Annotated in this window: 65 protein-coding genes and 4 tRNA genes (1 of these 69 cut by a window edge); 11 read left to right on the top strand and 58 right to left on the bottom strand. The window is 59.0% G+C overall.

Annotated features, from left to right (window positions below; all coding sequences use genetic code 11):
- Window positions 1-491: the 3' portion of a thioredoxin gene (gene trxA, locus ACKLLE_RS13515; protein ID WP_009397448.1), read on the top strand. 382 nt of this gene lie to the left of the window's left edge; only the last 491 of its 873 coding nucleotides appear in the window; its start codon lies beyond the left edge, outside the window; its stop codon occupies window positions 489-491.
- Window positions 492-577: 86 nt separating this feature from the next.
- Here trxA and ACKLLE_RS13510 read toward each other — a convergent pair whose 3' ends face one another.
- Complete coding sequence (locus ACKLLE_RS13510; RefSeq protein ID WP_420058249.1) at window positions 578-919, bottom strand: hypothetical protein; 342 nt, start codon at window positions 917-919, stop codon at window positions 578-580.
- Between the two features lie 129 nt (window positions 920-1,048).
- Between ACKLLE_RS13510 and ACKLLE_RS13505 the strand changes: the two genes are divergently transcribed.
- From ACKLLE_RS13505 to ACKLLE_RS13485, 5 genes are all read left to right on the top strand, one after another.
- Entirely contained in the window at window positions 1,049-1,639 is a 591-nt protein-coding gene (locus ACKLLE_RS13505) for a DUF2796 domain-containing protein (protein ID WP_420058248.1), read from the top strand.
- Between the two features lie 45 nt (window positions 1,640-1,684).
- Window positions 1,685-2,404: an ABC transporter ATP-binding protein gene (locus ACKLLE_RS13500; RefSeq protein WP_064302094.1), complete on the top strand. Its 720-nt coding sequence runs from the start codon at window positions 1,685-1,687 to the stop codon at window positions 2,402-2,404.
- Complete coding sequence (locus tag ACKLLE_RS13495; protein WP_420058247.1) at window positions 2,404-3,669, top strand: ABC transporter permease; 1,266 nt, start codon at window positions 2,404-2,406, stop codon at window positions 3,667-3,669. The genes ACKLLE_RS13500 and ACKLLE_RS13495 overlap by 1 nt, the downstream gene beginning before the upstream one ends.
- Before the next feature lie 11 nt (window positions 3,670-3,680).
- Window positions 3,681-4,202, top strand: coding sequence for a DUF3299 domain-containing protein (locus ACKLLE_RS13490; protein ID WP_009397453.1), 522 nt, complete (start codon window positions 3,681-3,683; stop codon window positions 4,200-4,202).
- A gap of 108 nt (window positions 4,203-4,310) precedes the next feature.
- Window positions 4,311-4,994 (top strand): OmpW/AlkL family protein, encoded by a 684-nt coding sequence (locus ACKLLE_RS13485; protein WP_009397454.1) that lies wholly within the window; start codon window positions 4,311-4,313, stop codon window positions 4,992-4,994.
- Between the two features lie 105 nt (window positions 4,995-5,099).
- Here ACKLLE_RS13485 and ACKLLE_RS13480 read toward each other — a convergent pair whose 3' ends face one another.
- Together ACKLLE_RS13480 and ACKLLE_RS13475 are read right to left on the bottom strand one after the other, a co-directional pair.
- Complete coding sequence (locus ACKLLE_RS13480; RefSeq protein ID WP_420058246.1) at window positions 5,100-6,029, bottom strand: NAD-dependent epimerase/dehydratase family protein; 930 nt, start codon at window positions 6,027-6,029, stop codon at window positions 5,100-5,102.
- Window positions 6,022-6,906 carry a sugar nucleotide-binding protein gene (locus ACKLLE_RS13475; protein WP_037059704.1) on the bottom strand — a complete coding sequence of 295 codons (885 nt, stop codon included), beginning with the start codon at window positions 6,904-6,906 and terminating at the stop codon, window positions 6,022-6,024. The genes ACKLLE_RS13480 and ACKLLE_RS13475 overlap by 8 nt, the downstream gene beginning before the upstream one ends.
- Window positions 6,907-7,196: 290 nt before the next feature.
- On the opposite strand from ACKLLE_RS13475, the gene ACKLLE_RS13470 reads away from it, so the two are divergent.
- Window positions 7,197-8,240 (top strand): TauD/TfdA family dioxygenase, encoded by a 1,044-nt coding sequence (locus ACKLLE_RS13470; protein WP_420058245.1) that lies wholly within the window; start codon window positions 7,197-7,199, stop codon window positions 8,238-8,240.
- A gap of 21 nt (window positions 8,241-8,261) precedes the next feature.
- Entirely contained in the window at window positions 8,262-9,059 is a 798-nt protein-coding gene (locus tag ACKLLE_RS13465; RefSeq protein ID WP_420058244.1) for a TSUP family transporter, read from the top strand.
- A gap of 8 nt (window positions 9,060-9,067) precedes the next feature.
- Here the strand turns inward: ACKLLE_RS13465 and ACKLLE_RS13460 are convergent, their stop codons facing one another.
- Window positions 9,068-9,487, bottom strand: a complete 420-nt coding sequence (locus ACKLLE_RS13460; protein WP_081263111.1) for a hypothetical protein — start codon at window positions 9,485-9,487, stop codon at window positions 9,068-9,070.
- 252 nt (window positions 9,488-9,739) lie between these two features.
- A complete protein-coding gene (locus ACKLLE_RS13455) occupies window positions 9,740-10,558 on the bottom strand; it encodes a helix-turn-helix domain-containing protein (RefSeq protein ID WP_420058243.1) in 819 nt (272 codons plus the stop codon).
- Between the two features lie 178 nt (window positions 10,559-10,736).
- Between ACKLLE_RS13455 and ACKLLE_RS13450 the strand changes: the two genes are divergently transcribed.
- Window positions 10,737-12,179 (top strand): alanine/glycine:cation symporter family protein, encoded by a 1,443-nt coding sequence (locus tag ACKLLE_RS13450; RefSeq protein ID WP_064302101.1) that lies wholly within the window; start codon window positions 10,737-10,739, stop codon window positions 12,177-12,179.
- Between the two features lie 94 nt (window positions 12,180-12,273).
- Window positions 12,274-13,263, top strand: a complete 990-nt coding sequence (locus tag ACKLLE_RS13445) for an asparaginase (RefSeq protein WP_420058242.1) — start codon at window positions 12,274-12,276, stop codon at window positions 13,261-13,263.
- Between the two features lie 200 nt (window positions 13,264-13,463).
- On the opposite strand, the gene ACKLLE_RS13440 is transcribed toward ACKLLE_RS13445, so the two are convergent.
- The 4 genes from ACKLLE_RS13440 to ACKLLE_RS13425 all read right to left on the bottom strand — a co-directional run bounded on the left by ACKLLE_RS13440 (window position 13,464) and on the right by ACKLLE_RS13425 (window position 16,504).
- Window positions 13,464-13,907, bottom strand: coding sequence for a hypothetical protein (locus ACKLLE_RS13440; RefSeq protein WP_158467725.1), 444 nt, complete (start codon window positions 13,905-13,907; stop codon window positions 13,464-13,466).
- A 33-nt stretch (window positions 13,908-13,940) separates the two neighbouring features.
- Window positions 13,941-14,357 (bottom strand): hypothetical protein, encoded by a 417-nt coding sequence (locus ACKLLE_RS13435; RefSeq protein WP_064302104.1) that lies wholly within the window; start codon window positions 14,355-14,357, stop codon window positions 13,941-13,943.
- Between the two features lie 227 nt (window positions 14,358-14,584).
- On the bottom strand, window positions 14,585-15,100 hold the full coding sequence (locus ACKLLE_RS13430) for a single-stranded DNA-binding protein (protein ID WP_009397464.1): 516 nt from the start codon (window positions 15,098-15,100) through the stop codon (window positions 14,585-14,587).
- A gap of 9 nt (window positions 15,101-15,109) precedes the next feature.
- Window positions 15,110-16,504, bottom strand: coding sequence for an MFS transporter (locus tag ACKLLE_RS13425; RefSeq protein ID WP_064302105.1), 1,395 nt, complete (start codon window positions 16,502-16,504; stop codon window positions 15,110-15,112).
- A gap of 129 nt (window positions 16,505-16,633) precedes the next feature.
- On the opposite strand from ACKLLE_RS13425, the gene uvrA reads away from it, so the two are divergent.
- On the top strand, window positions 16,634-19,468 hold the full coding sequence (gene uvrA, locus ACKLLE_RS13420) for an excinuclease ABC subunit UvrA (RefSeq protein ID WP_420058241.1): 2,835 nt from the start codon (window positions 16,634-16,636) through the stop codon (window positions 19,466-19,468).
- 65 nt (window positions 19,469-19,533) lie between these two features.
- Here uvrA and bfr read toward each other — a convergent pair whose 3' ends face one another.
- The 49 genes from bfr to birA all read right to left on the bottom strand — a co-directional run bounded on the left by bfr (window position 19,534) and on the right by birA (window position 54,497).
- On the bottom strand, window positions 19,534-19,998 hold the full coding sequence (gene bfr / locus ACKLLE_RS13415) for a bacterioferritin (protein ID WP_064302107.1): 465 nt from the start codon (window positions 19,996-19,998) through the stop codon (window positions 19,534-19,536).
- Window positions 19,999-20,241: 243 nt separating this feature from the next.
- On the bottom strand, window positions 20,242-20,628 hold the full coding sequence (rplQ, locus tag ACKLLE_RS13410; protein ID WP_009397469.1) for a 50S ribosomal protein L17: 387 nt from the start codon (window positions 20,626-20,628) through the stop codon (window positions 20,242-20,244).
- 42 nt (window positions 20,629-20,670) lie between these two features.
- Window positions 20,671-21,672, bottom strand: a complete 1,002-nt coding sequence (locus tag ACKLLE_RS13405) for a DNA-directed RNA polymerase subunit alpha (protein WP_003186012.1) — start codon at window positions 21,670-21,672, stop codon at window positions 20,671-20,673.
- Window positions 21,673-21,694: 22 nt separating this feature from the next.
- Window positions 21,695-22,315, bottom strand: a complete 621-nt coding sequence (rpsD, locus tag ACKLLE_RS13400) for a 30S ribosomal protein S4 (protein WP_009397470.1) — start codon at window positions 22,313-22,315, stop codon at window positions 21,695-21,697.
- 15 nt (window positions 22,316-22,330) lie between these two features.
- Window positions 22,331-22,720, bottom strand: coding sequence for a 30S ribosomal protein S11 (rpsK, locus tag ACKLLE_RS13395; protein ID WP_002555466.1), 390 nt, complete (start codon window positions 22,718-22,720; stop codon window positions 22,331-22,333).
- 30 nt (window positions 22,721-22,750) lie between these two features.
- A complete protein-coding gene (rpsM, locus tag ACKLLE_RS13390) occupies window positions 22,751-23,107 on the bottom strand; it encodes a 30S ribosomal protein S13 (RefSeq protein WP_009397487.1) in 357 nt (118 codons plus the stop codon).
- Window positions 23,108-23,238: 131 nt separating this feature from the next.
- On the bottom strand, window positions 23,239-23,355 hold the full coding sequence (gene rpmJ / locus ACKLLE_RS13385) for a 50S ribosomal protein L36 (protein WP_002555468.1): 117 nt from the start codon (window positions 23,353-23,355) through the stop codon (window positions 23,239-23,241).
- 26 nt (window positions 23,356-23,381) lie between these two features.
- Entirely contained in the window at window positions 23,382-24,713 is a 1,332-nt protein-coding gene (gene secY, locus ACKLLE_RS13380) for a preprotein translocase subunit SecY (RefSeq protein ID WP_009397489.1), read from the bottom strand.
- Window positions 24,714-25,148, bottom strand: coding sequence for a 50S ribosomal protein L15 (gene rplO, locus ACKLLE_RS13375; RefSeq protein ID WP_009397491.1), 435 nt, complete (start codon window positions 25,146-25,148; stop codon window positions 24,714-24,716). It lies immediately after the preceding gene.
- A gap of 3 nt (window positions 25,149-25,151) precedes the next feature.
- Entirely contained in the window at window positions 25,152-25,328 is a 177-nt protein-coding gene (gene rpmD, locus ACKLLE_RS13370; protein ID WP_009397493.1) for a 50S ribosomal protein L30, read from the bottom strand.
- Window positions 25,329-25,330: 2 nt separating this feature from the next.
- Window positions 25,331-25,831: a 30S ribosomal protein S5 gene (gene rpsE / locus ACKLLE_RS13365; RefSeq protein WP_009397494.1), complete on the bottom strand. Its 501-nt coding sequence runs from the start codon at window positions 25,829-25,831 to the stop codon at window positions 25,331-25,333.
- Window positions 25,832-25,834: 3 nt separating this feature from the next.
- Window positions 25,835-26,185: a 50S ribosomal protein L18 gene (rplR, locus tag ACKLLE_RS13360; RefSeq protein WP_009397496.1), complete on the bottom strand. Its 351-nt coding sequence runs from the start codon at window positions 26,183-26,185 to the stop codon at window positions 25,835-25,837.
- A 10-nt stretch (window positions 26,186-26,195) separates the two neighbouring features.
- Entirely contained in the window at window positions 26,196-26,729 is a 534-nt protein-coding gene (gene rplF, locus ACKLLE_RS13355; RefSeq protein ID WP_009397497.1) for a 50S ribosomal protein L6, read from the bottom strand.
- A gap of 12 nt (window positions 26,730-26,741) precedes the next feature.
- Window positions 26,742-27,134, bottom strand: a complete 393-nt coding sequence (gene rpsH / locus ACKLLE_RS13350) for a 30S ribosomal protein S8 (RefSeq protein ID WP_009397498.1) — start codon at window positions 27,132-27,134, stop codon at window positions 26,742-26,744.
- A 207-nt stretch (window positions 27,135-27,341) separates the two neighbouring features.
- Window positions 27,342-27,647, bottom strand: coding sequence for a 30S ribosomal protein S14 (rpsN, locus tag ACKLLE_RS13345; RefSeq protein WP_009397499.1), 306 nt, complete (start codon window positions 27,645-27,647; stop codon window positions 27,342-27,344).
- A 13-nt stretch (window positions 27,648-27,660) separates the two neighbouring features.
- On the bottom strand, window positions 27,661-28,200 hold the full coding sequence (rplE, locus tag ACKLLE_RS13340) for a 50S ribosomal protein L5 (protein WP_009397500.1): 540 nt from the start codon (window positions 28,198-28,200) through the stop codon (window positions 27,661-27,663).
- A 20-nt stretch (window positions 28,201-28,220) separates the two neighbouring features.
- Entirely contained in the window at window positions 28,221-28,535 is a 315-nt protein-coding gene (rplX, locus tag ACKLLE_RS13335) for a 50S ribosomal protein L24 (protein WP_009397501.1), read from the bottom strand.
- 11 nt (window positions 28,536-28,546) lie between these two features.
- Window positions 28,547-28,915: a 50S ribosomal protein L14 gene (gene rplN / locus ACKLLE_RS13330; protein ID WP_009397502.1), complete on the bottom strand. Its 369-nt coding sequence runs from the start codon at window positions 28,913-28,915 to the stop codon at window positions 28,547-28,549.
- A gap of 23 nt (window positions 28,916-28,938) precedes the next feature.
- A complete protein-coding gene (rpsQ, locus tag ACKLLE_RS13325) occupies window positions 28,939-29,205 on the bottom strand; it encodes a 30S ribosomal protein S17 (RefSeq protein ID WP_064302108.1) in 267 nt (88 codons plus the stop codon).
- 2 nt (window positions 29,206-29,207) lie between these two features.
- Entirely contained in the window at window positions 29,208-29,399 is a 192-nt protein-coding gene (gene rpmC, locus ACKLLE_RS13320) for a 50S ribosomal protein L29 (protein ID WP_002555481.1), read from the bottom strand.
- A complete protein-coding gene (gene rplP, locus ACKLLE_RS13315) occupies window positions 29,399-29,812 on the bottom strand; it encodes a 50S ribosomal protein L16 (RefSeq protein ID WP_009397508.1) in 414 nt (137 codons plus the stop codon). The genes rpmC and rplP overlap by 1 nt, the downstream gene beginning before the upstream one ends.
- A 12-nt stretch (window positions 29,813-29,824) precedes the next feature.
- A complete protein-coding gene (rpsC, locus tag ACKLLE_RS13310) occupies window positions 29,825-30,511 on the bottom strand; it encodes a 30S ribosomal protein S3 (protein ID WP_009397510.1) in 687 nt (228 codons plus the stop codon).
- A gap of 13 nt (window positions 30,512-30,524) precedes the next feature.
- Window positions 30,525-30,857: a 50S ribosomal protein L22 gene (gene rplV, locus ACKLLE_RS13305; protein ID WP_003103908.1), complete on the bottom strand. Its 333-nt coding sequence runs from the start codon at window positions 30,855-30,857 to the stop codon at window positions 30,525-30,527.
- Window positions 30,858-30,868: 11 nt separating this feature from the next.
- A complete protein-coding gene (gene rpsS / locus ACKLLE_RS13300; RefSeq protein WP_002555486.1) occupies window positions 30,869-31,144 on the bottom strand; it encodes a 30S ribosomal protein S19 in 276 nt (91 codons plus the stop codon).
- 16 nt (window positions 31,145-31,160) lie between these two features.
- Window positions 31,161-31,985 (bottom strand): 50S ribosomal protein L2, encoded by an 825-nt coding sequence (gene rplB, locus ACKLLE_RS13295; RefSeq protein WP_009397513.1) that lies wholly within the window; start codon window positions 31,983-31,985, stop codon window positions 31,161-31,163.
- Window positions 31,986-31,999: 14 nt separating this feature from the next.
- Complete coding sequence (gene rplW / locus ACKLLE_RS13290) at window positions 32,000-32,299, bottom strand: 50S ribosomal protein L23 (RefSeq protein WP_009397515.1); 300 nt, start codon at window positions 32,297-32,299, stop codon at window positions 32,000-32,002.
- The gene (gene rplD / locus ACKLLE_RS13285) at window positions 32,296-32,898 is read right to left on the bottom strand and encodes a 50S ribosomal protein L4 (protein ID WP_009397517.1); all 603 of its coding nucleotides are present in this window, start codon (window positions 32,896-32,898) and stop codon (window positions 32,296-32,298) included. Before rplD ends, rplW begins: the two co-directional genes overlap by 4 nt.
- A 12-nt stretch (window positions 32,899-32,910) precedes the next feature.
- Window positions 32,911-33,546 carry a 50S ribosomal protein L3 gene (gene rplC / locus ACKLLE_RS13280; RefSeq protein WP_009397519.1) on the bottom strand — a complete coding sequence of 212 codons (636 nt, stop codon included), beginning with the start codon at window positions 33,544-33,546 and terminating at the stop codon, window positions 32,911-32,913.
- A gap of 81 nt (window positions 33,547-33,627) precedes the next feature.
- On the bottom strand, window positions 33,628-33,939 hold the full coding sequence (rpsJ, locus tag ACKLLE_RS13275) for a 30S ribosomal protein S10 (RefSeq protein ID WP_003186070.1): 312 nt from the start codon (window positions 33,937-33,939) through the stop codon (window positions 33,628-33,630).
- A gap of 141 nt (window positions 33,940-34,080) precedes the next feature.
- Window positions 34,081-35,274 carry an elongation factor Tu gene (gene tuf, locus ACKLLE_RS13270; protein ID WP_064302109.1) on the bottom strand — a complete coding sequence of 398 codons (1,194 nt, stop codon included), beginning with the start codon at window positions 35,272-35,274 and terminating at the stop codon, window positions 34,081-34,083.
- A 30-nt stretch (window positions 35,275-35,304) separates the two neighbouring features.
- Window positions 35,305-37,437 (bottom strand): elongation factor G, encoded by a 2,133-nt coding sequence (gene fusA, locus ACKLLE_RS13265; RefSeq protein ID WP_009397349.1) that lies wholly within the window; start codon window positions 37,435-37,437, stop codon window positions 35,305-35,307.
- A gap of 30 nt (window positions 37,438-37,467) precedes the next feature.
- Entirely contained in the window at window positions 37,468-37,938 is a 471-nt protein-coding gene (gene rpsG, locus ACKLLE_RS13260; protein ID WP_009397350.1) for a 30S ribosomal protein S7, read from the bottom strand.
- A 114-nt stretch (window positions 37,939-38,052) separates the two neighbouring features.
- Complete coding sequence (gene rpsL, locus ACKLLE_RS13255) at window positions 38,053-38,424, bottom strand: 30S ribosomal protein S12 (RefSeq protein WP_003186084.1); 372 nt, start codon at window positions 38,422-38,424, stop codon at window positions 38,053-38,055.
- A gap of 210 nt (window positions 38,425-38,634) precedes the next feature.
- Complete coding sequence (rpoC, locus tag ACKLLE_RS13250; protein ID WP_009397357.1) at window positions 38,635-42,834, bottom strand: DNA-directed RNA polymerase subunit beta'; 4,200 nt, start codon at window positions 42,832-42,834, stop codon at window positions 38,635-38,637.
- A 64-nt stretch (window positions 42,835-42,898) separates the two neighbouring features.
- Complete coding sequence (rpoB, locus tag ACKLLE_RS13245; RefSeq protein ID WP_064302110.1) at window positions 42,899-46,972, bottom strand: DNA-directed RNA polymerase subunit beta; 4,074 nt, start codon at window positions 46,970-46,972, stop codon at window positions 42,899-42,901.
- A gap of 218 nt (window positions 46,973-47,190) precedes the next feature.
- Entirely contained in the window at window positions 47,191-47,562 is a 372-nt protein-coding gene (rplL, locus tag ACKLLE_RS13240; RefSeq protein ID WP_009397366.1) for a 50S ribosomal protein L7/L12, read from the bottom strand.
- 79 nt (window positions 47,563-47,641) lie between these two features.
- On the bottom strand, window positions 47,642-48,142 hold the full coding sequence (gene rplJ / locus ACKLLE_RS13235; RefSeq protein WP_009397369.1) for a 50S ribosomal protein L10: 501 nt from the start codon (window positions 48,140-48,142) through the stop codon (window positions 47,642-47,644).
- Between the two features lie 198 nt (window positions 48,143-48,340).
- Window positions 48,341-49,036 (bottom strand): 50S ribosomal protein L1, encoded by a 696-nt coding sequence (gene rplA, locus ACKLLE_RS13230; protein ID WP_009397371.1) that lies wholly within the window; start codon window positions 49,034-49,036, stop codon window positions 48,341-48,343.
- Window positions 49,036-49,467 (bottom strand): 50S ribosomal protein L11, encoded by a 432-nt coding sequence (gene rplK, locus ACKLLE_RS13225; RefSeq protein ID WP_009397375.1) that lies wholly within the window; start codon window positions 49,465-49,467, stop codon window positions 49,036-49,038. The genes rplA and rplK overlap by 1 nt, the downstream gene beginning before the upstream one ends.
- A gap of 117 nt (window positions 49,468-49,584) precedes the next feature.
- Window positions 49,585-50,118: a transcription termination/antitermination protein NusG gene (nusG, locus tag ACKLLE_RS13220; protein ID WP_003255501.1), complete on the bottom strand. Its 534-nt coding sequence runs from the start codon at window positions 50,116-50,118 to the stop codon at window positions 49,585-49,587.
- A gap of 9 nt (window positions 50,119-50,127) precedes the next feature.
- Window positions 50,128-50,496, bottom strand: coding sequence for a preprotein translocase subunit SecE (gene secE, locus ACKLLE_RS13215; RefSeq protein ID WP_009397378.1), 369 nt, complete (start codon window positions 50,494-50,496; stop codon window positions 50,128-50,130).
- 44 nt (window positions 50,497-50,540) lie between these two features.
- Window positions 50,541-50,616, bottom strand: a tRNA-Trp gene (locus ACKLLE_RS13210).
- A 54-nt stretch (window positions 50,617-50,670) separates the two neighbouring features.
- Window positions 50,671-51,864 carry an elongation factor Tu gene (gene tuf, locus ACKLLE_RS13205; RefSeq protein ID WP_064302111.1) on the bottom strand — a complete coding sequence of 398 codons (1,194 nt, stop codon included), beginning with the start codon at window positions 51,862-51,864 and terminating at the stop codon, window positions 50,671-50,673.
- Between the two features lie 84 nt (window positions 51,865-51,948).
- Window positions 51,949-52,024: transfer RNA gene (locus ACKLLE_RS13200), tRNA-Thr, on the bottom strand.
- 28 nt (window positions 52,025-52,052) lie between these two features.
- Window positions 52,053-52,126 (bottom strand) — tRNA-Gly (locus ACKLLE_RS13195).
- Between the two features lie 23 nt (window positions 52,127-52,149).
- A tRNA-Tyr gene (locus tag ACKLLE_RS13190) sits at window positions 52,150-52,234 on the bottom strand.
- Between the two features lie 146 nt (window positions 52,235-52,380).
- Window positions 52,381-52,797: a hypothetical protein gene (locus ACKLLE_RS13185; RefSeq protein ID WP_420058237.1), complete on the bottom strand. Its 417-nt coding sequence runs from the start codon at window positions 52,795-52,797 to the stop codon at window positions 52,381-52,383.
- Window positions 52,798-52,804: 7 nt separating this feature from the next.
- Complete coding sequence (locus tag ACKLLE_RS13180) at window positions 52,805-53,551, bottom strand: pantothenate kinase (protein ID WP_064302112.1); 747 nt, start codon at window positions 53,549-53,551, stop codon at window positions 52,805-52,807.
- Window positions 53,541-54,497, bottom strand: a complete 957-nt coding sequence (gene birA / locus ACKLLE_RS13175) for a bifunctional biotin--[acetyl-CoA-carboxylase] ligase/biotin operon repressor BirA (protein ID WP_420058320.1) — start codon at window positions 54,495-54,497, stop codon at window positions 53,541-53,543. Before birA ends, ACKLLE_RS13180 begins: the two co-directional genes overlap by 11 nt.
- Window positions 54,498-54,619 lie beyond the last annotated feature (122 nt).

Below are 54,619 nucleotides of genomic sequence, written 5' to 3'. Positions count from 1 at the left end.
AGGCGCTGTTCAACGACGGGCGCTACAGCGAGGCCGAAGCCGCGCTCAAGGCACTGCTGGCCGAGGACAACAGCAACGCCGCAGCGCTGATCCTCTATGCCCGCTGCCTGGCCGAACGTGGCGAGCTGGTGGAAGCGCAGACCGTGCTGGACGCCGTGAAGAGCGACGAGCACAAGGCAGCGTTGGCCGGCGCCAAGGCCCAGTTGACCTTCCTGCGCCAGGCCAGGGACCTGCCGGAAGTGGCCGAACTGAAATCGCGCCTGGCGCAGAATGCCGAGGATGACGAGGCGGCTTACCAGTTGAGCATCCAGCAACTGTCGCGCCAGCAGTACGAGGCGGCGCTGGAAGGCCTGCTGAAGCTGTTCAAGCGCAACCGCGGGTACGAAGGCGGATTGCCGCACAAGACCTTGCTGCAGGTCTTCGAGCTGCTGGGCAATGACCACCCGCTGGTGGGGACCTACCGGCGCAAGTTGTTCGCAGCACTCTACTGAGTCAGTTCCGGCCCTATCGCTGGCAAGCCAGCTCCCACACGGACCTGTGGGAGCTGGCTTGCCAGCGATAGGGCCCGAAAGAGTACCTAGCCGATCCAGTGATACACCGGCGCATCCGCCCCGCTTTCCACCTTCACCTCGGCACTATGCCGCAGCCGCACCAGCAGGCGCTTGCCCGCCGCCGTGCTCCCGGCCAGGCCTTCAAGCAACTCCAGCAACGCCGGCCCCTGCATTTCCCCCGCCTTGCGCAGCAGTTCCTTCGCCGCCAGCCATAGAGTGTCATCCGGCCGCGCCTGCGCTACCGGCGCTGCACTGCTGACCGGCGTCGCTACCGGCTCGCCCGCCCGCGCCAGGCTTGCCCATTCCTCCGGACCCAGCTCGATGGTCAGATCCACCGGCCATTCGCCGATATGTCCTCGAATTCGCACGTCGCGTCCTCCGTTTTCAGGCGGCCATGCTCCCATGCCGGTCGAAGAACGCCAAGGGAGACTGGCGAGCGGATTCTACTTTGTTATAACATTTCAAAATCTTTCCAAAACCTCCCCGGAGTTCCGCCCATGCGTCGCCTGCTGCTTGCCTTGCCTTTCGCGCTGCTGCCCCTGGCCTTCACCGCCTCCGCGCATTCCGACCACGATCATGATCATGAGCACGACCACGCCCATGGCGCACTGGGCGCCCACGAACACGGCGTCGCCCACCTGAACGCCGTGCTCGACGGCAATACCCTGGAACTGGAACTGGAAAGCCCGGCAATGAACCTGGTGGGCTTCGAGCATGCGGCCCAGAGCGATGCCGACAAGGCCAAGGTGGCCGCCGTGCGTGCCCAGCTGGAACAACCGCTGAAGCTGTTCGGCCTGACCGCCGCTGCCAATTGCAAGGACAGCGACCAGGAGCTGCAAAGCCCGCTGTTCGGCGATGCCCCGGCCAAGGATGACGACGGTGATGGCGACGAGCATGAGCAAGGCCACAGCGATATCCACGCCCACTACCGCTTCGAATGTGCCAAGCCGGATGCCTTGCGGAGCCTGGACCTGGCCCCGCTGTTCAAGACCTACCCTTCGACCCAGAAGATCCAGGTCCAGTTGATCGGGCCAAGTGGCCAGAAAGGTGTCGAAGCCACGCCGGCAAACGCTACGATCAACTTCTAAGCCACCTATCCAGTGAAGCGCCCGGGGCAACCCGGGCGTCGATTTATGAGCCAGGCACTGATTGAACTGACCGACCTGGGCTTCGCCTGGCCGGGCCAACCACCGCTGCTGGACATCCCGGCGCTGCGCCTCGACGCCGGTGAATCGCTGTTCCTCAAGGGCCCCAGCGGCAGCGGCAAGACCACCCTGCTGGGCCTGCTCGGCGGTGTGCAGAAAGCCGACCGCGGCAGCATCCGCCTGCTCGGCCAGGACCTTGGCGAACTGAGCCAGAGCGCCCGCGACCGTTTCCGCGTCGACCACACCGGCTACATCTTCCAGCAGTTCAACCTGCTGCCGTTCCTGTCGGTGCGGGAGAACGTCGAACTGCCTTGTCGTTTCTCCAGGACACGCGCCGAACGTGCCGCACAACGCCATGGCAGCGTCGCCGAAGCCGCCGGCGTACTGCTCGCCCACCTCGGCCTGAAGGACCCGACCCTGCTCGCCCGTCGCGCCGACAGCCTGTCCATCGGCCAACAGCAACGCGTTGCTGCGGCCCGGGCGTTGATCGGCCAGCCGGAGCTGGTGATCGCCGACGAACCCACCTCGGCCCTCGACGCCGATACCCGCGAGGCCTTCATCCGCTTGCTGTTCGCCGAATGCCGCGACGCCGGCTCCAGCCTGTTGTTCGTCAGCCATGACCAAAGCCTGGCGCCGCTGTTCGACCGCCAGTCGTCCCTTGCCGAACTCAACCGCGCGGCCCGCCCTGCCAGCGATACGGAGGTCTGATGTACCTGCTCCGCCTTGCCCTGGCCAGCCTGGCCAACCGCCGTTTCACCGCCTTTCTCACCGCCTTCGCCATTGCCCTGTCGGTGTGCCTGCTGCTGGCCGTGGAACGGGTCCGAACCGAAGCCCGCGCCAGCTTCGCCAGCACCATCAGCGGTACCGACCTGATCGTCGGCGCCCGCTCCGGCTCGGTGAACCTGCTGCTGTATTCGGTCTTCCGCATCGGCAACGCCACCAACAACATTCGCTGGGACAGCTTCGAACACTATGCGAACGACCGTCGGGTGAAGTGGGCGATCCCGATTTCACTGGGCGATTCGCACCGCGGATACCGGGTGATGGGCACGACCCAGGCGTACTTCGAGCACTACCAGTACGGCCATCGGCAGAACCTGGAACTGAGCCAGGGCCGGGCTTTTGCCAGCGATCCATTCGAGGTGGTGCTGGGCGCCGAGGTTGCCGAAGCCTTGCATTACCAGCTCGGCGACAAGCTGGTGCTGGCCCATGGAGTGGCCGCCATCAGCCTGGTCAAGCATGACGACAAGCCCTTCACCGTGGTCGGCGTGCTCAAGCGCACCGGCACGCCGGTAGACCGCACCTTGCACATCAGCCTGGGTGGCATGGAGGCGATCCATATCGACTGGCACAACGGTGTGCCGGCGCGCGGCAACGGGCGCATCAGCGCCGACCAGGCGCGCAACATGGACCTGACGCCGACGGCGATAACCGCCTTCATGCTTGGCCTCAACAGCAAGGTGGCGACCTTCTCGCTGCAACGGGAAATCAACGAGTTCCGCAGCGAGCCGCTGCTGGCGATCCTGCCCGGCGTCGCCCTGCAGGAGCTGTGGAGCCTGATGGGCACGGCGGAACAGGCGCTGTTCGTGGTATCGCTGTTCGTGGTGCTGACCGGGCTGATCGGCATGCTCACGGCCATCCTTACCAGCCTCAACGAGCGCCGCCGGGAAATGGCCATTCTGCGCTCGGTGGGCGCACGACCGTGGCACATCGCCGGGCTGCTGGTGCTGGAGGCCTTTTCCCTGGCCCTGGCCGGGATCGGCGCAGGGCTGGGGCTTCTGTACCTGGGCATCGCCGCAGCCCAGGGTTACGTGCAGGCCAACTATGGGTTATACCTGCCGCTGGCCCTGCCGAGCAGCCACGAATGGACCCTGCTGGCGATCATCCTCGGCGCTGCACTGCTGATGGGCAGCATCCCCGCGTGGCGGGCCTATCGACAGTCGCTGGCCGATGGCCTGTCCATTCATCTGTGAGTATCCGTGGAATGCGCCGTGCCCTGTTGTTGTTGCTGTTTTGTGCCCTGCCCGCCTGGGCCGGCGAGCCCCGGACCCTGGAATGGCCGCAGTTGATTCCCCCCGGCGCGCCGGTGATCGAGCCGCAACTGGCGCCGCTGCACAACCTGTCGCAACTCTCCAACCTGGGTGACGCGCTGGCGGCCGAAGCGGCGCCGGCGGCGCACCAGCAGGTGCCGGACGCGCCGGTGGTCAAGGAACTCGACGGCCAGCAGGTCAAGCTGCCGGGCTATATCGTGCCGCTGGAAGTCGGTGAGGACGGGCGCACCACCGAGTTTCTCCTGGTGCCGTACTACGGCGCCTGCATTCATGTCCCTCCGCCACCGTCGAACCAGATCGTGCATGTGGTCAGCGAGATCGGCATCAAGGTCGAGGAGCTGTACCAGCCCTACTGGATCGAAGGGCCCATGCGTGTCCAGTCGTCGTCCAGCGAGCTGGCCGAGGCCGGATATCAGATGGAAGCCGAGAAAATCTACGCTTACGAACTACAATGAATGGCCGCGCCACAACGCCTTCGCTTTCATTGAGCTGAATCAAGTATCGCCCCGTGGCAGCTCCTTAACATTGGAACCATCGAATCCAAATGTCCCCTGGGAGCTTCCATGAACAAGTCCTTGCTCGGCGCCTCGCTGATCGCCCTCGCGCTCGCAGCGCCTGCCGCCTACGCCCACAAGGCCGGTGATTTCATCGTCCGCGCCGGTGCAGCCACCGTCGCCCCGAACGAAGACAGCGGCAACCTGAAACTCGACGGCGTCAAGGTCGCCGGCACCAAGGCAACCGTGGACAGCGACACCCAGCTGGGCCTGGCCTTCGCCTACATGGTCACCGACCACGTCGGTATCGAACTGCTGGCCGCCACCCCGTTCCAGCATCAGGTAAACGTGAAAGGCCTCGGCCCGGCCCTCGACGGCAAGCTGGCCGACATCAAGCACCTGCCGCCAACCCTGTCGGTCCAGTACTACCCGATGGATGCCGGCTCGAAGTTCCAGCCTTACGCCGGTATCGGCCTGAACTACACCCTGTTCTTCAACGAAGACCTGACCAGCGAGCGCAAGGACCAGGGCTTCAGCAACATGAAAATGAAAAACTCCGTGGGCCTCGCCGGCCAGTTGGGCATGGACTACATGATCAACGACAACCTGCTGGTCAACGCCTCGGTCTGGTACGTGGATATCAACACCGAAGCCAGCATCGACGGACCGAGCGCACTGGGCGTGGGCAAGACCAAGGTCGATGTGGATATCGATCCGTGGGTCTACATGGTGGGTATCGGCTACAAGTTCTGAACGCAAAAAAGGGCCGCGCAAGCGGCCCTTTTTTTGTGGTGTCCTTCAGGGCCTCATCGCTGGCAAGCCAGCTCCCACACGGGCCTGAGCTGGCTGATACGGCACTCAGCGGCCCAGCAGTCGGCTCAGGCCCACCGCCAATGGCGTGACCTCAGGCAGCCCGAACCGCTCCAGCAGCCGGCGGTTATCCGCTCGCGAATGGCGAATATCGCCGCTGCGCGCCACCCCGTAACTCACTGCCGGCAAGTCTCCCAGCACACTGCGCAATGCCTCCAGCAGCTGGTTCAACGAGGTCGCCTGGTTCAGACCGATATTCACCGCCCCCTCTTCCACCCGTGGCATTTCCAGCGCTTGCATCATCACCGCGACCAGGTCGGAGACATAGAGGAAATCCCGGGTCTGCTCGCCATCGCCGAACACGGTGATCGGCGTGCCGTTCAGCGCGCGCTCGCAGAAGATGCTGATCACCCCGGAGTACGGCGAGGACGGATCCTGGCGCGGGCCGAAGATATTGAAGAAGCGGAATACCACGGGTTCCAGGCCATGCTGGCGTCGGTAGAAGTCCAGGTATTGCTCGCTGGCAAGCTTGTCCGAGGCGTAGGGTGTCAGCGGTGCCTTGGCAATGTCCTCGCTGATCGACTCGCCTTCACCATTGTTGCCGTAGACCGCCGCGCTGGAAGCGAACAGCACGCGCTTGATGCCGGCCTGGCGCATCGCCTCGCAGACATTCAACGTGCCGATGAAATTGCTTTGGTGGGTCTTCACCGGATCATCCACCGAGGCCTGCACCGAAGCCACCGCCGCCAGGTGCACTACGGCCCGGCAGCCTTCGGCAGCGCGCTTGACCAGCTCTGCATCGGCGACGTCGCCTTCGATCAGTTGCAGCCCTGGGTTGCCCAGTTGCAGGTTGTCACGCTTGCCAGTGGACAGGTCATCCAGCACACGCACCGAATGGCCCTTCTGCAGCAGGGCGTCACACAGGTGGGAACCGATGAAGCCTGCGCCACCGGTAATCAGAATGGGGGCATCAGCCATGACGATAGAATCGATCCAGTAGGGTCGGCAGGCCGGAGCGCCAGGCACGCGGCTTGATGCCGAAGGTGTGAAGGATTTTCTTGCAGGCCAGCACCGCGTGTTGCGGTTCTTCGGCAGCATCGGGACGCGCGGCGTGGGCCTGGGCGGTGGGGGCCTCGACGGCGAGCTGGCGCAACTGCGAGGCTTCGCCGAGGATCGCCTGGCCCAGCGCCAGCGGCGTGGTCGCCTCGTTGCCGGCGTAGTGGTAGGTGCCCCACAGCGGCGCGGCGCAATCCAGTTGCTTGAGGACCGAGAGAATGACCCGGGCGGCGTCGTCCACCGGGGTCGGGTTACCCCGCCGATCGTCGGCCAGGAACAGCTCGTTGGCAGTTTCCGCCCGGGTCAGGAAGCGCCCGAGGATACCGTCGGGGCTGTCGTCCAGCACCCAGCCGAAGCGCAGCAGTACATGCTGCGGGCAGATGGCCCGCACGCTCTGCTCGATGCGCCACAGCGCCTGGCCACGCAGGCCCAGGGGCACCGGCTCGTCCTTTTCGCTGTAGGCCGTCGCGCGCGAGCCATCGAACACCCGGTAACTGGACGGTTGGACAAGGATGATGTTGTGGTGCTGGCACAGCTCGGCGAGCCGCTCTACCGAGCGCTCCTGGGAGGCCAGGCGCTGCTCGCTGACCGACTCGGCCTGGAACCAGTCGAAGTAGTAGGCCAGGTTGACCAGGGCATCGGGCCGGGTGTCATCGAGCAACTGGGTCAGGCTCGCGGCGTCCCAGCCCTGTTCGGGCGGGCGTGGCGCGAGAAAGCCGATGTCCTCCTCGGCCCCGAGACGAATCAGCGCTTGCCCAAGGGCATTTCCACCACCCAACAGCATCAGGCGCATTCGCATAGGTTCAGCAGGTCCGCTCAGGTTGATTGAAGGCAAGCACGTAGTTTGCGGTTTCCGCCGAGGGAAGTCCAACCGCCCGAGTCCACGAAATGTTTAGCCGCGCAGGTCAAGCAGGGCGGTTTCCCACACTCTCAAATAGGAATCCGCTTACACCGGCAAAAGAACCAACTGACTTCGGCGACCGAAAAAACCACCTTCAATATCTACCTTGCCGGCTACCTGTTGCGCAGTCAGGAGCCATCGCGGGGCAAGGACGCCCCGAATCCTCTATTTGCTAAGGAAGGTTGCCCATGAAGGACTGCGAAATCGCCACCCTGACCCTCGATAACGACCAGCTCGACCAACTGCACAAGGCCAGCCTCGATCTTGCCCGCCACGGAGGCCCTCAGGCGCCAGGCGCCGCGCTCAAGGCGCGCTTGTGGGCACGTTTGCTGGAAGCCAGCCTGCAACCGGTGCAGCAGGCCACGGTGAACCTGTTTGCCGACGGCAAGCTCGCCGCACTGCTGTTCGCCCGCTTGCGCGCGCCCAAGGACGACCCGCTGCCTGAGCGGCTGCCGGAACTGGCCTGGCTGGAGCAGGACTTCACCTGCCTGTACCTGGGCTCGCGCAACCAGGTGCTGCTGGAACTGATACGCCATTGCGCCTTCGCGTTCGATATCGACAACGATGGCAAGCACCTGCGCCTGGTCGGCAACTTCAAGGGCGGCGGGCGCTTGCCGCGCCACGATGAAGACCGCCGCAAGCCGGTGGAGCTCAGCTCCCACGCCGGCCTGCGCCTGGGCCCGCATACCGAGGCGCCCTATCACTGCTCGGTGGTCGCCCGCGACGGACATTCCCCGGCGCCTTCGGCCCTGGTCCTCAGCGCCCGCTGGAACCCGGCCGGCGAGCCGACGCGCATCGTCCCGCTGCGCAGCGTGATCGAAGGGCTGGGCAGCCTCGATGTGCTGGCATTGAGTTCACGCTCGTTCGACTTCACCCGCAGCGAATGCTTCGTCGATGGCCACGGCGCCGGCGGCGCAGCCACCTCCATCATCGACTTCGATGAGCAAGGTGGTTTCAGCGTGCGCTACAACGCCTACCGCTTTTCCCTCAACGAGCAGGCCAGCGATGCCGCTGCCCGCGCCTTCGACGCCTTCCAGGCGCGCCTGGCACAGACCCGTCCGGTGGATTTCGTGCTGCAGCCGGACACCGTGCTGCTGGTCAACAACACGCGCGCCCTGCATGGCCGTGAGTCGTTGTGCGACAACCGTCGCCTGCTGATACGGCTGTTCGGCTATTCGCGCTTCGCCCGCCCGCTGATCCTCAAGCAAGACCCGCTGCTGGTGCGCGGTTGATAGCCCTGGAGTGAAGATTCAATGCTGGAAGTCGATTTATCCCTGTTACTGATACTCGCCACCGTCGCACTGCTGGCCGGGTTCTTCGATGCCATCGCCGGTGGCGGTGGGCTGATCACCCTGCCGGTCCTGTTCGTCGCCGGCCTCGATCCGCTGGCGGCGCTGGCCACCAACAAGTTCCAGGCGGCAAGCGCCACGGTGTCGGCCACCTGCGCGTTCGCCCGTCGCGGCATGCTCGACTGGCAGCGCGGTTGGCCGATGGCCTTGATGGCCTTCGCCGGCGGCGCCCTCGGGGCCTTGTCGGTGAGCCTGGTTCCCCGCGATTTGCTGCAGGCCGGAGTACCGGTGCTGCTGGTACTGATCGCTGGCTATTTCGCCTTCAGTCCCCGCCTGGACGACAGCCAGATGCGCAAGCCGCGGGTATCCTTCAGCCTGTTCTGCCTGCTGATAGCCCCGTTGATCGGCCTCTATGACGGGGTGTTCGGTCCCGGGGTCGGTTCGTTCTTCATGCTGGCGTTCATGCTCCTGCTCGGCCAGGGCATGTTGCGCGCGGTGGGCAACAGCAAGCTGCTGAATGCCGCATGCAACCTCGGCGCGCTGACGGTATTCGCCGCCTCCGGCACGATTCTCTGGCCACTGGCCCTGGCGATGGCCGCCTGCGCCGTGCTCGGTGCGCAACTGGGTGCACGCTGCGCGGTGTATTTCGGCCCACGCCTGATCCGCCCGCTGGTGGTCTGCGTATGCGGCGTGATGGCGCTGAAACTGCTGCTGGACGCGGGCAACCCACTGGTGGAGTGGGTTGCCGACGAGTGGCCCTAGGCCAGGCGTTAGCGGGAGTTCCTGGTGTCAAAGCTACCGTATGAGTTGGGGCGGCTCACCGAGCTCTCCCCAGTGCTGTAACGCGTGTCTTCACCACCGTAGGAATTCGGACGACTTACCGAACTGCTGCCGTCGTTGTTGCGCGTATCCATCCCACCGTAAGAGTTGGGCCGACTGACAGAACTGGTGCCATCGCTGTTACGGGTATCCAGGCCGCCGTAGGAGTTTGGACGGCTTACCGAGGTGGTTCCGTTGCTGTTGCGAGTATCCATTCCGCCATAGGAATTCGGACGACTCGACGATGTCGTGCCATTGTCGTAGCGGCAATCCTGACCGCCGTACGAGTTTGGCCGGCAGGTATCGGCGTAGGCCTGGAGCATTGGCGAGGCGAGCAGAATCGAACCCAGCAACAGAGCTTTGAGTTTCATAAGTGTTTCCTTACGAGAAGTCTCGTGATCAACGACAGTTTTTCAGACTCGCGCATTCCATGGGCGCGAGCGGGGGCACAGCGCAAGGCACCAAAAAAACAGGGAAGAGAATGTGGATGTGGCTTCAGATCAGACCGACAGGAAGGGGCTGCCACCCGGGCCTGATCGAGCGAAGTGGCAGCTTGCCATTACAGACAGGAAAGATGGGATCAAGTTTCAGGCGGGGAGAAATTTTTACCGGCCTGCTCAGCCCTATTCGATCTCGAACAGGCCATTGCGAATGGGTCCGGCCGTCAGGCGCTCGCGCACATCGTCATCGATCCGCGGATCGTCCGGGCGATACAGCTTCACCTGGCGATAGGCATTGATGCGGTTGATCTCCGGACCGAGGTACTCCCAGACCACCCGGGTGCACGCCGGCGTGCGCCGGTCGCCGCTGGAAACCCCGGTCTTGAGACCATTGAGGCGGGTGATGCGGCTCTTGAAGCTGGGGATCAGCACGGTCTGGCTCATCTCGTTGACGGTGAGCGACTCGTAGTCGAGCAGGAACACCCGGTCCTGCAACTGGAACGCCGCACCGAGATAGCGACAGCGCACCCAGTCCTCGGCCTGCACGTCGGTGCTGCTGGAACGTTCCTGGCGCTCCTGGCGCTCGAACAGGTAGTTGCCGTTTTCCTCGCGCAAGTGCACCAGGGACAACAGGATGTTGCCCGGCACCGACATGCAGTTGGAATACTCGAAGTAATAGCCGCAGTAGCGCGACAGGTTGCCGGCGTGCTCGCGCAGCGGGCGCAGCAGGTCGAACAACGGGTCGCTTTGCACCGGACTGGCGACGGCGCTGCTGCGCGCGCCGATCAGGCGGGCGAACTGTTCTGGCGGCAAGCCCAGCTCGTAGTCCTCGACACCGAAGAAGTCACCGATGCGCTTCAGATTGTACGCCGTCGGCTGGCTCTGGCCGCTCAGGTACTTGTTGAATTGCGCCCGGTTGATCGACAGCTGCCGGCAAACCTCGGAGATAGAGCGGTAGTGGCTGCACGCCAACTTGAGGTTGCTGCCGAGGTTTTCACTCATGAAGGGATGTCCGTTTGATGCGATGTGCGCGAGTTTAGCATCAAGTCGCACCAAAACAGAGCAAGTGGCGAAATTGTAACCGTAGTTGTCATGGCCAAACATGCGCGCCATGGACCTGGTGCTTGCACGCCGTCCTATCTGTCTTTCATGCAAAGAATAAGAATCCGAGGTCACTTCCATGCTCGAAGCGCTCAACGATTTCCTTTCGGGGAAACTCCTCATCGTGCTCATCGTCGGACTGGGTAGCTATTTCACCATCCGCTCCCGTTTCGTCCAGTTCCGCCATTTCGGCCACATGTTCGGTGTATTCAAGGAATCGTTGCGCGGCCAGGCTGGCCAGCTGAGCTCTTTCCAGGCATTGATGCTGAGCCTGGCCGGTCGGGTTGGTGCGGGTAACATCGCCGGTGTCGGTATCGCCGTGACCCTGGGCGGCCCGGGCGCCGTATTCTGGATGTGGGTCACTGCCCTGGTCGGTATGTCCAGCAGCTTCTTCGAATGTACCCTGGCCCAGGTCTACAAGCGCGCCGATGGCGATGGCCTGTACCGTGGTGGTCCGGCGTACTACATCCAGCATGGCCTGAAGCTGAAGGGCATGGCCGTGGTGTTCTCCCTGCTGCTGCTGGTCACCTACGGCTTCGCCTTCAACGGCCTGCAGTCCTACACCGTGACCCACTCGCTGCAAAACGCCTTCGGCTTCGCGCCGAACCACACCGGCATCGCCCTGGCCATCCTGCTGGCGATCGTATTCGTCGGCGGCATCAAGCGCATCGCGGCAGTTTCCGACCTGCTGGTTCCAATCAAGACCCTGGCCTACATCGGCGTCACCCTGTATGTGATCGGCACCCAGATCGACCACGTTCCGGCCATGCTCGAAACCATCTTCAAAAGCGCCTTCGGCCTGGATCCAGCCTTCGCCGGCCTGCTGGGCAGCGCCATCGTCATGGGCGTGAAGCGTGGCGTATTCGCCAACGAAGCCGGCCTGGGCAGCGCGCCTAACGTCGCCGCCGTCGCCGCCGTGAAGCACCCGGGCGCCCAGGGCGTAGTGCAGGCATTCAGCGTATTCCTCGACACCTTCGTCATCTGCACCTGCACCGCACTGCTGATCCTGCTGTCGGGCTTCTACACGCCGGGCTTCGAAGGCGACGGCATTGTCCTGACCCAGAACTCCCTGGCCGCAGTCGTCGGTGACTGGGGTCGCATCTTCGTCAGCGTCGCCCTGTCGCTGTTCGTCTTCACCTGCATCCTCTACAACTACTACCTGGGCGAGAACAGCCTGCAGTTCCTGACCCGTAACCGCATGGTACTGATGGGCTACCGCGCCCTGGTCCTGGCGCTGATCGTCTGGGGTTCGGTGCAGAACCTGGGCACCGTGTTCGCCTTCGCCGACATCACCATGACCTGCCTGGCCTTCGTCAACCTGATGGCCCTGGCCCTGCTGTTCAAGGTCGGCCTGCGGGTGATGCGCGACTACGACGAGCAACGCAAGGCTGGTATCTCGCAGCCGGTGTTCGACTCCGCCAAGTTCGCCGACCTGGACCTGGACCGTGCCGCCTGGCCGGAAGGTGTCAAGGCTGAAGCCGCCGACACCAGCGTTGCCGGCGCAGCGCAAACCCAGCGCTAAGTTCGACCCGCTTCTCGCTCCAGAAAGAGAGCCGCCCCTTCGCGGGCGGCTTTTTTTTGCCCGATTTTTCTGTTTTTGCTTTGGAAATCCCCTTATGCGCGCAGTCAAGAATCTCCTCGTCCTCTACACCGGCGGCACCATCGGCATGCTGCAAACGCCCGAGGGGCTGGCCCCGGCGGGCGGTTTCGAGGCGCGCATGCGTGCCTGGCTGGACGCTCACCCCGAGGCACCACGCCCCGACTGGCGCTTGCAGGAAATGTCGCCGCTGCTCGACAGCGCCAACATGCAGCAGGGCAACTGGCTGGCAATGCGCGATGCCATCGTCGGAGCGGTGAAGCAAGACGGTCACGATGGCGTGCTGTTGCTGCATGGCACCGACACCCTGGCCTACAGCGCAGCGGCCTTGTCGTTCCTTCTCCTTGGCCTTGACGTGCCGGTGGTGCTGACCGGCTCGATGCTGCCTGCCGGCGCCCCGGACAGCGATGCCTGGGATAACCTCGCCGGCGCGCTGGCGCTGTTCACCCAAGGGCTGGAGAACGGCGTGCAGTTGTTCTTCGCTGGCAAGCTGATGTCTGGTGTACGCGCCAGCAAGCTGCGCAGCGAGGCCTTCGATGCATTCGCCGCCCTGCCCCGTCATCGCGAAGGCGAACGGGCGGCGGAATTACCGACCATGCTCAGCTACTGTCAGCCGCGATCGCCGGTGAACCTGGCCGTGCTGCCGATGTACCCGGGGATCCAGGCGGCTCATGTGCGAGCGCTGCTGGAGACCGGGGTTAAGGGCCTGCTGCTGGAGTGTTACGGCAGCGGCACCGGACCGTCGGATGACGAGGCGCTGCTGGACGCCTTGCGCGATGCGGGCCAGCGCGGGGTGCTGGTAGCAGCGATCAGCCAATGCATGGAAGGCAGCGTGGTGTTCGATATCTACGAGGCGGGGAGCCGACTGCGGGATACCGGGCTGGTCTCTGGCGGCGGCATGACCCGGGAAGCGGCGCTGGGCAAGATGTTCGGCTTGCTCGGGGCCGGGCTGGACCTGGCGACGGCGCGGCATTGGTTTGCACTGGATATGTGTGGGGAGCGGGCTTGACGCCTGGCTTCAGGGCATCTCGCGTCGATGGGCAGACTTCTGACCAAGACGGTCTCGGAGCGTGGCTTGCCCGCCAAGGGCCGCAAAGCGGCCCCAAAGCCATCCAGCAAGGACCGCGCCTAGCTCAAGACCTGTCCTCTGCGTGAACTCCCAAAGGGATCACCTCAGCGAGAACCTCGAGGGCAACCTCCGAGGTTGAATCAGCGCTTGACCAAAAACTGGCCTTCGCCCAGATACTGGAGACAAGGGCCACGATCCGATAGCACACCGCCCTCGCCAACCAGTTCGTATTCTTCAGCCAGAAACTGCTCTGCGGAGACACCTGCCCCGTCCTTGAACATCGCCAAGCCGATCAATAGAACAGAGACACCAAGAAGAAAGACAAAAACCAAGTGAACTCTAATGTACTGCACGTCAAACGTACCATCGATCAGTTTCACTATCAGGTATCTGTGGCCCACCGCGAAAGCAAGCAGCCCATTAATTACGGCAAGAACACCCACAACAACAAGCAGCAGAGCAAACAGTCTGAGCCTGGGCCTAGCAGAAGGATTGGCACTCAGAAAATTTTCATACATTTCAGCGAAGCGTGAGACCTGAAACTCCTCTCCAGCCGAGGGGATTTCAATTTTAACTTTCGCCACTACTCCACCACCCGATGCAGCTTCAGCAGCGATTCAATATTTGACACGGAACTTACCTTCACCCAGGTATTTGACGGGCGCGTAGCCTTCACTAAGCGGTCCCTCATCATCAAACAACGCATACTCGCGGGCCAGATACTGCGCAGGAGAAACTCCCGCCGCGTCGCCGGAAAGCTTCACAGCAGCGAGCATTATGAGGCTGCCTATAGCCGACAAGGCTTTGCTCGCCATACTGGCAGGGCCGACCAGCAGATTCCATGCCCCGATAAGAGCCATAACTCCACCGATCACCAAAAATGCTAACGCCAGATAGTTTGGCTCGACCTTGCGGGAAGGATCTTCGTCAATAAAGGCAGCATAGGCCTCCGCAAAGCCTGGCACCTGAAATTCTTCACTCTCTTCCGGAATGACAACTTTCAGCTTTGCTTTCTGGGCATCTTGCTCGGACATTTTCAGACTCCATAAAAGGAGCCGATACTACATCCACGCAGCCCTTTTCGATCATGGCCAGCCAGCACGACTGGAAATTCAGAAAAGTCCTACAAGCAAGGTAAAAAAACCATTTTTAAAAAGTGCATATTCACACAGCCTTAGCCGAATTCTTATATTTTCGACAAATAAAAACCCCACGAGAAAACTCGCGGGGTTTCAGGATTTTCAGTTCCGAATTTTACAAATCAGAACGGAATATCATCATCGAAGCTGTCGAAATCCGGAGCCGGCTGCGGCGCTGGCTGCTGAGGAGCAGGACGCTGCGGAGCCTGTTGCGGACGCTGGGCTTGCTGGCGTGGAGCCTGCTGTGGCGCCTGGTTGTAGTTGTCACGCGGGGCACCACCGTCCTGGTTCTGCGGACGACCGCCGAGCAGCTGCATAGTGCCCTGCATGTCGACGATGATTTCGGTGGTATAGCGCTTGATGCCGTCTTTTTCCCACTCGCGGGTCTGCAGCTTGCCTTCGATGTAGACCTGGGAACCCTTGCGCAGGTACTCGCCAGCGATCTCGGCGACCTTGCCGAACATCGAGACGCGGTGCCATTCGGTACGCTCGACCTTCTGACCGGTCTGCTTGTCGGTCCACTGCTCGCTGGTAGCCAGGCTCAGGTTGGTGACTGCGTTACCGTTCGGCAGGTAGCGAACTTCAGGATCCTGGCCACAGGTGCCGACCAAAATGACTTTGTTAACCCCACGGGCCATAACGTTCTCCTAGGCTTCACTCGCCGCGGACGCCGGATTGACCAGGCGTTCCAGGGTCGAGCGATCCAAAATTTGTGTATCAAGTTTGATGTAGATGGCAGCTTCATCAGCGACCACCACTGCGTCGGTCACACCCGGCACGGCCTTCAGGCGCTCGGACAAGCCCGCTTCGCGCAGCGCCTCGGGCGACAACGGCATGCGCAGGCTCGTTACATAAGGTGGTTCGTTCATGGTAACAGCAACCACGAGCCAGATCGCGCACAAAGCTGCACACCCCAGGAATACGGTTGCCAACCCACCATGCTGGAACAGCCATCCACCGAGAATCCCGCCCAGCGCCGCCCCGAGGAACTGGCTGGTGGAGTAGACCCCCATCGCCGTGCCCTTGCCGCCAGCGGGCGACACCTTGCTGATCAACGAAGGCAGCGACGCTTCCAGCAGGTTGAAGGCGGTGAAGAAGATGACGGTTCCGATCACCAGCGCCGACAGGCTGTTCCCCAACTCCCAGAAAAACAGCTCCGTCAGGAGCAAGACACTGACCGCGCCCAGCAGGACGCGTTTCATCTTGCGCTTTTTTTCACCATAGATAATGAACGGAATCATTGCGAAGAATGAAATCAGCAATGCCGTCAGGTACACCCACCAGTGCTGTTCCTTGGGCAGCCCGCCACGCTCGACGAAGGCCAGTGGCAGTGCGACGAAGCTGGCCATGAGGATCGCGTGCAGGACGAAGATACCCACATCCAGGCGCAGCAAATCAGGATGGCGCAACGTCGGACCAAGCGCCTGCCTGGCTACGCCGGACTCGCGATGATGCAGCTGGGTGTTGGACGCCGGAACAACGAAGGCGATCAAGGCAATCCCGACCAGTGCCATCGCCGCCGTCGCCAGGAACAGCCCCGAAAGACCGAACGCGCGGGTCAGCAACGGCCCGACGACCATCGCCACGGCGAACGAAAGACCGATGCTCATGCCGATCATGGCCATGGCCTTGGTCCGATGCTGCTCGCGGGTCAGGTCCGACAGAAGCGCCATCACCGCCGCCGAGATCGCCCCGGCGCCTTGCAGGATGCGTCCGGCGATCACGCCCCAGATCGAATCGGCCTGGGCCGCCAGCACGCTCCCCAGCGCAAAGACCACCAGGCCGAGGTAGATCACCGGACGTCGGCCTATGCGGTCGGAAATGATCCCGAAAGGAATCTGCAGGACCGCCTGGGTCAGGCCGTAGGCGCCGATCGCCAGGCCAATCAGGGCCGGCGTGGCACCGGCCAGGTCCATGCCATAGGTCGCCAGCACCGGCAGGACCATGAACATGCCCAGCATACGGAAGGCGAACACCAGGGCCAGGCCGCCTGCGGCGCGGGTTTCGCTGCCGCTCATGCGTTCGCTGTGGGGATCGTGCATGGATATACCTCGTGTGAACCGGCGGCGATTCTACCAGTCCCATCGGTTAACGGCATCTACGCGACGCTTTGCCGCGTAATGGCCACGCCCCGTATACTTCTGCGTTTATGCCCGCCAAGCGAGGCCGTAGTGGACAAGATCCTGATTCGTGGGGCTCGCACCCACAACCTGAAAAACATCGACCTGACTCTGCCTCGCGACAAACTGATCGTGATTACCGGGCTGTCCGGTTCCGGCAAGTCGTCCCTGGCTTTCGATACGCTCTATGCCGAAGGCCAGCGGCGCTATGTGGAATCGCTGTCGGCGTACGCCCGGCAGTTCCTGTCGATGATGGAAAAGCCCGACGTCGATACCATCGAGGGCCTGTCGCCGGCGATTTCCATCGAGCAGAAATCCACCTCCCACAACCCGCGCTCCACCGTCGGCACCATCACCGAGATCTACGACTACCTGCGCCTGCTGTACGCCCGCGTAGGTACGCCACGCTGCCCGGATCACGATATTCCGCTGGAGGCCCAGACCGTCAGCCAGATGGTCGACCTGGTCCTGGCCCAGCCCGAAGGCTGCAAGCTGATGCTGCTGGCGCCGGTGGTGCGCGAGCGCAAGGGCGAACACCTGGCGGTCTTCGAGGAACTGCGCGCCCAGGGCTTCGTGCGTGCACGGGTCAACGGCAAGCTGTTCGAGCTGGATGAATTGCCCAAGCTCGACAAACAGAAAAAGCACAGCATCGATGTGGTGGTGGATCGGTTCAAGGTCCGTGCCGATCTGCAGCAGCGCCTGGCCGAGTCCTTCGAGACCGCGCTGAACCTGGCAGACGGTATCGCCCTGGTCGCGCCGATGGACGACGAGCCTGGCGAGGAAATGATTTTCTCCGCCCGTTTCGCCTGCCCGATCTGCGGCCACGCCATCAGCGAGCTGGAGCCCAAGCTGTTCTCCTTCAACAACCCGGCCGGTGCCTGCCCGACCTGCGACGGCCTGGGGGTCAAGCAGTTCTTCGACGTCAAGCGCCTGGTCAATGCCGAGCTGACCTTGGCGGAAGGTGCCATCCGTGGCTGGGATCGACGCAATGTCTATTATTTCCAGATGCTCGGATCGCTCGCCGCGCACTTCGGTTTCAGCCTGGAAAAGCCCTTCGCAGAACTGCCTGCGGACCAGCAGAAGACCATCCTGCACGGTAGCGGCAACCAGAACGTGGACTTCAAGTACCTCAACGATCGCGGCGATATCGTCAAGCGCTCACACCCCTTCGAAGGCATCGTGCCGAACCTGGAGCGGCGCTACCGCGAAACCGAGTCCGCCACCGTTCGCGAGGAACTGGCCAAGTTCCTCAGCACCCAGCCCTGCCCGGATTGCCGTGGCACCCGCCTGCGCCGTGAGGCCCGGCATGTGTGGGTTGGTGAAAAGACCTTGCCGGCCGTCACCGGTCTGCCGATCGGCGAGGCCAGCGATTACTTCGGCGGGTTGAAACTGACCGGACGCCGCGGAGAAATCGCTGACAAGATTCTCAAGGAAATCTGTGAACGCCTACAGTTCCTGGTGAACGTCGGACTCGATTATCTGACCCTCGACCGTAGTGCCGACACCCTGTCCGGTGGCGAAGCCCAGCGCATCCGCCTTGCCAGCCAGATCGGTGCCGGCCTGGTCGGGGTGATGTACATCCTCGACGAGCCCTCCATCGGCCTTCACCAGCGCGATAACGACCGCCTGCTGGCAACCCTCAACCACCTGCGCGATATCGGCAACACGGTGATAGTGGTGGAACATGACGAAGACGCGATCCGTCTGGCCGACTATGTGGTGGACATCGGCCCGGGTGCCGGTGTGCATGGTGGTCAGATCGTGGCCGAAGGTACTCCGGACGAGGTCATGGCTCATCCTGATTCGGTGACCGGCATGTACCTGTCCGGTCGCAAGAAGATCCTCGTTCCGGCCAAGCGCACACCACGCAACAAGAAGCTGTCGATCAAGCTCAAGGGCGCGCGGGGCAACAACCTGCAGAACGTCAACCTGGAGATCCCGATCGGCCTGCTGACCTGTGTCACCGGCGTTTCCGGCTCGGGCAAATCGACCTTGATCAACAACACGCTGTTCCCGCTGGCCGCGACTGCCCTCAACGGGGCGTCCACGCTGGAGGCGGCCGCTCATGACAGCTGTGACGGCCTGCAGCACCTGGACAAGGTGGTGGATATCGACCAGAGCCCGATCGGTCGTACTCCTCGTTCCAACCCGGCGACCTACACGGGGTTGTTCACCCCGATCCGCGAATTGTTTTCCGGGGTGCCGGAGTCTCGCTCCCGAGGCTACGGTCCGGGACGCTTTTCCTTCAACGTGAAGGGCGGCCGCTGCGAGGCGTGCCAGGGCGATGGCTTGATCAAGGTGGAGATGCACTTCCTGCCGGACATCTATGTTCCTTGCGATGTGTGCAAGAGCAAGCGCTACAACCGTGAAACCCTTGAGATCAAGTACAAGGGCAAGAACATCCACGAAGTGCTCGAGATGACCATCGAGGAAGCGCGGGAGTTCTTCGATGCGGTGCCGGCGCTGGCGCGCAAGCTGCAGACGCTCATGGACGTCGGGCTTTCCTACATCAAGCTCGGACAGTCGGCCACCACCCTGTCCGGAGGCGAGGCGCAGCGGGTCAAGTTGTCCCGCGAGCTGTCCAAGCGGGATACCGGCAAAACCCTGTATATCCTCGACGAGCCGACCACCGGCCTGCACTTCGCGGATATCCAGCAATTGCTGGACGTGCTGCACCGTCTGCGCGACCACGGCAACACCGTAGTGGTGATCGAACACAACCTGGACGTGATCAAGACCGCCGACTGGCTTGTAGACCTGGGTCCCGAGGGTGGCTCCAAGGGCGGTCAGATCATCGCTTGCGGCACGCCGGAGGAGTTGGCGAAGATGGAACAGTCCCACACCGGGCACTATCTCAAGCCGTTGCTGGAACGCGACCGCGCCTGAGGGCAACACCTACGAAAAAGCCCCTGTCGTGTTGAGCGACAGGGGCTTTTCATTTGCGCCGGGAATTACATCTGCGATTGCAGGTAGTTTTCCAGGCCCAGGGATTTGATCAGGCCTTGCTGCTTTTCCAGCCAGTAGGTGTGATCTTCCTCGGTATCGGCCAATTGCTGGCGCAGGATATCGCGGCTGATGTAGTCCTTGTGCAGTTCGCACAGCTCGATTCCTTTGCACAGCGCGGCCCGAACCTTGTATTCCAGGCGCAGGTCAGCGGCGATCATGTCCGGTACGCTGGTACCGACATCCAGATCATCAGGACGCATGCGCGGAGTGCCTTCGAGCATGAGGATGCGTCGGATCAGGGCATCGGCGTGTTGTGCCTCTTCTTCCATCTCGTGATTGATACGCTCGTAGAGCTTGCTGAAGCCCCAGTCCTCGTACATGCGCGAGTGGATGAAGTACTGATCGCGTGCCGCCAGTTCGCCCGTCAGCAACGTGTTGAGGTAGTCGATTACGTCCGGGTGACCTTGCATCGTCCCGCATCTCCCTGTTTGAAAGTCGATAGTGTGAACCAGGATGACCGGCAGGTCACTGGAAAATGCGCAAAAATACGTAAAAAAGCCGGTGAACAGTAGTGATTTTCATTGAAATACCCGCCAAATGAGGCGAGTTCTTCTTATCATTTCGACTTTGCCGCAAGAGTGCTTTTCATTCTCGAAATGCTGAAAACAAAAAACCGGGCACTAGGCCCGGTTTCTTGTAGAAGACTGTTCGTCTTACTCAGCGGCTTCTACCGAGCCACCGACTGGACGATCAACCAGCTCGACGTACGCCATAGGTGCGTTATCGCCAGCGCGGAAACCGCACTTGAGGATACGCAGGTAGCCGCCCTGACGGGTGGCATAGCGCTTGCCCAGATCGTTGAACAGCTTACCAACGGCTTCTTTCGAACGGGTACGGTCGAAAGCCAGACGACGGTTAGCAACGCTGTCTTCTTTAGCCAGGGTGATCAGCGGCTCGGCAACGCGACGCAGCTCCTTGGCTTTTGGCAGGGTGGTCTTGATCAGCTCGTGCTCGATCAGCGACACCGCCATGTTCTGGAACATGGCCTTGCGGTGAGAGCTGGTACGGCTCAGGTGACGTCCACTTTTACGATGACGCATGATTCATTCCTTACCAAACACTACGTTCGGTGATTACGACGATCAGGCAGTCGCCTTGTCGTCTTTCTTAAGACTTGCAGGCGGCCAGTTGTCGAGGCGCATGCCGAGGGACAGACCACGGGAAGCCAGAACGTCCTTGATTTCAGTCAGGGACTTCTTGCCGAGGTTCGGAGTCTTCAACAGCTCTACTTCGGTGCGCTGAATCAGATCGCCGATGTAGTAGATGTTCTCCGCCTTCAGGCAGTTGGCCGAACGTACGGTCAATTCCAGATCGTCAACCGGACGAAGCAGGATCGGATCGATCTCGTCTTCCTGCTCGACTACCACGGGCTCGCTGTCACCTTTGAGGTCGACGAATGCAGCCAGCTGCTGTTGCAGAATGGTTGCAGCACGACGGATTGCCTCTTCAGGATCCAGGGTACCGTTGGTTTCCAGATCAATAACCAGCTTGTCCAGGTTGGTACGCTGCTCGACACGGGCGTTTTCCACCACGTATGCGATACGGCGAACCGGGCTGAACGAGGAATCGAGCTGCAAGCGACCGATGCTGCGGCTTTCATCCTCATCGCTCTGACGCGAATCGGCCGGCTCATAACCACGACCACGAGCTACGGTGAGCTTCATGTTCAGGGCGCCGTTGGACGCCAGGTTAGCGATTACGTGATCGGGATTAACGATCTCGACATCATGATCCAGCTGAATATCGGCAGCGGTAACCACCCCCGAACCCTTCTTCGACAAGGTCAGCGTAACTTCGTCACGACCGTGCAGTTTGATAGCCAGGCCTTTCAGGTTCAACAGGATTTCAATGACGTCTTCCTGTACACCTTCGATCGCGGAGTACTCGTGGAGTACGCCATCGATCTCGGCCTCGACTACTGCACAGCCAGGCATGGAGGACAACAGGATGCGGCGCAGCGCGTTGCCCAGGGTATGGCCGAAACCACGCTCGAGAGGCTCGAGCGTGATTTTAGCGCGGGTTGGACTGACGACCTGCACATCGATGTGGCGGGGCGTCAGGAACTCATTTACCGAAATCTGCATGGATGCACCTATTTTCTAGCCCTTACTTGGAGTAGAGCTCGACAATCAGGTTTTCGTTGATGTCGGCAGACAGGTCGCTGCGAGCAGGAACGTTCTTGAAAACGCCCGACTTCTTGGCAGCATCCACGTCAACCCACTCAACGCGGCCACGCTGAGCACACAGTTCAAGGGCTTGAACAATGCGCAGCTGGTTCGCCGATTTCTCGCGAACTGCGACCACGTCACCCGGACGAACTTGGTAGGACGGAACGTTTACAGTCTTGCCGTTGATGCTGATCGCTTTGTGCGAAACCAGCTGGCGGGATTCAGCACGGGTAGCGCCGAAGCCCATACGGTATACGACGTTATCCAGACGGCATTCGAGCAGTTGCAGCAGGTTCTCGCCGGTAGCGCCTTTCTTGGCCGCTGCCTGCTTGTAGTAACCGCTGAATTGACGCTCGAGAACGCCATAGATACGACGGACTTTTTGCTTCTCGCGCAGCTGGGTGCCGTAGTCGGACTGACGGCCACGGCGCTGGCCGTGGATACCTGGGGCTGCTTCGATGTTGCACTTCGATTCCAGAGCGCGAACGCCGCTCTTCAGGAACAGGTCGGTGCCTTCACGACGAGACAGTTTGCATTTTGGACCAATGTAACGTGCCATTTATCTGTCTCCTGATTACACGCGACGCTTCTTCGGCGGACGGCACCCGTTGTGCGGGATTGGCGTCACGTCGGTGATGCTGGCGATCTTGTAGCCGCAGCCGTTCAGTGCACGAACAGCGGATTCACGACCCGGACCTGGGCCCTTGACGTTTACGTCGAGGTTCTTCAGGCCGTATTCCAGCGCAGCTTGACCTGCACGTTCAGCAGCTACCTGAGCAGCGAACGGGGTCGATTTGCGGGAACCACGGAAACCCGAACCGCCGGAGGTAGCCCAGGACAGAGCGTTACCTTGACGATCGGTGATGGTCACGATGGTGTTGTTGAAAGACGCGTGGATGTGGGCGATGCCATCAACCACTGTCTTTTTGACTTTTTTACGAGGACGAGCAGCAGGTTTTGCCATGTCTAAATTCCTGTCGATTCGCTGGTGCGATTACTTGCGGATCGGCTTACGCGGACCCTTGCGGGTACGTGCATTGGTCTTGGTACGCTGACCGCGTACTGGCAGACCCCGACGATGGCGCAGACCGCGGTAGCAGCCCAGGTCCATCAAACGCTTGATTTTCATGTTGATGTCACGACGCAGGTCACCTTCGGTGGTGAACTTCGCGACTTCGCCACGCAGCTGTTCAATCTGCTCGTCGCTCAGATCCTTGATCTTAGCGGCTGGGTTTACACCAGCATCTGCACAGATTTTCTGTGCAGTAGTGCGACCAACACCATAGATGTAGGTCAGCGAGATAACAGTATGCTTGTTATCTGGAATGTTAACGCCTGCAATACGGGCCATTCAGTGGGACTCCAATTGACAGCTACCTACGCCCCGGAAGCCAAGAAATAGGGCGCGAGATAATATCGCTGTAGAAACAAATAATCAACCCAGCAGCACACTAGCTGCTGGGTTTGAAGCACAGATCACACTCAGCCTTGGCGCTGCTTGTGACGCGGTTCCGCGCTGCAAATTACTCGAACCACACCTTCGCGGCGAATAATCTTGCAGTTACGGCACAGTTTTTTGACCGATGCACGAACTTTCATCACCAACTCCTCGAACCTTAGGGGTTTCAGCGCAGCAGACCGCTGCCACCGTAGCCTTTCAGGTTGGCTTTCTTCATCAGGGATTCGTACTGGTGCGAAACGAGGTGCGATTGTACTTGGGACATAAAGTCCATCACAACCACTACCACAATCAGCAACGAGGTCCCGCCAAGGTAGAACGGAACGTTTGCAGCCACGACCAGGAACTGGGGCAGCAGGCACACGGCCGTCATATAAAGAGCACCGAACATGGTCAGACGAGTCAGAACGCCATCAATGTAGCGTGCGGACTGCTCACCAGGACGGATACCCGGAATAAAGGCACCGGACTTCTTAAGGTTTTCCGCTACGTCCTTCGGATTGAACATCAGCGCTGTGTAGAAGAAGCAGAAGAAAACGATCCCTGCACTAAACAGCAAAATGTTCAACGGCTGACCAGGAGCGATCGACTGCGCTACATCCTGCAACCAGCCCAAACCTTCGGACTGGCCGAACCAGGAACCCAGCGAAGCCGGAAACAGCAGAATGCTGCTTGCGAAAATGGCCGGAATGACACCAGCCATGTTCACTTTCAGCGGCAAGTGGCTCGTCTGCGCAGCGAAGACCTTGCGGCCCTGCTGACGCTTGGCGTAGTGAACAGCAATACGACGCTGACCACGCTCGATGAAGACCACGAAACCGATAATCGCTACTGCCAGCAGACCGATAGCGACCAGGGCGAAGATGTTGATATCACCCGTACGTGCAGACTCGAAAGACTGCCCGATTGCTCTCGGAAGACCGGCAACGATACCTGCGAAGATAAGCATCGAGATACCGTTGCCCACACCGCGCTCCGTGATCTGCTCACCCAGCCACATCATGAACATTGCGCCAGCCACGAAAGTGGAAACCGCAACGAAATGGAAGCCGAAGCCTGCAGAAAACGCCACGCCCTGACCGGCAAGACCAATGGACATGCCAGTGGCCTGGACCAACGCCAGGATAACGGTGAGGTAGCGGGTGTACTGGCTGATCTTGCGACGGCCAGATTCACCTTCCTTCTTCAACTGTTCCAGCTGTGGGCTGACAGCAGTCATGAGCTGCATGATGATCGACGCCGAAATGTACGGCATGATCCCCAGCGCAAATACGCTCATGCGCTCCAGCGCACCGCCGGAAAACATGTTGAACAAGCTAAGAATGGTCCCCTCATTCTGTCGAAACAGTTCCGCCAGCCGGTCCGGGTTAACACCTGGAACTGGGATATGCGCACCTATCCGATAGACGATAATCGCCAGGAACAGAAAACGCAGACGAGCCCAAAGTTCAGACATCCCGCCTTTGCCGAGCGAAGAGAGAGCACCTTGCTTAGCCATTTATTCCTCGAACTTGCCGCCAGCTGCTTCGATAGCCGCACGCGCACCCTTGGTGGCTGCGATGCCCTTGATGGTGACCGCGCGAGTAACTTCGCCGGACAGCATGATTTTCACGCGCTGTACGTTCTGGTTAATCACGTTGGCGTCCTTCAGGGACTGAACGGTGATCACGTCGCCTTCCACCTTGGCCAGCTCGGACAGACGCACTTCTGCGCGGTCCATGGCTTTCAGGGAAACGAAGCCGAACTTCGGCAGACGACGGTGCAGCGGCTGTTGACCGCCTTCAAAGCCTGGAGCAATGGTGCCACCGGAACGGGAGGTCTGACCTTTGTGGCCGCGGCCACCAGTCTTGCCCAAACCGCTACCGATACCACGACCCGGACGATGCTTCTCGCGACGGGAACCCGGCGCTGGACTCAGATCATTGAGTTTCATCGATTAACCCTCGACGCGCAGCATGTAGTAAGCCTTGTTGATCATCCCGCGGTTCTCGGGAGTATCCTGGACTTCTACAGTGTGACCGATGCGACGCAGACCCAGACCCTTAACGCACAGTTTGTGGTTAGGCAGGCGGCCGGCGGTGCTTTTGATCAGCGTTACTTTAACGGTAGCCATGATCAGAGGATCTCCTCAACGCTCTTGCCGCGCTTGGCAGCAATGGACTCAGGAGATTGCATAGCCTTCAGACCCTTGAAGGTGGCGTAAACCACGTTTACAGGGTTGGTCGAGCCGTAGCACTTGGCCAGGACGTTCTGAACGCCAGCAACTTCCAGGACGGCACGCATTGCGCCACCGGCGATGATACCGGTACCTTCCGAAGCAGGCTGCATGTAGACCTTCGACGCGCCATGGGCGGACTTGGTGGCGTACTGCAGGGTAGTGCCATCCAGGTCGACCTGAATCATGTTGCGGCGAGCGGCTTCCATGGCTTTCTGGATCGCAGCTGGAACTTCGCGCGACTTGCCACGGCCGAAGCCAACACGGCCCTTGCCATCACCTACCACGGTCAGCGCGGTGAAGGTGAAGATACGGCCACCTTTTACGGTCTTGGCAACGCGGTTAACCTGAACCAGCTTCTCGATGTAGCCTTCGTCGCGCTTTTGATCGTTATTTGCCATAACTTAGAACTCCAGCCCGCCTTCACGAGCAGCATCAGCCAGCGCTTTAACGCGGCCATGGTACTTGAAGCCGGAACGGTCAAAGGCAACTTGAGATACACCGGCGGCTTTCGCACGCTCAGCTACCAGCTTGCCAACCTTAGTGGCCGCGTCGATGTTGCCGGTGGCGCCATCACGCAGTTCTTTGTCCAAAGTCGAGGCACTGGCCAGGACTTTGCTGCCGTCGGCCGAAATGACCTGGGCGTAGATGTGCTGCGAGGAGCGGAACACGCACAGACGCACGACTTCGAGTTCGTGCATTTTCAGGCGTGCTTTGCGAGCGCGACGCAGACGAGTAACTTTTTTGTCGGTCATTTGCTATGCCCTACTTCTTCTTGGCTTCTTTACGACGGACTACTTCGTCCGCGTAACGCACACCCTTGCCTTTGTAAGGCTCTGGCGGACGGAAGTCGCGGATTTCAGCGGCCACCTGACCTACCAGCTGCTTGTCGATACCCTTGATCAGGATGTCGGTCTGGCTAGGAGTTTCAGCGGTGATACCGGCTGGCAGTTCGTAATCCACTGGATGCGAGAAGCCGAGCGCCAGGTTCAGCACGTTGCCTTTGGCTTGTGCCTTGTAACCAACACCGACCAGCTGGAGCTTGCGCTCGAAGCCTTGGCTTACGCCTTGGACCATGTTGTTTACCAGGGCGCGGGTGGTACCGGCCATAGCGCGGGTTTGTTGATCGCCGTTGCGAGCAGCGAAACGCAGCTCACCAGCTTCTTCGATCACTTCTACGGACGAGTGAACATTCAGTTCGAGAGTGCCCTTGGCACCCTTCACCGAAAGCTGCTGGCCAGCGAATTTGACTTCGACACCGGCTGGCAGCTTAACGGGGTTCTTAGCGACGCGAGACATGCTTATCCCCCCTTAGAACACTGTGCAGAGAACTTCGCCGCCAACACCGGCAGCGCGCGCAGCACGATCGGTCATCACACCTTTGTTGGTGGAGACGATAGACACGCCCAGGCCGCCACGTACTTTCGGCAGCTCATCGACGGACTTGTACTGGCGCAGGCCAGGACGGCTTACGCGCTTGACTTCTTCGATGACCGGACGGCCTTCGAAGTATTTCAGCTCGATGGAGAGCGATGGCTTGGCATCGGCGGTTACCTGGTAACCAGCGATGTAACCTTCGTCCTTCAGAACTTTGGCGACCGCAACCTTCAGAGTCGAAGAAGGCATGCTTACGACGGACTTTTCAGCCATCTGGGCATTACGGATGCGAGTTAGCATGTCCGCTAACGGGTCCTGCATACTCATGGGCTAGACGCTCCTGATACACAAAAAAATTAGCCTTTCGGCTACTACTGTCACCTTGAGGCGCGCGAGAAAACCCGGGCTCAGGTGAGCCGATCATTCTAGACACATCCCTGAAACGAAACAAGCCCCAAAAGGGGCTTGCTTCGATGCAAGATCACCAGTGGTCGGAAGATCTCTCCTCCGCCACCAGGACGCTGCCGGTACGTCTTACCAGCTGGCCTTGACCAGACCTGGAACGTCACCGCGCATTGCTGCTTGACGCAGCATGTTACGGCCGAGGCCGAACTTGCGGTAAACGCCATGTGGACGACCGGTGAGGCGGCAACGGTTACGCAGGCGCGCAGCGCTGGCGTCACGTGGTTGCTTCTGCAGAGCTACGACAGCAGCAAAACGCTCTTCTGGACTTGCGTTCAGGTTCACGATGGTTGCTTTCAGCTCAGCACGCTTCTTGGCGTATTTAGCGACCGTCAGCTGACGCTTCAGCTCACGGTTTTTCATGCTCTTCTTGGCCATTTTCCTACTCCAATCAGTTGCGGAACGGGAATTTGAAAGCGCGCAGCAGAGCGCGACCTTCATCATCCGTACGAGCCGTGGTGGTCAGGGTAATGTCCAGACCGCGGAGAGCATCGATCTTGTCGTAGTCGATTTCCGGGAAGATGATCTGCTCTTTCACGCCCATGCTGTAGTTGCCACGACCATCGAAGGACTTGGCATTCAGGCCGCGGAAGTCGCGAACCCGAGGCAGGGAGATCGCCAGCAGGCGGTCCAGGAACTCGTACATACGATCGCGGCGCAGGGTGACTTTGACGCCGATCGGCCAGCCTTCGCGGACTTTGAAGCCAGCGATGGATTTCCGGGCGAAGGTCACGACAGCTTTCTGGCCGGTGATCTTTTCCAGGTCGGCAACAGCGTGCTCGATGACTTTCTTGTCGCCGATCGCTTCGCCCAGACCCATGTTCAGGGTGATCTTGGTAACGCGCGGAACTTCCATCACGTTCGCCAGCTTAAGTTCTTCCTTAAGCTTGGGAGCGATTTCCTTCCGATAAATCTCTTTCAGTCGTGCCATGGTCTTCTACCTAGCAGTGTTCAAGCATCAACCGCTTTTTGGGTCGACTTGAAGACACGAATTTTTTTGCCGTCTTCTACTTTGAAACCAACGCGGTCAGCCTTGTTGGTTTCACCATTGAAGATGGCGACGTTGGAAGCGTGCAGTGGCGCTTCTTTCTCGACGATACCGCCCTGTACGCCCGACATCGGGTTAGGCTTGGTATGACGCTTCACCAGGTTGATCCCACCAACGACCAGACGGTCGTCAGCGAGAACCTTCAGCACCTTACCGCGCTTACCTTTGTCTTTGCCGGCGATCACGATGATCTCGTCGTCACGACGAATCTTTTGCATGTCGGATCTCCTTACAGCACTTCTGGGGCGAGCGAGACGATCTTCATGAACTTCTCGGAACGAAGCTCACGGGTCACTGGCCCAAAGATACGGGTGCCGATCGGCTCTTGCTTGTTGTTCAGAAGAACAGCAGCGTTGCCATCAAAGCGGATGATGGAGCCGTCAGCACGACGGACACCATGGCGGGTACGAACCACAACAGCGGTCATGACCTGGCCTTTCTTCACTTTACCGCGAGGAATTGCTTCCTTGACGGTTACCTTGATGATGTCACCGATAGCGGCGTAACGACGGTGCGAACCGCCGAGAACCTTGATGCACATGACGCGACGAGCGCCGCTGTTATCGGCCACATCGAGCATGGATTGAGTCTGAATCATAAAATATCTCCGACCCCTAGCCCTTAGACTTCAACAGCGCGTTCGAGAACTTCAACCAGTGCCCAGGACTTGGTCTTGGCCAGCGGACGGGTTTCACGGATGGAAACCTTGTCGCCGATCTTGCACTGGTTGGCTTCGTCGTGCGCGTGCAGCTTAGTCGAACGCTTAACGTATTTACCGTAGATCGGGTGCTTTACGCGACGCTCGACCAGTACGGTGATGGTCTTGTCCATCTTGTCGCTGACGACACGGCCAGTCAGCGTACGGACGGTTTTTTCAGCTTCAGCCATGATCACTTACCTGCCTGCTGGTTGAGCACAGTTTTCACGCGAGCGATGTCACGCTTAACTTGCGAGAGCAGGTGCGACTGCCCCAACTGGCCAGTTGCTTTCTGCATACGCAGATTGAACTGGTCGCGCAGCAAGCCGAGCAGTTGCTCGTTCAGTTGCTGTGCTGATTTTTCACGAAGTTCATTCGCTTTCATCACATCACCGTCCGCTTAACAAAGGAGGTGGCGAGAGGCAGCTTTGCAGCCGCCAGGGCGAATGCCTCACGCGCCAGCTCTTCAGAAACACCCTCGATCTCGTACAGGACTTTGCCTGGCTGGATCTGGGCAACCCAGTATTCGACGGAACCTTTACCTTTACCCATCCGCACTTCGAGAGGCTTCTTGGTAACCGGCTTGTCCGGGAATACGCGGATCCAGATTTTGCCGCCACGCTTGACGTGACGGGTCAGCGCACGACGCGCGGACTCAATCTGACGGGCGGTGAGACGACCGCGAGCAACAGCTTTCAGGGCGAACTCGCCGAAGCTGACCTTGCTACCGCGCAGCGCCAGACCACGGTTGTGGCCAGTCATCTGCTTGCGGAATTTTGTACGCTTTGGTTGCAACATTTGGCGTACCCCTTACTTAGCAGCTTTTTTACGAGGCGCTGGTGCTTGTGGTTTCAGTTCTTCTTGGCGACCACCAATAACTTCGCCTTTGAAGATCCAAACCTTGACACCGATCACACCGTAGGTGGTGTGAGCTTCGTAGGTGGCATAGTCGATATCGGCACGCAGGGTGTGCAGCGGCACACGACCTTCGCGATACCATTCAGTACGTGCGATTTCAGCACCGCCGAGACGACCGCTCACCTGGATCTTGATGCCTTTGGCACCAATACGCATGGCGTTCTGTACGGCGCGCTTCATGGCACGACGGAACATCACACGACGCTCCAGCTGCTGAGCTACGCTCTGAGCAACCAGCATACCGTCGAGCTCCGGCTTGCGGATCTCTTCGATATTGATGTGCACAGGCACACCCATTTGCTTGGTCAGGTCCTGACGCAGTTTTTCAACATCTTCACCTTTCTTCCCGATAACGATACCTGGACGAGCGGTGTGGATGGTGATGCGTGCAGTTTGAGCCGGACGATGGATATCGATACGGCTAACGGACGCGCTTTTTAGTTTGTCTTGGAGGTACTCACGCGTTTTCAGATCCTTCAACAGGTAATCTGCGTAAGTAGCGCCGTCTGCATACCAGACGGAGGTGTGCTCCTTGACGATTCCCAGGCGAATGCCAGTGGGATGTACTTTCTGACCCATCTGATCGACTCCGTTACTTGTCCGCAACCTTGACAGTGATATGGCAAGACCGCTTGACGATGCGATCAGCGCGGCCTTTGGCACGCGGCATGATGCGCTTCAGCGAACGCCCTTCGTTGACGAAAACGGTGGAGACCTTCAGGTCATCAACGTCTGCGCCTTCGTTATGCTCGGCGTTGGCTACGGCCGACTCGAGGACTTTCTTCATGATTTCAGCAGCTTTCTTGCTGCTGAAAGCCAACAGGTTGAGCGCTTCGCCCACCTTCTTCCCGCGGATCTGGTCGGCGACCAAGCGGGCTTTCTGGGCGGAGATGCGAGCGCCCGACAACTTAGCGGCTACTTCCATTTCCTTACCCCTTAACGCTTGGCTTTCTTGTCAGCCACGTGCCCGCGGTAGGTGCGGGTACCGGCGAACTCGCCCAGTTTATGGCCGACCATGTCTTCGTTCACCAGAACTGGGACGTGTTGACGACCGTTGTGTACCGCGATGGTCAGACCGACCATTTGTGGCAGGATCATGGAACGACGCGACCAGGTCTTAACTGGTTTGCGATCGTTCTTTTCCGCCGCCACTTCGATCTTCTTCAGTAGGTGAAGATCAATAAAAGGACCTTTTTTCAGAGAACGTGGCACTGTCGTATCCCTCTATTTACTTGCGACGACGGACGATCATGTTGTCGGTACGCTTATTACCACGAGTCTTCGCACCCTTGGTCGGGAAGCCCCATGGCGATACCGGATGACGACCACCGGAGGTACGACCTTCACCACCACCATGCGGGTGGTCAACCGGGTTCATGGCAACACCACGAACGGTTGGGCGAACGCCACGCCAGCGTTTGGCACCAGCTTTACCCAGCGAACGCAGGCTGTGCTCGGTGTTCGAGACTTCGCCCAGGGTCGCACGGCACTCAGCCAGCACTTTACGCATTTCACCAGAGCGCAGACGCAGGGTCACGTAGACGCCTTCGCGAGCGATCAGCTGAGCCGAAGCACCAGCGGAACGAGCGATTTGTGCACCTTTGCCTGGCTTCAGTTCGATGCCGTGAACGGTGCTACCTACCGGGATGTTACGCAGCTGCAGGGAGTTGCCTGGCTTGATTGGAGCCAGAGCACCTGCGATCAGCTGGTCGCCAGCGCTCACGCCTTTCGGCGCGATGATGTAGCGACGCTCGCCGTCTGCGTAGCACAGCAGGGCAATGTGAGCAGTACGGTTCGGGTCGTATTCGATACGCTCGACAGTGGCGGCGATGCCGTCCTTGTCGTTGCGACGGAAGTCGACCAGACGGTAATGCTGCTTGTGACCACCACCAACGTGACGAGTAGTGATGCGGCCATTGTTGTTACGACCACCAGACTTCGATTTCTTCTCGATCAGCGGTGCGTGAGGAGCGCCTTTGTGCAGCTCCTGGTTGACCACCTTGACCACAAAACGGCGGCCAGGGGAAGTCGGTTTGCATTTAACGATTGCCATGATGCACCCCTTCCTTACTCAGCACTGCTGCTGAAATCGAGATCTTGGCCTGGCTGAAGGGAGATGATCGCCTTCTTCCAGTCATTGCGCTTGCCCAGGCCACGAGCGGTGCGTTTGGTCTTACCCAGAACATTCAGGGTAGTAACGCTTTCCACTTTGACGCTGAACAGGCTTTCAACGGCCTTCTTGATTTCCAGCTTGGTTGCATCGGTCGCAACCTTGAAAACGAACTGGCCTTTCTTGTCAGCCAGAACCGTAGCCTTCTCGGAAACGTGCGGGCCAAGTAGAACTTTGAATACGCGTTCCTGGTTCATCCCAGCAGCTCCTCGAATTTCTTCACTGCCGAAACAGTGATCAACACTTTTTCGTAGGCGATCAGGCTGACTGGGTCGGAACCTTGTACGTCACGTACATCGACGTGCGGCAGGTTACGAGCGGCCAGATACAGGTTCTGGTCAACAGCATCCGAAACGATCAGAACATCGTTCAGGCCCATGCCGTTCAGCTTGTTCAGCAGGTCTTTGGTTTTTGGCGCTTCGACAGCGAAGTCCTGAACCACGACCAGACGGTCGCTACGCACCAGCTCGGAGAGGATCGAACGCAGTGCTGCGCGATACATCTTCTTGTTGAGCTTTTGCGAATGATCCTGAGGACGAGCTGCGAAGGTCACACCACCGCCACGCCAGATAGGACCGCGAGTAGTACCGGCACGAGCACGGCCAGTACCTTTCTGACGCCATGGGCGCTTACCGCCACCAGCCACGTCGGAACGGGTCTTCTGCTGCTTGGTGCCCTGACGGCCGCCGGCCATGTAGGCCACGACTGCTTGGTGTACCAGCGTCTCGTTGAATTCGCCACCGAAGGTCAGTTCGGAAACTTCGATCGCCTGAGCGTCATTTACATTAAGTTGCATGTCAGCTTCCCCTTACCCGCGAGCCTTGACAGCCGGACGCACAACAACGTCACCGCCAGTAGCGCCAGGAACGGCACCCTTGACCAGCAACAGATTGCGTTCAGCGTCGACGCGCACTACTTCCAGGGACTGAACGGTCACGCGCTCGGCGCCCATGTGACCGGACATTTTCTTGCCCTTGAATACACGACCAGGAGTCTGGCACTGGCCGATAGAGCCCGGGACGCGGTGGGAAACGGAGTTACCGTGGGTATTGTCTTGACCGCGGAAGTTCCAGCGCTTGATGGTACCGGCAAAGCCTTTACCCTTGGACTGACCGGTAACGTCTACCAGTTGGCCCGCAGCGAAGAGCTCAGCATTGATCGAGTCGCCAGCCTGGTACTCGCCTTCTTCAAGGCGGAATTCCCAGACACCGCGACCAGCGGCAACGTTCGCTTTGGCGAAGTGACCAGCCTGAGCGGCAGTCACGCGCGAAGCACGACGCTCGCCGACAGTGACTTGCACTGCACGGTAGCCATCGGTTTCTTCAGTTTTGAACTGGGTGACACGATTCGGCTCGATCTCGATGACCGTGACCGGAATGGAGACACCTTCTTCGGTGAAAATGCGGGTCATACCGCATTTACGACCGATTACACCAATAGTCATGTTGTAAACCTCATGAGTGTACGGGGCTTTCACCCGCTATGGCCGCCCATTTCAGAGCGTTACACGACCAAGACCCGAGTCTTAGCCGAGGCTGATCTGCACTTCCACACCTGCCGCAAGATCAAGCTTCATAAGTGCATCAACGGTTTTATCCGTTGGCTGGACGATGTCCAGGACGCGCTTATGAGTACGGATCTCGTACTGGTCACGCGCGTCTTTGTTGACGTGCGGGGAGACCAGAACGGTAAACCGCTCTTTACGGGTAGGCAGTGGAATTGGACCACGCACCTGAGCACCAGTACGTTTCGCGGTTTCCACGATTTCCTGGGTAGATTGGTCGATCAGGCGATGGTCGAATGCCTTCAACCTGATACGGATTTGCTGATTTTGCATTGGATTTCAGACTCCAGGCTGCTATTCCCACCGGGCGCACTACGCCCGTTAAAAGGAGGCGTGATTCTATAGACGCCCCTATTGGGTGTCAACCCAATAAAAAAGCCCCCGCTGAGCGGGGGCTTTTTCAACCGATCGATATTACTCGATGATTTTTGCTACGACGCCGGCGCCGACGGTACGACCGCCTTCACGGATAGCGAAGCGCAGACCGTCTTCCATAGCGATGGTCTTGATCAGGGTAACAGTCATCTGAATGTTATCGCCTGGCATTACCATTTCTACGCCTTCCGGCAGTTCGCAGTTACCGGTCACGTCAGTGGTACGGAAGTAGAACTGTGGACGGTAGCCTTTGAAGAACGGAGTGTGACGACCGCCTTCTTCCTTGCTCAGAACATAGACTTCTGCGGTGAACTTGGTGTGCGGCTTGACCGAACCTGGCTTGACCAGAACCTGGCCACGCTCAACGTCGTCACGCTTGGTACCACGCAGCAGAACGCCGCAGTTCTCGCCAGCACGACCTTCGTCCAGCAGCTTGCGGAACATCTCGACACCGGTGCAGGTGGTGCTGGTGGTGTCACGCAGACCAACGATTTCCAGTGGATCCTGAACGCGGACGATACCACGCTCGATACGACCGGTAACAACGGTACCACGACCCGAAATCGAGAATACGTCTTCGATCGGCATCAGGAACGGCTGGTCAACGGCACGAACTGGCTCAGGAATGTAGGCATCCAGAGTCTCTACCAGCTTCTTGACAGCGGTAGTACCCATTTCGTTGTCGTCTTTGCCTTCCAGCGCCATACGAGCCGAACCGATGATGATCGGGGTATCGTCGCCTGGGAAGTCGTAGGTGGACAGCAGGTCGCGAACTTCCATCTCGACCAGTTCCAGCAGCTCAGCGTCGTCTACCAGGTCAGCCTTGTTCAGGAAGACCACGATGTACGGAACGCCTACCTGACGGGACAGCAGGATGTGCTCACGGGTTTGCGGCATCGGACCATCGGCGGCCGAGCAAACCAGGATCGCGCCGTCCATCTGGGCAGCACCGGTGATCATGTTCTTCACGTAGTCAGCGTGACCTGGGCAGTCAACGTGAGCGTAGTGACGAATGTTCGAGTTGTACTCGACGTGAGCGGTGTTGATGGTGATACCGCGCGCTTTTTCTTCCGGAGCCGAGTCGATCTTGTCGAACTCAACGACTGCAGAACCGAAAACTTCGGAGCAGACGCGAGTCAGAGCTGCGGTCAGAGTGGTCTTACCGTGGTCAACGTGGCCGATGGTGCCGACGTTAACGTGGGGAAGGGAACGATCAAATTTTTCTTTAGCCACGACAGTGAACCTCTTGCCTAAAGGGCTGGATTAGCCTTGTTTTTTAACGAGTGCTTCGACGATGTTCGACGGAGCTTCGGAGTACTTGGAGAATTCCATGGAGTAGCTAGCGCGACCCTGAGACATGGAACGGACGTCGGTTGCATAACCGAACATCTCTCCCAGCGGAACTTCAGCACGGATAACCTTGCCGGAAACCGAGTCTTCCATACCCTGGATCAGACCACGACGACGGTTCAGGTCACCCATCACGTCACCCATGTAGTCTTCTGGGGTTACCACTTCAACCTTCATGATCGGCTCAAGCACAACACCGCCGCCCTTCTGGGCCAGCTGCTTGGTCGCCATGGAGGCCGCCACCTTGAACGCCATCTCGTTGGAGTCGACGTCGTGGTAGGAACCATCAAACACGGTTGCCTTCAGGCCGATCAGCGGATAGCCGGCGACAACGCCGTTCTTCATCTGCTCTTCGATACCTTTCTGGATGGCCGGGATGTATTCCTTAGGAACCACACCACCTACAACCTCGTTATGGAACTCCAGGCCTTCGGTGATGTTGCCCTTCTCGTCCACAGCAGGCTGCGAGAAGCGGATCCAGCAGTGACCGAACTGACCGCGACCACCGGACTGACGAACGAATTTGCCTTCGATCTCGACATTGTCCTTGGTGATCTTCTCGCGGTAGGAAACCTGAGGCTTGCCGATGTTGGCCTCGACGTTGAACTCGCGCTTCATGCGGTCAACGAGGATGTCCAGGTGCAGCTCACCCATACCGGAGATGATGGTCTGACCGGTTTCTTCATCGGTCTTGACGCGGAACGACGGGTCTTCCTGGGCCAGCTTGCCCAGAGCGATACCCATCTTCTCCTGGTCCTGCTTGGTTTTCGGCTCAACGGCAACCGAAATTACAGGCTCAGGGAAGTCCATACGCTCGAGGATCACAGGCTTGTCGGCGTCGCACAGGGTGTCACCAGTGGTGACGTCCTTCATGCCGATCAGGGCCGCGATGTCGCCAGCGCGAACTTCCTTGATCTCTTCACGCTGGTTGGCGTGCATCTGCACCATACGACCAACGCGCTCTTTCTTGCCCTTGACCGAGTTGATCACGGAGTCGCCCGAGCTCAGGAAGCCCGAGTAGACGCGCACGAAAGTCAGGGTACCAACGAACGGGTCGGTGGCAATCTTGAAGGCCAGAGCCGAGAACGGCTCGTCATCGCTGGCGTGACGCTCGATCTTCGGCGCGTTTTCGTCTTCGACGTGATCCGGGTGGATACCCTGGATAGCAGGGATCTCGGTCGGAGCAGGCAGGTAGTCGATAACGGCGTCGAGAACCAGAGGAACACCCTTGTTCTTGAAGGACGAACCGCAGACAGCCGGAACGATCTCGCTGGCCAGGGTACGCGCACGCAGACCGGCCTTGATTTCTTCGACGGTCAGCTCACCTTCTTCAAGGTACTTGTTCATCAGCTCTTCGTTGGCTTCGGCGGCAGCTTCAATCATGTTGCTGCGCCACTCTTCAGCCAACTCGAGCATATCGGCAGGAATCTCTTCCTCGCGATAGGTAGTGCCCTTGTCGTCTTCGTTCCAGTAGATCGCCTTCATCTTGATGAGGTCGACCTGGCCCTGGAAGTTGTCTTCCGAACCGATGGCCAGTTGAACCGGAACCGGGGTGTGACCCAGACGGTTCTTGATCTGACCTACGACACGCAGGAAGTTGGCACCGGCACGGTCCATCTTGTTCACGTAGACAACACGCGGAACGCCGTACTTGTTGGCCTGACGCCATACGGTTTCGGACTGTGGCTCGACACCGGAGGTGCCGCAGAACACAACGACCGCGCCGTCGAGTACACGCAGCGAACGCTCTACTTCAATGGTGAAGTCAACGTGGCCGGGGGTATCGATGACGTTTACGCGGTAGTTGTCGTACTGACCACGGGAACCTTTCCAGAAGGTAGTCACAGCAGCGGAGGTAATGGTGATACCGCGCTCTTGCTCCTGCACCATCCAGTCGGTGGTCGCGGCGCCGTCGTGCACCTCGCCCATCTTGTGGCTCAGACCTGTGTAGAACAGGATCCGCTCGGTAGTGGTAGTCTTGCCCGCGTCAACGTGGGCACAGATACCAATGTTACGGTAGCGGTTAATTGCTGTAGTACGAGCCATAAAGCCCTCGCAAAAAGATTGATGCTTGAATTAGAAGCGGTAGTGCGAGAAAGCCTTGTTGGCTTCGGCCATACGGTGCACGTCTTCACGCTTCTTGACAGCAGCACCCTTGCCTTCAGCGGCATCCAGCAGCTCGCCAGCCAGGCGCAGCGCCATGGACTTCTCGCCGCGCTTGCGGGCGAAGTCTACCAACCAGCGCATTGCCAGCGCGTTACGACGGGATGGACGAACTTCGACAGGAACCTGGTAAGTTGCACCGCCAACACGGCGCGACTTCACTTCGACCAGCGGAGCGATGGCGTCGAGAGCTTTCTCGAAGATTTCCAGGGGATCGCTGTTCTTGCGTGCCTTGACGGTATCCAGAGCACCGTAAACGATGCGCTCGGCTACTGCCTTCTTGCCGCTTTCCATCACGTGGTTCATGAACTTGGCGAGGATCTGGCTTCCGTATTTCGGATCGTCCAGGATCTCACGCTTGGCTGCTACACGACGTCTTGGCATTGATAAGCCCTCAAACGGTCTTCAGGTTAGCCCGGGACATCCAACTCGAGGAGTTCGCGCCCGACCTTACTCTTATCGACTCAATAAAATGAATGAACTGCTGCAAACGGCCGATTACTTCGGACGCTTGGTACCGTACTTCGAACGACCTTGGTTACGACCTTTGACGCCGGAGGTATCCAGGGAGCCGCGAACGGTGTGGTAACGAACACCTGGCAAGTCTTTTACACGGCCGCCACGAATCAGGACGACGCTGTGCTCTTGCAGGTTGTGGCCTTCACCACCGATGTACGAGGAAACCTCGAAACCGTTGGTCAGACGCACACGGCATACTTTACGCAGTGCCGAGTTAGGTTTTTTCGGCGTAGTGGTGTACACGCGGGTGCACACGCCACGACGTTGCGGGCAGTTCTGCAGCGCAGGAACGTCGGATTTCTCGACGATACGCTTACGCGGCTGACGTACCAGCTGGTTGATAGTTGCCATCTACTAGCTCCACTGTTGTCTTGCGACGCTATTGTCTTGCAAGAAAAGCAAAAATTGGCAGGACGGAGCCCTACCAAATTTAGGGGTACAAGAGTCTAAAGAGGATCTCGTACGCAGTCAAGACGAGGCCCCGGCTCGCCCACTCCGGTCATCGGTGACGAATCATGTCGCCGAATTTCAGAGAAGACTTGCCGGGGCCCCACCCTTTCTTCAGTTACCGCTGGAGTTCAGCGCTTCGGTCAGTGCGGCTTCCACCTCACTGGCGCTCACACGCAGCGGCTTGTCGGCATCACGGCGACGCTTGCGCTCGCTGTGGTATGCCAGACCGGTACCGGCCGGGATCAGACGACCCACAACCACGTTTTCCTTCAGGCCGCGCAGGTAATCGCGCTTGCCGGTCACCGCCGCTTCGGTCAGAACGCGGGTGGTCTCCTGGAAGGAGGCCGCCGAGATGAACGACTCGGTGGACAGCGAGGCCTTGGTGATACCGAGCAGCACGCGCGAGAACTTCGACACGAACTTGTCTTCGGCAGCCAGGCGCTCGTTTTCGACCAGCACCTGGGTCAGCTCCATCTGGTCGCCCTTGATGAAGCTGGAATCGCCGGACTCGGTGATCTCGACCTTGCGCAGCATCTGACGCAGGATGGTCTCGATGTGCTTGTCGTTGATCTTAACGCCTTGCAGACGGTAAACGTCCTGGATCTCGTTGACGATGTACTTGGCCAGCGCGCTCACACCCAGCAGACGCAGGATGTCGTGCGGATCGCTCGGACCGTCGGAGATAACTTCGCCGCGGTTCACTTGTTCGCCTTCGAAGACGTTCAGGTGACGCCACTTCGGAATCAGCTCTTCGTACGGATCGCTACCGTCGTTCGGCGTGATGACCAGGCGGCGCTTGCCCTTGGTCTCTTTACCGAAGGCGATGGTACCGCTGACTTCAGCCAGGATCGACGCTTCTTTCGGACGACGCGCTTCGAACAGGTCAGCAACGCGCGGCAGACCACCGGTGATGTCACGGGTCTTCGAGGTTTCTTGCGGGATACGCGCAATAACGTCACCGACACCGATCTGGGCACCGTCAGCCACACCGACCAGGGCGTTCGCCGGCAGGAAGTACTGGGCAGGTACATCGGTACCTGGCAGCAGCAGATCCTTGCCATTGGCGTCGACCATCTTGATTGCAGGACGGATTTCCTTGCCTGCAGCCGGACGGTCTTTGACGTCCAGGACCTCGATGTTGGTCAGACCGGTCAGTTCGTCGGTCTGGCGCTTGATCGTGATGCCTTCTTCCATGCCCACGAAGGTCACGGTACCTTTCATTTCGGTAACGATCGGGTGGGTGTGCGGGTCCCACTTGGCGACGATGGCGCCAGCTTCGACCTTCTCACCTTCCTTCACGGAAATTACCGCACCGTAAGGCAGCTTGTAGCGCTCACGCTCACGACCGAATTCATCGGCAATGGCCAGCTCGCCGGAACGCGATACCGCGACCAGGTTGCCGTCGGCACGCTCTACCTGCTTCAGGTTATGCAGACGGACCATACCGCCGTTCTTCACCTGGACGCTGTCGGCAGCCGAGGTCCGGCTTGCAGCACCACCGATGTGGAACGTACGCATGGTCAGTTGGGTACCAGGCTCACCGATGGACTGGGCAGCGATAACGCCAACCGCCTCACCAATGTTCACCTGATGACCGCGGGCCAGGTCACGACCGTAGCACTTGGCGCAAATGCCGTAGCGGGTTTCACAGCTGATCGGCGAACGCACGACCACTTCGTCGATGCTGTTCAGCTCGATGAACTCGACCCACTTCTCGTCGACCAGGGTACCGGCCGGAACGATGACATCGTCGGTGCCAGGCTTGAACACGTCACGAGCAATGACACGACCCAGAACACGCTCACCCAGAGGCTCCACAACGTCGCCGCCTTCGATGTGCGGGGTCATCAGCAGACCCTGCTCGGTGCCACAGTCGATTTCGGTAACGACCAGATCCTGGGCAACGTCTACCAGACGGCGAGTCAGGTAACCGGAGTTCGCGGTTTTCAGCGCGGTATCCGCCAGACCTTTACGAGCACCGTGAGTCGAAATGAAGTACTGGAGTACGCTCAGGCCTTCACGGAAGTTCGCGGTAATCGGCGTTTCGATGATGGAGCCGTCCGGCTTCGCCATCAGACCACGCATACCGGCCAGCTGACGAATCTGGGCAGCCGAACCCCGGGCACCGGAGTCAGCCATCATGTACATGGAGTTGAAGGACTCCTGCTCGACTTCGTTGCCTTCGCGGTCGATGACCTTCTCTTTCGAGAGGTTGGCCATCATCGCCTTGGACACTTCGTCGTTGGCCTTCGACCACAAGTCGATGACCTTGTTGTACTTCTCGCCCTGGGTTACCAGGCCGGAGGCGTACTGGCTCTCGATTTCCTTCACTTCTTCGGTAGCGGTACCGATGATGCGGGCTTTCTCGTCCGGGATAACGAAGTCGTTAACGCCAATCGAAACGCCGGAAATGGTCGAGTAGGCAAAACCGGTGTACATCAGCTGGTCAGCGAAGATCACGGTCTCCTTCAGGCCAACCACGCGATAGCACTGGTTGATCAGCTTGGAGATCGCCTTCTTCTTCATAGGCTGGTTGACCACGTCGAACGACAGGCCGGCCGGCACTACCTGGAACAGCAAGGCACGGCCGACGGTGGTGTCGACGATGCGGGTGTTCTTGACGCTGTTGCCATCACGGTCGTTCACGGTCTCGTTGATACGGACCTTGATCTTCGCGTGCAGGGCAGCCTCGCCGGCGCGGAATACGCGGTCGACTTCCTGCAGGTCGGCGAACACGCGACCTTCGCCCTTGGCGTTGATGGCTTCACGGGTCATGTAGTACAGACCCAGTACCACGTCCTGCGACGGAACGATGATCGGCTCACCGTTGGCTGGCGACAGGATGTTGTTGGTCGACATCATCAGCGCGCGCGCTTCCAGCTGGGCTTCCAGCGTCAGCGGCACGTGCACGGCCATCTGGTCACCGTCGAAGTCGGCGTTGTACGCGGCGCAGACCAGCGGGTGCAGCTGGATTGCCTTGCCTTCGATCAGAACCGGTTCAAAGGCCTGGATACCCAGACGGTGAAGAGTCGGCGCGCGGTTGAGCAGTACGGGGTGTTCGCGGATCACCTCGGCGAGAACGTCCCAGACCTCAGGCAGCTCGCGCTCGACCATCTTCTTGGCAGCCTTGATGGTGGTCGCCAGACCACGCATTTCCAGCTTGCCGAAAATGAACGGCTTGAACAGCTCGAGAGCCATCTTCTTCGGCAGACCGCACTGGTGCAGACGCAGGGTCGGACCCACGGTAATTACCGAACGGCCGGAGTAGTCGACACGCTTTCCGAGAAGGTTCTGACGGAAACGACCCTGTTTACCCTTGATCATGTCAGCCAGGGATTTCAGAGGACGCTTGTTCGAACCGGTGATTGCACGACCACGACGACCGTTATCGAGCAGGGCATCGACCGCTTCCTGCAGCATGCGCTTTTCGTTGCGCACGATGATGTCCGGAGCGGACAGATCGAGCAGGCGCTTCAGACGGTTGTTACGGTTGATCACCCGACGATACAGGTCGTTCAGGTCGGAAGTCGCGAAGCGACCGCCATCCAGCGGAACCAGAGGACGCAGATCTGGCGGCAGAACCGGCAGAACGGTCAGGACCATCCACTCAGGCAGGTTGCCCGAGCCTTGGAAGGCCTCCATCAGTTTCAGACGCTTGGACAGCTTCTTGATCTTGGTTTCCGAGTTGGTCTGCGGGATTTCCTCGCGCAGGCGGCCAATCTCGTGCTCTAGGTCGATAGCGTGCAGCAGTTCGCGGACAGCCTCGGCACCCATGCGGGCGTCGAAGTCGTCACCAAACTCTTCCAGCGCTTCGAAATACTGCTCGTCGTTCAGCAGCTGGCCTTTTTCCAGGGTGGTCATGCCCGGGTCGATAACGACATAGCTCTCGAAGTAGAGAACGCGCTCGATATCACGCAGGGTCATGTCCATCAGCAGACCGATACGGGACGGCAGGGACTTCAGGAACCAGATGTGGGCGACCGGCGAAGCCAGCTCGATGTGCGCCATGCGCTCACGACGAACCTTGGCCAGGGCAACTTCAACGCCGCACTTCTCGCAGATCACGCCACGGTGCTTCAGGCGCTTGTACTTGCCGCACAGGCACTCGTAGTCCTTGACTGGGCCAAAGATCTTGGCGCAGAACAGGCCGTCACGCTCAGGCTTGAACGTACGGTAGTTGATGGTTTCCGGTTTTTTTACTTCACCGAACGACCACGAACGGATCATCTCAGGCGAGGCCAGTCCGATACGGATGGCGTCGAACTCTTCGACTTGACCCTGGTTTTTCAGCAAATTCAGTAGGTCTTTCAAGGCCTTTCCTCCTGGCGGAGCAGGGAGCGCGCCGTTAGGCCACGCTCCCGATTCGCGTCACGTGTTATTCGGTTTCCAGATCGATATCGATACCGAGCGAACGGATCTCTTTGATCAACACGTTGAAGGACTCGGGCATGCCCGGCTCCATACGGTGATCGCCGTCCACGATGTTCTTGTACATCTTGGTCCGGCCGTTCACGTCGTCCGACTTCACTGTGAGCATTTCCTGCAGGGTGTATGCCGCGCCGTATGCTTCCAGCGCCCACACCTCCATCTCCCCGAAACGCTGACCACCGAACTGCGCCTTACCACCCAGCGGCTGCTGGGTAACCAGGCTGTAGGAACCAGTGGAACGGGCGTGCATCTTGTCGTCCACCAAGTGGTTCAGCTTGAGCATGTACATGTAACCAACGGTCACAGGACGCTCGAACTTGTTGCCGGTACGACCGTCGAACAGCACCATCTGGCCGCTTTCCGGCATGTCGGCCAGTTTCAGCATGGCCTTGATCTCACGCTCCTTGGCGCCATCGAAGACCGGGGTCGCCATCGGCACGCCCTTCTTCAGGTTCTGCGCGAGCGTCAGGATCTCTTCATCAGTGAAGGACTCCAGGTCTTCCTGGACACCACCGATCTCGTTGTAGATCTCGGTCAGGAACTTGCGCAGTTCGGCGGCTTTGCGCTGCTCTTCGAGCATGCGGTTGATCTTCTCGCCCAGGCCCTTGGCTGCAAGGCCCAGGTGGGTTTCGAGGATCTGACCGACGTTCATACGCGAAGGTACGCCCAACGGGTTCAGAACGACGTCGACCGGGGTACCGTTGGCGTCGTGCGGCATGTCTTCCACCGGCATGATCACCGAGACCACACCCTTGTTACCGTGGCGACCGGCCATCTTGTCGCCTGGCTGGATGCGACGGCGGATTGCCAGGTAGACCTTGACGATCTTCAGCACGCCTGGAGCCAGGTCATCGCCCTGCTGCAGCTTGCGCTTCTTGTCTTCGAACTTGTCGTCCAGCAGACGACGGCGATCGACGATGTACTGCTGAGCCTTTTCCAGCTGTTCGTTCAGCGCATCTTCCGCCATGCGCAGCTTGAACCACTGGCCGTGCTCCAGACCGTCCAGGACTTCGTCGGTGATCACGGTGCCTTTCTTCAGGCCCGCGCCACCATCGACCACCTGGCCGTTCAGAGCCGAACGCAGACGCTCGAAGGTGGCACCTTCGACGATGCGGAACTCTTCGTTGAGGTCCTTGCGGATCTCGTCCAGCTGCATCTTCTCGATGGACAGCGCACGGCTGTCACGCTCGACGCCATCACGGGTGAAGACCTGTACGTCGATGACAGTACCTTTGGTGCCGGTTGGCACGCGCAGGGAGGTGTCCTTAACGTCGCTGGCCTTCTCGCCGAAGATCGCGCGCAGCAGTTTTTCTTCCGGAGTCAGCTGGGTTTCGCCTTTTGGCGTGACCTTGCCGACCAGGATGTCGCCGGCGCCGACTTCGGCACCCACGTAGACGATACCGGCTTCGTCCAGCTTGTTCAGCGCAGCTTCACCCACGTTCGGGATGTCCGCGGTGATTTCCTCTGGGCCAAGCTTGGTATCACGAGCCACGCAGGTCAGTTCCTGGATGTGGATCGTGGTGAAGCGGTCTTCCTGGACCACACGCTCGGACAGGCAGATGGAGTCTTCGAAGTTGAAGCCGTTCCATGCCATGAACGCGATGCGCATGTTCTGGCCCAGAGCCAGTTCACCCATGTCGGTGGACGGACCGTCGGCCATGATGTCGCCACGCTGGACCACATCACCCTTGTTCACCAGCGGACGCTGGTTGATGCAGGTGTTCTGGTTCGAACGGGTGTACTTGGTCAGGTTGTAGATGTCGACACCGGCTTCACCGGTTTCGACTTCGTCATCGGCAACGCGAACAACGATACGGCTGGCGTCGACCGAGTCGATCACACCACCGCGGCGAGCAACTACGCAGACACCGGAGTCACGGGCAACGTTGCGCTCCATGCCGGTACCTACCAGCGGCTTGTCGGCGCGCAGGGTCGGTACAGCCTGACGCTGCATGTTGGAACCCATGAGTGCACGGTTGGCGTCGTCGTGCTCGAGGAACGGAATCAGCGACGCTGCGACCGAAACTACCTGCTTCGGCGAAACGTCCATCAGGGTCACGTCTTCAGGTGCCTTGACGGTGAATTCGTTCAGGTGACGAACAGCTACCAGCTCGTCGATGAGTTGCTTCTTCTCGTTCATTGCGGCCGAGGCCTGTGCAATGACGTGATCAGCTTCTTCGATCGCCGACAGGAACACGATATCGTCGGTAACCACACCCTCTTTCACCACGCGGTACGGGCTTTCCAGGAAGCCGTACTGGTTGGTGCGGGCATAGGCCGCCAGGGAGTTGATCAGACCGATGTTCGGACCTTCAGGGGTCTCGATCGGGCAGACACGACCGTAGTGGGTCGGGTGTACGTCACGGACTTCGAAGCCGGCGCGCTCGCGGGTCAGACCACCTGGGCCGAGTGCGGAGACACGACGCTTGTGGGTGATCTCGGAGAGCGGGTTGTTCTGGTCCATGAACTGCGAGAGCTGGCTGGAACCGAAGAACTCCTTCACCGCCGCCGCTACAGGCTTGGCGTTGATCAGGTCCTGAGGCATCAGGCCTTCGCTTTCGGCCATCGACAGGCGTTCCTTGACCGCACGCTCTACACGCACCAGGCCAACACGGAACTGGTTCTCGGCCATCTCGCCGACACAGCGAACGCGACGGTTACCCAGGTGGTCGATGTCGTCGACGATGCCTTTGCCGTTACGGATGTCGACCAGGGTCTTCAGGACCTCGACGATATCTTCCTTGCTCAGCACGCCCGAACCTTCGATCTCGGTACGACCGATACGACGGTTGAACTTCATGCGGCCCACTGCGGACAGATCGTAACGCTCGGCGCTGAAGAACAGGTTGTTGAACAGGGTCTCGGCGGCATCCTTGGTTGGCGGCTCGCCAGGACGCATCATGCGGTAGATCTCGACCAGCGCTTCCAGTTGGTTGCTGGTGGAGTCGATCTTCAAGGTATCCGAGATGAACGGACCGCAGTCGATGTCGTTGGTGTACAGGGTTTCGATGCGGACAACCTGGGCCTTGGCGATCTTGATCAGCAGCTCGGTGGTCAGCTCGGTGTTGCATTCAGCCAGGATTTCGCCGGTGGCCGGGTGCACGATCGCTTTTGCGGTGGTGCGGCCCAGGACGTATTCCATTGGAACGTCCAGTTGCTTGACGCCAGCTTTCTCGATCTGGTTGATGTGACGCGCAGTGATACGACGACCCTGCTCGACGATGACCTTGCCGGTCTCGTCCTGGATGTCCATCACCGCGACTTCACCACGCAGACGCTGCGGCACAAGTTCCAGGCTCAGCTTCTCGCCGGAAACGTGGAAGACGTTGGTGGTGTAGAAGGTGTTGAGTACTTCTTCGGTGCTGTAGCCCAGCGCACGCAGCAGTACCGAGGCCGGCAGCTTGCGACGACGGTCGATACGGACGAATACGCAGTCCTTCGGATCGAACTCGAAGTCCAGCCAGGAGCCGCGGTAAGGAATGATGCGCGCCGAGTACAGCAGCTTGCCGGAGCTGTGGGTCTTGCCACGGTCGTGGTCGAAGAACACACCCGGGGAGCGGTGCAACTGGGAAACGATCACACGCTCGGTACCGTTGATTACGAAGGTACCGTTCTCAGTCATCAGGGGGATTTCACCCATGTAGACTTCTTGCTCTTTGATGTCCTTGATCGCTTTGTTCGACGATTCTTTGTCGAAAATGATCAGGCGCACTTTCACCCGCAGCGGAACGGCATAGGTCACGCCACGCAGCACGCACTCCTTGACATCGAACGCCGGATCGCCCAGACGATAGCCAACGTACTCCAGGGCAGCATTGCCGGAGTAGCTGATGATCGGGAAAACCGACTTGAAGGCCGCATGCAGGCCGACGTCGCGGAACTGATCCTTGGTCGCTCCCGCTTGCAGGAATTCACGATAAGAATCCAGCTGGATGGCCAGGAGGTAAGGCACATCCATGACGTCCGGCAACTTGCTAAAGTCCTTGCGGATACGTTTTTTCTCAGTGTATGAGTAAGCCATCAGCGTTCCCCAGCTTGGTCACCTGCTTGTTTGGCTCCTCCCGGCGGGAGCAACCAGAAAATCTTGCAAACCCCTTGGTTTGCGCCACCGTTCGTGGTGGATACCGCTCGTCATCAGCGTCAACCGGGTTGACTACCAATAACGGAAAAAGGCCGGTGGCAATAGCCACCAGCCTCAGCCGTTTGCTTAACGCTCGGGCTGGAGTCGCAAGGTCGAAATTACTTGACTTCGACTTGTGCGCCTGCTTCTTCCAGCTTCTTCTTCGCGTCTTCAGCGGCTTCTTTCGAAACGCCTTCCAGCAGGGTTTGAGGAGCGCCGTCGACTTTCTCTTTGGCTTCCTTCAGGCCCAGGCCGGTCAGTTCACGAACAGCCTTGATCACGTTGACTTTCTTGTCGCCAGCAGCGGCCAGAACAACGTTGAACTCGGTTTGCTCTTCAACGGCAGCAGCAGCGCCAGCAGCTGGGCCAGCGGCAACAGCGGCAGCGGCGGTAACGCCGAAGGTTTCTTCCATCGCTTTGATCAGTTCAACAATTTCCAGAACGGTTTTCTGGCCGATCGCTTCGATGATTTGCTCGTTAGTCAGAGACATGACTATGAATTCCTGTATTGGGGGATAGCCTACGCGGCCATCAAATTAAACGTTTGATTTCGAAAGAGACGCCGGTGCCTTAGGCAGCAGCAGCTTCTTTTTGGTCGCGCAGAGCTGCCAGGGTACGAGCCAGCTTGCTGGTTGCACCTTGGATTACGCTCATCAGCTGTGCGATAGCCTCGTCGCGAGTTGGCAGGGTTGCCAGCACGTCGATCTGGTTAGCGGCAAGGAACTTGCCGTCGAACGCAGCTGCCTTGATCTCGAACTTGTCCTGACCCTTGGCGAACTCTTTGAACAGACGAGCAGCAGCGCCCGGGTGTTCGTTCGAGAAAGCAATCAGGGTCGGGCCTTTGAACGCGTCGTTCAGCACCGAGAATTCGGTACCTTCAACAGCGCGCTTGAGCAGGGTGTTACGTACGACACGTACGTAAACGCCAGCTTCGCGGGCCTCTTTACGGAGTCCGGTCATCGCGCCTACAGTCACACCACGGGCATCGGCCACGACAGCGGACAGAGCGACTTTGGCAGCCTCGTTGACTTCAGCGACGATGGCCTTCTTGTCTTCGAGTTTAATTGCCACGGGTTTACTCCTGGTTTTTACCGTTTCATCCAGCCGGAGCCAGATGTCGTTTTGGTGTCTGATTCGGTAACGAATCGGGAGCACCATCTGCGTAGGCTTGAGGTTTAAGGCTTGCGCCGCCTACGGTCTTGGATAGCCCCCGCCAGGCAGGGACCCCAATTTTTCAACGTCGGGCCGATTATTCGGCCCGGCGTTTTCTTAAGCGTTCAGCGAGCTCTGGTCGATGACCAGACCTGGGCCCATGGTGGTGCTCAGGGTAACGCGCTTGACGTAGATACCTTTCGAGGAAGCTGGCTTGATACGCTTCAGGTCAGCGATCAGGGCTTCAACGTTTTCCTTCAGCTTGCCAGCTTCGAAGCCGACTTTGCCAACGGAGGTGTGGATGATACCGTTTTTGTCGGTGCGATAACGAACCTGACCAGCCTTGGCGTTCTTCACTGCGGTGGCGACGTCTGGAGTTACGGTACCGACTTTCGGGTTAGGCATCAGGCCGCGAGGACCCAGAACCTGACCCAGTTGACCTACAACGCGCATGGCATCCGGGGAAGCGATGACGACGTCATAGTTCAGGTCGCCGCCTTTCATTTCGGCAGCCAGATCGTCCATACCTACGCGGTCAGCGCCGGCAGCCAGAGCGGCTTCAGCAGCTGGACCCTGGGTGAAGACGGCAACACGTACAGTCTTGCCAGTGCCGTGTGGCAGCACGGTAGCGCTACGAACGACCTGGTCGGATTTACGTGGGTCAACGCCGAGGTTGACAGCAACGTCGAAGGACTCGGTGAACTTCACAGCGGACAGTTCAGCCAGCAGGGTTGCTGCTTCTTCGAAGTTGTAGACTTTGCCAGCTTCCACTTTGGAAGCGATGGCCTTTTGGCGCTTGGTCAGCTTAGCCATTACACACCCTCCACGTTGAGGCCCATGCTGCGAGCAGAACCGGCGATGGTACGCACGGCTGCATCCAGGTCAGCAGCGGTCAGATCGGCAGACTTGGTCTTGGCGATCTCTTCCAGCTGAGCACGGGTCACAGTACCGACTTTAACGGTGTTCGGACGTGCCGAACCGCTGGTCAGGCCGGCGGCCTTCTTCAGCAGAACCGAAGCAGGGGTGCTTTTGGTTTCGAAAGTGAAGCTGCGGTCACTGTAGACAGTGATGATCACAGGAGTCGGCAGACCTGGTTCTTGACCCTGGGTACGGGCGTTGAAGGCCTTGCAGAATTCCATGATGTTCACACCGTGTTGACCCAGTGCTGGACCAACGGGTGGGCTTGGGTTGGCCTGGCCGGCCTTAACTTGCAGCTTGATGTAAGCCTGAATCTTCTTAGCCATGAGCTACTCCAATATCGGGTACGAACGCCAGAAGGCTCCCCGGTTTGCTTGCGTTTTATCCCGGTGACGAAAAAACCCCGCAGCGCAAGGCTGCGGGGTGTGGGATGCTTCGCTCAACTAGACCTTTTCGACCTGGCTGAACTCGAGCTCTACCGGAGTAGAGCGACCGAAAATGAGTACCGCAACTTGCAGGCGACTCTTTTCGTAGTTGACCTCTTCGACAGAACCGTTGAAATCAGCAAACGGACCATCGATAACCCGAACAACCTCACCCGGCTCGAACAGGGTTTTTGGCTTCGGCTTGTCGCTACCATCAGCGACCCGACGCAGAATGGCCTCGGCCTCTTTGTCGGTAATAGGCGCAGGCTTATCAGCAGTACCGCCAATGAAACCCATCACACGAGGAGTGTCCTTGACCAAGTGCCAGGTACCCTCGTTCATTTCCATCTGAACCAGCACATAGCCAGGGAAGAACTTACGCTCGCTCTTGCGCTTCTGGCCATTACGCATTTCGACCACTTCTTCAGTGGGGACCAGAATCTCGCCGAAGCCGTCTTCCATGCCTGCCAGCTTCACGCGCTCGATCAGCGAGCGCATTACATGCTTCTCGTAACCCGAGTAAGCATGCACAACATACCAACGCTTAGCCACAGGACACCCTTAGCCAACAATCAAGGAAATCAACCAGCCGAGCAGGGAATCAAGACCCCACAGCAGCAACGCCATGACCAGCACCACGACCACCACGATGAGAGTAGTCTGGGTAGTCTCCTGACGGGTTGGCCATACGACCTTACGAATCTCGGTGCGAGCTTCCTTAGCCAACGCAAAGAACGACTTACCCTTGACAGTCTGCAGCGCAATGAAAGCAGCAGCAGCAGCGAGAGCGAGCAAGGCGATTACGCGGTACAGGATCGGCGAAGCAGAATAATACTGATTGCCTACAACCCCGACGACGACCAAGGCAACAACAGCAAGCCACTTGAGCAGATCAAAGCGAGAGTCTTGGGCTTCAGACTTGGAAGTCATACAGTGGGGTCCTGTGAAAAGAAAGCCAGATACACGAGAGAATCTGGCAGGTCAGGAGGGAATCGAACCCCCAACCTACGGTTTTGGAGACCGTCGCTCTGCCAATTGAGCTACTGACCTAAAAGCTTAATCAGGCCGGCCACTATACCGGCCTGATAGAGATAAATCAACTACTTATTCGATAACCTTCGCTACTACACCCGCACCGACGGTACGACCGCCTTCACGGATAGCGAAGCGCAGACCGTCTTCCATAGCGATGGTCTTGATCAGGGTAACAGTCATCTGAACGTTATCGCCTGGCATTACCATTTCTACGCCTTCCGGCAGCTCGCAGTTACCTGTCACGTCAGTGGTACGGAAGTAGAACTGTGGACGGTAGCCTTTGAAGAACGGAGTGTGACGACCGCCTTCTTCCTTGCTCAAAACATAGACTTCTGCGGTGAACTTGGTGTGCGGCTTGACCGAACCTGGCTTGACCAGAACCTGACCACGCTCAACGTCGTCACGCTTGGTACCACGCAGCAGAACGCCGCAGTTCTCGCCAGCACGACCTTCGTCCAGCAGCTTGCGGAACATCTCGACACCGGTGCAGGTGGTGCTGGCAGTGTCACGCAGACCAACGATTTCCAGTGGATCCTGAACGCGGACGATACCACGCTCGATACGACCGGTAACAACGGTACCACGACCCGAAATCGAGAATACGTCTTCGATCGGCATCAGGAACGGCTGGTCAACGGCACGAACTGGCTCAGGAATGTAGGCATCCAGAGTCTCTACCAGCTTCTTGACAGCGGTAGTACCCATTTCGTTGTCGTCTTTGCCTTCCAGCGCCATACGAGCCGAACCGATGATGATCGGGGTATCGTCGCCTGGGAAGTCGTAGGTGGACAGCAGGTCGCGAACTTCCATCTCGACCAGTTCCAGCAGCTCAGCGTCGTCTACCAGGTCAGCCTTGTTCAGGAAGACCACGATGTACGGAACGCCTACCTGACGGGACAGCAGGATGTGCTCACGGGTTTGCGGCATCGGACCATCGGCGGCCGAGCAAACCAGGATCGCGCCGTCCATCTGGGCAGCACCGGTGATCATGTTCTTCACGTAGTCAGCGTGACCTGGGCAGTCAACGTGAGCGTAGTGACGAACGTTCGAGTCGTACTCTACGTGAGCAGTGTTAATAGTGATACCACGAGCCTTCTCTTCTGGAGCGGAGTCGATCTTGTCGAACTCGACAACAGCAGAACCGAAAACTTCGGAGCAGACGCGGGTCAGCGCTGCGGTCAACGTAGTTTTGCCATGGTCCACATGACCGATGGTGCCGACGTTAACGTGCGGCTTGTTACGTTCAAACTTTTCCTTAGCCATCGATACCATCCTCCAACAGAAGAATTGAGCTGCGATACCAACCATTAAAACAAAGGCAGATATTTTCATATCTGCCTTGTTAGATGGAGCTCTTGAGCGGACTTGAACCGCTGACCTCACCCTTACCAAGGGTGTGCTCTACCAACTGAGCTACAAGAGCGAAACACATTTTGCAACAGCAGCAAACTTGGAGCGGGTAGCGGGAATCGAACCCGCATCATCAGCTTGGAAGGCTGAGGTTCTACCACTAAACTATACCCGCGGAGCTTGCTGCTCTCGCTAAACTGGTGGAGGGGGAAGGATTCGAACCTTCGAAGTCGTAGACGTCAGATTTACAGTCTGATCCCTTTGGCCGCTCGGGAACCCCTCCTGAGCTGTGGTCGGCATTTTGTATCCTTGCCGTCCGACTGTCAAGCTTTTTCTCTTTAAAATCTTGAGGTTAGCTAATTTGACAGTCACTTCCCAGGCTCACCACCTAGTGGTTATCCCTGTGAAGCGGGCGCCATTCTATGCAAACTATTCGACCGTTGCAATACCCTCGCACTGCATTATTTTACTCTTTAAGTCATTGAAATCACGAGAAAGACTGCCGACCAAGGTTTCATCCAGCAAATGCCGGCTTTCAGGGCGGATCTGCAACCACCAGCCCGAGCTGTCCATAAGTTTTCCTACCACCTTCCTGGAGGCGACATCCAAAGCAACCAGACGCTGACGCAACGACTCGAGCAACTCCGGGGTAGCAAGCCCGCCGAGATAGAAACACCCTTTCTCCGGACTGGCTTGCTGCGCCTCACTCAGCAACTGGATATCCTGCTGGCTTCCCTTGTACAACGACAGCGAAACGACTTCCTTCGCCTTGAGCGGCGCCTCCTGCTGATGCCAGACGTAATAGAAGACATTCAACACCAGCAAAAGAAGAAACAACCAACGCATATGCACCTCAGTCCAACGGACAAGCGATGGCGAGCCCGACGAACACCAGATCGGGAACAGAACGAGCCGACGGCACCACACGACTCACCAGGGCGGCATCGCCCCCGGTGATGAACAAGGTGAAATCTTCACCCCACAGCGCCTTGGCCTGCTCGACTTGAGTGAGAACGAAACCTTGCAGCATTAGCGTGCACCCTCGCTCCACCGCCTCCACTGTCGCGCGACCAGGCGCCAGGCTGGAAAGAGCCTGTTCGGCAGACACGTCATCGTAGCGGATTCTCCGCGTATGGGTTCGTAGCTGGTTGCGCATGAGTGGCATCCCTGGACAGATGAAACCGCCCAGGTGCTCTCCATCAGCACTTACAAAATCAGAAGTCACTGCGGTACCCAGGTCAATGACCACGCAGGCCGAGCTCACTAGATGGTAACCACCCAAAAGAGCAAGCCAACGATCCAGCCCCAGGCGCTCGAAGTTTTCATAACCATTGCGCACGCCAGCCAGCTCCTGCGCCGGCCCGGCTTTTTTCACTTCAAGAGAAAACGCAGCCCTTAATGCTGTAACCAGGGCATTGGTTTCATCCTCGGTACGTACGCTGACCAACCGACACCACTTGGGAGACAACCCCTCCTTTTCAACAGCAAGAAGCAAGGCCTTGTCCGAGTCGACCACGCCACCAGCCATGACCACTTTGTCAATCCGCCGGATAATTCGCCATTTGATAAAACTGTTTCCGCAATCGAGCTCAAGAATCATCACGCAACCTCAAGCTGAGCTCACCACCACTGAAGCTCTTTTCAATACCATCAACATCCAGTCGCAAGGCGCCCTGATGATCAACCCCCAAAACGACGCCATCGACGCTATTGCTTCCCGCGATCAGGGAAACGGGCCGTCCCTGCCAGAGGTGTGCGCTCTCCCATTCCGACTGCAGGGCCGAGAAGCCTTCCTGGTGATGGCGCTCCAGGCATATGCGCAGGTTGTCGCCAAGCAACGCCGCGAGACGGTTACGATCAACCATATGACCCGTTTCCAGATGCAACGAGGTCCATGCCTGGTCGATATCGGCGCTCTGCATATTCACATTGATACCGATACCAAGAACGACATGACAGACATCCGCAGGGTCCCCGACAAGCTCCAGGAGAATGCCGGCTACCTTGCGGTTATCCACAAGAACGTCGTTAGGCCACTTGAGACCCGCCGAAGCAACGCCAAGGGCGAGCAGCGTCTGCCTCACAGCGAGCCCCACGACAAGACTCAGCCCTTCGAGCTGGCGCATGCCACCCTCTACTCGCAGCACAAGACTGTAGTAGAGATTCTGAGCAAACGGGCTCGACCATGCACGACCACGGCGACCACGACCGGCGCTTTGCCTTTCGGCCAGCACGAGGAACGGCGCTGCCTGCCCAGCCGCAACCAAGCGCAAGGCCTCGGCATTGGTAGAATCAATGTCATCAAGCACAACAGCAGGCCAAGGCTCTCTCACAGCCAGGGATGCGATCTTTTCAGCATCGAGCAGCAACAAAGGTTCGGCTAACCGATACCCCCGGCCGCGGACCTTGTATACAGTCAGATTCAACTCCGACTCGAGAAGCTGCAATTGCTTCCAGACCGCACTGCGACTTACGCCCAGTACGGCCCCCAGGGCCTCGCCAGAATGAAATCGACCATCCTTGAGGAGTGTTAACAACTTCAGCATGCCAATCTCGATACACAATGAGGCAGGCATGATAGCCACGCCCGGAGAGATTGCATAGAAAGCAGAGGCCCCTTCGAGGGGGATTTGACGAAGAGATCGATCATCCGGATTCGGATTGCCGG

Source organism: Pseudomonas bharatica (assembly GCF_048586865.1).
GTDB lineage: Bacteria > Pseudomonadota > Gammaproteobacteria > Pseudomonadales > Pseudomonadaceae > Aquipseudomonas > Aquipseudomonas bharatica.
This window is presented reverse-complemented; position numbering and strand designations above follow the sequence as displayed.

Excerpts from the sequence above, each read along its gene's own strand:
- ACKLLE_RS13505 (WP_420058248.1), top strand. The coding sequence starts at position 1,049 with ATGCGTCGCCTGCTGCTTGCCTTGCCTTTCGCGCTGCTGCCCCTGGCC.
- ACKLLE_RS13500 (WP_064302094.1), top strand. The coding sequence starts at position 1,685 with ATGAGCCAGGCACTGATTGAACTGACCGACCTGGGCTTCGCCTGGCCG.
- ACKLLE_RS13495 (WP_420058247.1), top strand. The coding sequence starts at position 2,404 with ATGTACCTGCTCCGCCTTGCCCTGGCCAGCCTGGCCAACCGCCGTTTC.
- ACKLLE_RS13490 (WP_009397453.1), top strand. The coding sequence starts at position 3,681 with ATGCGCCGTGCCCTGTTGTTGTTGCTGTTTTGTGCCCTGCCCGCCTGG.
- ACKLLE_RS13485 (WP_009397454.1), top strand. The coding sequence starts at position 4,311 with ATGAACAAGTCCTTGCTCGGCGCCTCGCTGATCGCCCTCGCGCTCGCA.
- ACKLLE_RS13480 (WP_420058246.1), bottom strand. The coding sequence starts at position 6,029 with ATGGCTGATGCCCCCATTCTGATTACCGGTGGCGCAGGCTTCATCGGT.
- ACKLLE_RS13475 (WP_037059704.1), bottom strand. The coding sequence starts at position 6,906 with ATGCGAATGCGCCTGATGCTGTTGGGTGGTGGAAATGCCCTTGGGCAA.
- ACKLLE_RS13470 (WP_420058245.1), top strand. The coding sequence starts at position 7,197 with ATGAAGGACTGCGAAATCGCCACCCTGACCCTCGATAACGACCAGCTC.
- ACKLLE_RS13465 (WP_420058244.1), top strand. The coding sequence starts at position 8,262 with ATGCTGGAAGTCGATTTATCCCTGTTACTGATACTCGCCACCGTCGCA.
- ACKLLE_RS13460 (WP_081263111.1), bottom strand. The coding sequence starts at position 9,487 with ATGAAACTCAAAGCTCTGTTGCTGGGTTCGATTCTGCTCGCCTCGCCA.
- ACKLLE_RS13455 (WP_420058243.1), bottom strand. The coding sequence starts at position 10,558 with ATGAGTGAAAACCTCGGCAGCAACCTCAAGTTGGCGTGCAGCCACTAC.
- ACKLLE_RS13450 (WP_064302101.1), top strand. The coding sequence starts at position 10,737 with ATGCTCGAAGCGCTCAACGATTTCCTTTCGGGGAAACTCCTCATCGTG.
- ACKLLE_RS13445 (WP_420058242.1), top strand. The coding sequence starts at position 12,274 with ATGCGCGCAGTCAAGAATCTCCTCGTCCTCTACACCGGCGGCACCATC.
- ACKLLE_RS13435 (WP_064302104.1), bottom strand. The coding sequence starts at position 14,357 with ATGTCCGAGCAAGATGCCCAGAAAGCAAAGCTGAAAGTTGTCATTCCG.
- ACKLLE_RS13430 (WP_009397464.1), bottom strand. The coding sequence starts at position 15,100 with ATGGCCCGTGGGGTTAACAAAGTCATTTTGGTCGGCACCTGTGGCCAG.
- ACKLLE_RS13425 (WP_064302105.1), bottom strand. The coding sequence starts at position 16,504 with ATGCACGATCCCCACAGCGAACGCATGAGCGGCAGCGAAACCCGCGCC.
- bfr (WP_064302107.1), bottom strand. The coding sequence starts at position 19,998 with ATGCAAGGTCACCCGGACGTAATCGACTACCTCAACACGTTGCTGACG.
- rplQ (WP_009397469.1), bottom strand. The coding sequence starts at position 20,628 with ATGCGTCATCGTAAAAGTGGACGTCACCTGAGCCGTACCAGCTCTCAC.
- ACKLLE_RS13405 (WP_003186012.1), bottom strand. The coding sequence starts at position 21,672 with ATGCAGATTTCGGTAAATGAGTTCCTGACGCCCCGCCACATCGATGTG.
- rpsD (WP_009397470.1), bottom strand. The coding sequence starts at position 22,315 with ATGGCACGTTACATTGGTCCAAAATGCAAACTGTCTCGTCGTGAAGGC.
- rpsK (WP_002555466.1), bottom strand. The coding sequence starts at position 22,720 with ATGGCAAAACCTGCTGCTCGTCCTCGTAAAAAAGTCAAAAAGACAGTG.
- rpsM (WP_009397487.1), bottom strand. The coding sequence starts at position 23,107 with ATGGCCCGTATTGCAGGCGTTAACATTCCAGATAACAAGCATACTGTT.
- rpmJ (WP_002555468.1), bottom strand. The coding sequence starts at position 23,355 with ATGAAAGTTCGTGCATCGGTCAAAAAACTGTGCCGTAACTGCAAGATT.
- secY (WP_009397489.1), bottom strand. The coding sequence starts at position 24,713 with ATGGCTAAGCAAGGTGCTCTCTCTTCGCTCGGCAAAGGCGGGATGTCT.
- rplO (WP_009397491.1), bottom strand. The coding sequence starts at position 25,148 with ATGAAACTCAATGATCTGAGTCCAGCGCCGGGTTCCCGTCGCGAGAAG.
- rpmD (WP_009397493.1), bottom strand. The coding sequence starts at position 25,328 with ATGGCTACCGTTAAAGTAACGCTGATCAAAAGCACCGCCGGCCGCCTG.
- rpsE (WP_009397494.1), bottom strand. The coding sequence starts at position 25,831 with ATGGCAAATAACGATCAAAAGCGCGACGAAGGCTACATCGAGAAGCTG.
- rplR (WP_009397496.1), bottom strand. The coding sequence starts at position 26,185 with ATGACCGACAAAAAAGTTACTCGTCTGCGTCGCGCTCGCAAAGCACGC.
- rplF (WP_009397497.1), bottom strand. The coding sequence starts at position 26,729 with ATGTCTCGCGTCGCTAAGAACCCCGTTAAGCTGCCAGCCGGTGTCGAA.
- rpsH (WP_009397498.1), bottom strand. The coding sequence starts at position 27,134 with ATGAGTATGCAGGACCCGTTAGCGGACATGCTAACTCGCATCCGTAAT.
- rpsN (WP_009397499.1), bottom strand. The coding sequence starts at position 27,647 with ATGGCCAAGAAGAGCATGAAAAACCGTGAGCTGAAGCGTCAGCTGACG.
- rplE (WP_009397500.1), bottom strand. The coding sequence starts at position 28,200 with ATGGCACGACTGAAAGAGATTTATCGGAAGGAAATCGCTCCCAAGCTT.
- rplX (WP_009397501.1), bottom strand. The coding sequence starts at position 28,535 with ATGCAAAAGATTCGTCGTGACGACGAGATCATCGTGATCGCCGGCAAA.
- rplN (WP_009397502.1), bottom strand. The coding sequence starts at position 28,915 with ATGATTCAGACTCAATCCATGCTCGATGTGGCCGATAACAGCGGCGCT.
- rpsQ (WP_064302108.1), bottom strand. The coding sequence starts at position 29,205 with ATGGCTGAAGCTGAAAAAACCGTCCGTACGCTGACTGGCCGTGTCGTC.
- rpmC (WP_002555481.1), bottom strand. The coding sequence starts at position 29,399 with ATGAAAGCGAATGAACTTCGTGAAAAATCAGCACAGCAACTGAACGAG.
- rplP (WP_009397508.1), bottom strand. The coding sequence starts at position 29,812 with ATGTTGCAACCAAAGCGTACAAAATTCCGCAAGCAGATGACTGGCCAC.
- rpsC (WP_009397510.1), bottom strand. The coding sequence starts at position 30,511 with ATGGGTCAGAAAGTACATCCCACTGGCATTCGCCTGGGAATCGTCAAG.
- rplV (WP_003103908.1), bottom strand. The coding sequence starts at position 30,857 with ATGGAAGTAGCCGCTAAGTTGTCGGGCGCTCGCATCTCCGCCCAGAAA.
- rplB (WP_009397513.1), bottom strand. The coding sequence starts at position 31,985 with ATGGCAATCGTTAAATGCAAACCGACTTCCCCTGGCCGCCGTTTTGTG.
- rplW (WP_009397515.1), bottom strand. The coding sequence starts at position 32,299 with ATGAACCAGGAACGCGTATTCAAAGTTCTACTTGGCCCGCACGTTTCC.
- rplD (WP_009397517.1), bottom strand. The coding sequence starts at position 32,898 with ATGCAACTTAATGTAAATGACGCTCAGGCGATCGAAGTTTCCGAACTG.
- rplC (WP_009397519.1), bottom strand. The coding sequence starts at position 33,546 with ATGACTATTGGTGTAATCGGTCGTAAATGCGGTATGACCCGCATTTTC.
- rpsJ (WP_003186070.1), bottom strand. The coding sequence starts at position 33,939 with ATGCAAAATCAGCAAATCCGTATCAGGTTGAAGGCATTCGACCATCGC.
- fusA (WP_009397349.1), bottom strand. The coding sequence starts at position 37,437 with ATGGCTCGTACTACAGCAATTAACCGCTACCGTAACATTGGTATCTGT.
- rpsG (WP_009397350.1), bottom strand. The coding sequence starts at position 37,938 with ATGCCAAGACGTCGTGTAGCAGCCAAGCGTGAGATCCTGGACGATCCG.
- rpsL (WP_003186084.1), bottom strand. The coding sequence starts at position 38,424 with ATGGCAACTATCAACCAGCTGGTACGTCAGCCGCGTAAGCGTATCGTC.
- rpoB (WP_064302110.1), bottom strand. The coding sequence starts at position 46,972 with ATGGCTTACTCATACACTGAGAAAAAACGTATCCGCAAGGACTTTAGC.
- rplL (WP_009397366.1), bottom strand. The coding sequence starts at position 47,562 with ATGTCTCTGACTAACGAGCAAATCATCGAAGCGATCGGCCAGAAAACC.
- rplA (WP_009397371.1), bottom strand. The coding sequence starts at position 49,036 with ATGGCTAAGCTGACCAAGCGCCAAAAGGCCATCGCTTCCAAAGTGGAA.
- rplK (WP_009397375.1), bottom strand. The coding sequence starts at position 49,467 with ATGGCTAAGAAGATTCAGGCTTACATCAAGCTGCAAGTTAAGGCCGGC.
- secE (WP_009397378.1), bottom strand. The coding sequence starts at position 50,496 with ATGACTTCCAAGTCTGAAGCCCAAGACTCTCGCTTTGATCTGCTCAAG.
- tuf (WP_064302111.1), bottom strand. The coding sequence starts at position 51,864 with ATGGCTAAGGAAAAGTTTGAACGTAACAAGCCGCACGTTAACGTCGGC.
- ACKLLE_RS13185 (WP_420058237.1), bottom strand. The coding sequence starts at position 52,797 with ATGCGTTGGTTGTTTCTTCTTTTGCTGGTGTTGAATGTCTTCTATTAC.
- ACKLLE_RS13180 (WP_064302112.1), bottom strand. The coding sequence starts at position 53,551 with ATGATTCTTGAGCTCGATTGCGGAAACAGTTTTATCAAATGGCGAATT.
- birA (WP_420058320.1), bottom strand. The coding sequence starts at position 54,497 with ATGCTGAAGTTGTTAACACTCCTCAAGGATGGTCGATTTCATTCTGGC.